This window comes from Streptomyces sp. JHA26 (genome assembly GCF_002005565.1).
GTDB lineage: Bacteria > Actinomycetota > Actinomycetes > Streptomycetales > Streptomycetaceae > Streptomyces.
The window spans coordinates 56,822-113,150 of sequence record NZ_BDJC01000016.1 but is presented as its reverse complement, the minus strand read 5'-3'; the positions used below and the strand labels follow the sequence as shown (position 1 = coordinate 113,150).

Genomic DNA, 56,329 nt, shown 5'->3' with positions numbered 1-56,329 from the left:
CGGCGCCCTGGTCGCGCATGACCCGGGCGCACTCCTGCGCCAGGAAGAACGTGCTCCTGAGGTTGGTGCGGATGTGCAGCTCCCAGTCCTCGTCCGCCACTTCGAAGAACGGAGTGCGCCTCAGAACGCCGGCGGCGTGGACCAGGATGTCGACGCCGCCCAGTTCCCGCTCGGCAGCGGCGACCACGCGGCGCGCCGACCCGTTCGCCGAGAGGTCCTCGGCCACCTGGGCGACAGGTGCGTTCCGCCAGGCCTCGAGCTCGCGCACACCGCGGTCGACGACGCAGACCGCGGCGCCCCTGTCCACGAGCAGGCGGGCGACCGCCGCCCCGATGCCCCGTCCGGCTCCCGTCACGACGGCCCGTCTGCCGCGCAGGCCGTGCGTGCCGGGGCCGTCCGCGTCCTCAGTCCGCGACGATGCCATCGACGTACCGTTCGGTGAGGGTCGAGTCGTACGCGGGCAGGACGGCGGCGGCGCCGGAGTTCTCCAGGAACTCCTGCAGCCGGGAGGACTCGTCCAGTGACCGGGTCAGTCCCACGGGCGTCCGCCCGTCGAAGTTCTCGTGGTGGAAGATCCCGTCGGTCCAGACCACCGGCCCCTTCCGCGTGCCGATGGTGACGGCGAGGGATTCGGGATGGTGGACGCCCACGGCCAGCGAGGTGATCCCGGGCGCGATCACGTCCCGGTCGTCGAGGAGACGGACCCGGTTCCAGGCGTCGGACAACAGGTACTCCATGACGCCTCTCGGCATGGACAACTCACGTCTCTGCGTCTGGTCGAGCACGTGGCGGCGCGACGGTGCGAGGAACTCGGCCCATCCCGAGCGCAGCAGGTGCACCCTGGCACCGGGGAACTCCCGTACGTCCGAGACGGAGTAGGCCTGGAACGGGGAGAGAACGACGTCGGTGACGGCTCCGGGGTCGATGCCGAGGGCGCGGAGCTGATCGGGCACGGGCGTGCCGAACCTCATCCTCGCCCGGGGATGGCCCGCGTACTCCTCCCACAGCCGGTCCAGTTCCGGATCGGCGCGTGACATCCCCGCGTTGAGGAGCACGCAGCGGGACGCGTTGCGGATCAGTACGGCCGAGAAGGCGAGGGTGACCCACTCGTCCCAGTGGCTCATCCAGAAGACCTCCGGTCCGCGCACGTCCGCCCGGCCGAACTCCAGCAGGCGCACCGCATACCGGTCGTCCGTCATGCGCTGAACCCCCCGTCGACCAGAAGCGTCGCCCCGGTGGTGAACGAGGAGGCCGGGGACATGAGGAAGTACGCCGATGCGGCCACCTCGTGGGGCGAGGCGTATCTGCCGAGGGGATGCGCGGCCAGCTCGGCCGCGACGGCCTCGGCGTACGGCACCGGTCTGGCCAGCATGTCGGCGTGCTGCATGGGGGTGTCCACCGCACCTGGTGCGATCACGTTCACCCGGATGCCGCGGGGGGCCAGCTCCCGTGCGAGCGCCTTGGCGAGCATCAGGAGTCCCCCCTTGCTGGCGCAGTAGGCAGCGAAGTTCTCGGCACCGTGCAGCGAGGAGATCGACCCGGTGAACAGGATCGACGCGCCGCGGCCGAGGAAGGGCAGCGCCGCGCGCGTGACGAGGAACGCCGCCGTCAGATTGGTGCCGATGATCGTGTTCCACGTCTCCACCGAGGTCTCCGCCAGGCCCTGGTAGTGGGCCACACCGGCGTTGCTCCAGACTCCGGACAGGCGCGTGCCCGGCGGGACCGCGGCGGCGAAGGCGTCCTTCACGCTCTCGGCGTCGGAGACGTCGCAGGCGGCGAAGACGGCGTCCCCTCCGCGGTCCCGTATCTCCGCGGCCACCGCCGCACCGGCCGGTTCCCGGTCGAGCAGGACGACGGCGGCTCCTCGCTCGGCGAAGAGGAGGGCGCCGGCGCGCCCGATTCCGGAAGCGGCCCCCGTGATGACCACTCGGTCCTGGATCTCCACTCGGTCTCCCTTCGCGTCGGCCGCGTGCCGGTGGGCGGGTCGCCCTCCTCCTGCCGGGTGCCGCGGCGGTGGTCAGGGCAGGTGGCCGGTGTCGTGCAACCAGCGCGGCGACTCGATGAGTTCCACCCGTACGCCCTCGGGTCCGAGAACAAGGACGACCTTGCCGCCGCGGATGGGACCGATGGTCGGCACGACCGGGTCGGAGAGCAGCTCGAACCCGGCTTCCCTGACCCGTCGGCACATGGCGTCGACGTCGGACACGGCGAGGGCGAGGTGGGCGGTGCCGGGCGCCGCGTGGCGTGCCTCCGCGGCCTGGACGGAGACGTGTCCGAAGTGCACGAGTTCCACGGCGAACGTGGAGCCGGCGACGCGCAGTACGGCCGCTTCCATCGTGTACTCGGGGTCGGCCAGCAGCGTTCCGAGGTAGGGCGCGCGAGGTGCCCAGCGGAAGGCGAGTTCCAGTCCGAGGACGTCCACGAAGAACGGAAGAGCCGCGTCGACGGACGTGACGTGGATGCCGATGTGGTGCGGTGCCACCACTCTCGGGGTGGACCGTTCGCCGGGTTGCTCCACCACCATGGCTCTCCCCCATGAGCATGACAGTCATGCGACAGCTTTCGTCAGGCTAGTGGAGGCTTCCCGCTCTGTCGACGGCCCCGCACGCGGTACCGCGTCCCGGGCCCGCCCGCGGCCGCGCATCCGTCGACTGGCGTGTCCCATCTACGCCTGTCACGGCATCGCCGCGTCCGGTGCGCCGCCCCTAGACTTCGACAGTCATGCGGAAACGGTGGAGGGAGCGACCGTGGTGTCGGACGATCGCCGGCAACCCCAGCAGTTGAACACCGGTGGCGGAGCCTATGTGGGCGGCGGGGTCGACACCGGCGGCGGTGACTTCGTGGGCAAGGACAGCATCAAGTCGGTCGTCCACGGCTCGGTGGGCCGTCTGTCCGTCGGCAAGAACGAGGCGGGGGCGTCCGGAGGTCCGGACGACGTCTCCGTCGCCGGGTTCCAGGAGGCGCTGGCGGACTTCTTGGAACAACTGGAGCAGGCGGAGTTGAGTCCCGGCCTCAAGCGATCCGTGGTCGAGGACGTCGAGACCGTCACCTCGCAGACCCAGGAGGACGAACCGGATCCGGATCTGATCCTCCACAAGGTGAGTTCGATCAGTCAGTTGCTCGGAGGCATGGCCGAGACGGTCACATCGCTGACGGGTCTGGCCGATGTCGCGCACCGACTCGTCGAATGGGCCACTCAGTTGTTCCGCTGATCGCCGGCCTCGGCTCGCGGCGGCCGGGGGTCGTCAGCACGGTGAGTTCGGGCACCGCCACCACGAACGCCGTCCCCGCGACCGCCGACGCCTCCAGCTGGGCGATCACTTCGTCGGCCAGGTTCCAGGGCAGGACGAGAAGGTAGTCCCAGTCACCTGCCACGAGGGACGTGTGCGGCCGGACCGGGATGTGACTTCCCGGCAGGTGCTTTCCCTGCTTGGACGGGGCCGCGTCGAAGACGACGGGCAGCAGGTCGGGGCGCACGCCGGCGAAGTTCAGCAGCGTGGTGCCCTTCGCCGCGGCACCGTAGGCCGCGACCCGTGCTCCTCGACGTCTCGCCTCGAGCAGGAAGTGCAGCAGGTCGTCCTTGATCCTCTCGGCTCTGCGCTGGAGTCGTGTGTAGGTCTCGCGCTCCGCCAGGCCCGCCTCCGCCTCTGCCCGCAGGAGCCGGTGCACGCGGGGGGAGACGGGCCGGCCCGCATCGTGGTGCTGCGCGTGGATCCGCAGGCTGCCGCCGTGTGTGGTCAGCCGTTCCACGTCGAAGACCTCGAGCCCGGCCCGCTCCAGCACATGACGGGCGGACCTCAGCGACAGGTAGGAGTAGTGCTCGTGGTAGATCGTGTCGAACTGCGCGTGGTGCAGCAGGTTGAGCACGTGCGGGAATTCGAGGGTCGCCACACCGTGCGGTTTCATGAGGGTGCCGAGCCCTGCGGCGAAGCCGTTGATGTCCGGTACGTGGGCGAAGACGTTGTTGGCGACGACGAGGTCGGCGAGACCTCGCCGTGCTGCGATCTCGACGGCCAGCCGGGCCGAGAAGAACTCCTCGACGACCTCCGTTCCGGCCGCACGTGCGATCCGGGCGGCCTCGGTGGCCGGTTCGACGCCCAGGCCGGGAATCCCGCGTGCCGCGAAGAGCCCGAGGAGGTGCCCGTCGTTGCACCCGATCTCCACGACCCGGGACCGCGCGTCCAGGCCCAGCCCCGCAACGGCCGCATCGGCGAACTCCGCCACGTGGGCGAGCCAGGAACGCGACGTCCCGGACCGGTACGCGTAGTCGGGGGTGAAGAGCAGCTGCGGATCGGAGTGGTCCTCCAGTTGGAACAGTGTGCACACGGTGCAGAAGCGTGCGCGCAGCGGCAGGTGGATCTCGGGCTCGCCGAGCCGGGCGGTCGGCAGGTAGGCGTTGGAGGGCGGCGCGAAGCCCAGGTCGAGCACCGGATCGTCCAGCGCGGACGTGCAGGACCTGCACTTCATGGCATCACACCCGTGAACCGAGGACCGAGGGGAGGAAAGGAACCGTCCCGCTCCGACAGCCGGTCGACCGGCAGCGGCCACGTCACGCCGAGCCGCTCGTCCTCCGCGTGGATTCCGCGCTCGTCCCGCGGTGCGTACGCGGTGCTGTGGAGGTACACGACCGACGCATGGTCGGACATCGCCTGGAACCCGTGGGCGAAGCCCGGTGGCAGGAGCATGCTGTTCAGTTCGTCCGCGCTGAGCGTTCGCGCACACCAGGCGAGGAAGGTCGGCGATCCGGCGCGGAGGTCGACGGCCACGTCCCAGACCTCGCCTCGGACGCAGGTGACGAGCTTGGCCTCCGCGCTGGGCGGCACCTGGTAGTGAAGGCCACGGACAGTTCCCGCACGGGTGGTCTCCGAGAAGTTCACCTGGGCGACCGGCCACCGCCAGCCGGCGGTGCGCAGGTCGCCACCGTCGAAGATCCGCGCGAACCTGCCCCGCGCGTCCTCCCGCGGAGTCCGCGCGACCTCCACGAGACCATCCAGCTCCGTGCGACGGAAGGCCATCACGTCCTCGATGAAAGCATCCGCCGACGCCACCGGCAAGCAGTTCCGATTTTCCTGACACTCAGTCAAATCTTCTTTCACAGCGCCTTGTTGCACTCCAGAAGGTACCCTTGCGGTGGCTCGGACCCACTCGTACACCAAAGCCCCGACCGGGAGAAGGCAGTTGCGGGTGCAGCCACCCGCACGGGCGACAAAGCCTCTCGAACCGGAACCAGCGGGCCATACTGTCCATGCCCGACGGTGCGTCAGCTCGCATTCCGCGAGGGGGAGGAAATACCCGTCATGCTGTTGTTCCTGACTTCGATCGCCTGCGAGGTGATGGACCGGATCGCGGACGGGATGGACCGTGACCCGCACGACTCGAAGGTGGCTTTCATCCCCACGGCCTCCCGCCCCTCCCAGAACAAGGAGGGCACCGAGAAGGACCGCGAAAAGCTCAGGAGCCTCGGTTTCCAGGTCACCGACGTGGACATCGCGGCAACCCCCCGCGAGGACATCCAGCGGGCCCTCAAGAGGGCCGACATCATCTTCGTCGGTGGGGGAAACACCTTCTACCTGCTGCAGGAGGCACGCCGGAGCGGATTCGACACGATGCTCCGCGAGTCGATCGAAGCCGGCACCCCGTACATCGGTTCGAGCGCGGGCTCGGTCCTGCTGGGTCCCACCGTCGAGCCCATCAAGATGATGGACGATCCGAAGGAGGCTCCGGAACTCGACTCGTACGACGGGCTGGGGCTCGTCGACTTCGTCCCCCTCGTTCATTACGGGAACGAGGAGTTCGTCGAGGAGTACCGGACGGCCCTGGCCGGTCTGTACGCGGCCGGTCCGAGGTTCGTCCTCGTCCGTGACCACGAATTCCTGACCGTTCGCGGCGATCACTGGCGGATCGACGGATGAAAACCGGGGAAGACGAGGGCGGGGAGTGGATGTGCCGCACCGACTGGCCGGCAAGGTCGCTCTGGTCACCGGGGGCTCCCGGGGGATCGGCCGGGCGACAGCGCTGACGTTCGCCCGTGAGGGCGCCACGGTGGTGGTCAACTACGTCCGGCACGAGGCTGCCGCACGCCGGGTCGCCGAGGAGATCACGCGGTCCGGGGGCAGTGCGACGGTCGTGGCCGCCGACGTCGCGAACCCCGCCGAGGTGTCCTCCATGTTCGGTGTCGTCGAGGAGCGGTTCGGCAGGCTCGACATCCTCGTCAACAACGCCGGCCTCTGGGAGCCGGGGCAGGGCGTGACCATGGACGGAGCGCTGCTGGACGGTCTCTGGTCGGTGAACCTCAAAGGCTCCGTCCACTGTGCGCAGGCGGCGGCCGGGCTGATGCGCCGCCACGGTTACGGCCGTATCGTGAACGTGGCCTCGGTGGCGGGACTCGGGATGGCCACGGCGGACAACACTCCGTATTCCCTGACCAAAGCCGCACTCGTCGCGCTGACCAAACGTCTGGCCCTCGAGCTGGGCCCCGCGGTCACCGTCAACGCCGTGTGCCCCGGCCTGATCGTCACCGACATGATGGACGGGGACGACGCGCACACCACGACGTCCGGGATCGTGGACCGGACGATCCTGAAACGCGCCGGCAGTCCGGACGAGGTGGCCCATGCCATCCTGTTCCTCGCCAGCGAAGAGGCGAGCTTCGTGACCGCGCAGGCGCTGACCGTGGACGGGGGCCGCACCGACTTCGTGTCCCGCTCGGGCTGAGCAGAACCCTTTACAGCGACGCCGAACGGTGGCACACCTACAGACAGCGAGCCCCCGCCCGGCGACCTGACGGAACGAGCGGTACGTCTCCGCACAGAGGATTGCGCGATCATGTCCGAACCTGAATCGATCTCGACCGAAGGCGGCGCGGTGGTCCACGGCGACCTGGGCACCGGCACCTTCATCGGGCGGGACCAGATCGTCGTTCTGTCCGGCTACTCACAGGCCCAACTGGAACAGGCTCTCGCGGGCATGGTCCGTATGCTCCGGCAGCCCGACACCTCGATCCACTTCGCGGGCGACGAGAACCGGCGAACGATGTCGCTCACCGGCGAGGACGCCCGGGCGACGGTGTCGCTCGAAGCCGCCACGGCCCTGTCGTCCATGGTTGCCCGTGATCAGTCGTCCTACCTGGCGTCCATGATCGTCAGCCCGGTGCTGCGTCGCTGGGGCACCCGGTTCGTCCCGCTCTCCGGCACCCTGACGGTCGTCCAGGACCCGTCCGGGATACTGGAGGTGCACCCGGAGTTCAGCATTCTCCACGCCCGCGGCGAGGGGGCGGAGCGACGGGTCTTCCGCGAGCGGGTGCCCGACATCTCCACCGTCGCCCGCCGGTACGACACCTTCGTCGTCCTGGGGGAACCGGGCGCGGGCAAGACCACCGTGCTGTGCAAGCTGGCGCTGGAGGCGGCCGAGACACGTCTGCGCACGGGCACCGGCCGGTTGCCGCTGCTGGTCTCCCTGGCCGACTACCGCGACTGCGCGGACCCCTACGCCTTCGTGGTCGATCAGGCGCGGCAGCGGCTCGGCGACTCCGTGTCCGTGCGGGATCTGCTGGCACGCGGGGAACTGCTTCTGCTGGTCGACTCCCTCAACGAGATGCCGCGGACGGGTGATCAGGAGTTCCGGGGCAGAATCCGCGCCTGGCGGGACTTCGTCAACCGGTGGCCCGAGAACCAGTTCATCTTCTCCTGCCGGCAACGGGACTACTCCGAGCCGCTGGGAGTCCAGCAGGTGGAGATCGATCCCCTGGACGACGCCCGGATCCGGTTGTTCCTGGAGCAGTACCTGGGCGAGGAATCCGCCGAGACCTTCTGGACGCGGATCACGGCGGGACGCGACAACCTCGTCAGCCTGGCCCGCAATCCCTACCTGCTCACCATGCTCACCGCGATCTACCTGTTCGAGGGAGACCTGCCCACCAACCGGGCCCTGCTGTTCACCAACTTCATCGAGGTGCTGTTCCGGAGGGAGTCCGGCAAGGGCCACACCGACTGGCCTCCCCAGACGGTGCTGTTCACGGCACTGGCGCAACTCGCCTGGTCCATGCTGGCCAGCGGTGAGGGAACGAAGCTCTCCTACTCGGCCATGGCACGGCTGCTCAGGCACCAGGTGGACGTCCCGCTGGGCAGCGGCTACACGCCGTACGACGTGATAATCCAACTGGGCCTGGCGACAAGCCTCCTCGAGTCCCACTCCGGGGCCGAGGGCGAGGAGGAGATCTTCTTCTACCACCACCTGCTCCAGGAGGCCATGGCCGCACGCGAGATGCTGCGCCGCTGGCGGTCGGGGCAGGACCTGAGGCCACAGGTGGCCGTCCCCCGGCTGACCGTGGACATGCCGGACGCCGGGCCGCTCGGACCGAACGAGCCGCTGCCTCCCCCACCGTCGAGCGGATGGGAGGAGACGACCGTCCTCGCAGCCGGTCTGGCGGAGGACCCCACCGCGTTCATCGAGTCGGTGCGCACGGTCAACCCGGTCCTCGCCGCCCGGTGCGTCCTGGAGGCGGGCGTCACGACCACGGAGTCCTTGCGCTCGCTGCTGGTGGCGGATCTGCGGCGGGAGATGTCCGATCCCGCCGTGCACCTCAGAGCCCGGATCTCGGCGGGGAACGTACTGGGAGAACTGGGCGACGACCGGTTCGAGGAACTGACCGTCGAGGAGCGGCCCGTGCGCCTCGGACCGCTCGTCGGCGTCCCCGGCGGCAAGGTCCGCATCGGAAGCACCGGACGGGTCACCCGGCGGCTCTCCCGCGACGGGCACGGTTTCGGGAAGGAGGAGGAGCCTCGGCACTCGGTCCGCCTCGCGGCCTACCGCATCGGCGTCCACCCCGTGACGAACGGGGAGTACCACCGGTTCGTGCAGGACGACGGCTACCGGAAGTTCGGCTGCTGGACGGAGGCCGGCCGCGCCTGGCTGCGGGGCGAGAACCCCGGAGGCGGCCCGGAAGCGGAGTTCCTCAACCTGCGCCGCCATCTGAGCGTCGACCCCAGCACCATGACGCGCTGGCAACGGGCGCCGGGTGCCTCCAAGGAGATCTCGGGCTGGCGGGCCCTGGTCTCCGAGTCGGACGAGCGGGCGATCGTGGAACTGGAGGAGTACTACGCGAGGAGGTCGAGAACCCAGCCGGCCTTCTGGGAGGACGAGCGGTACGGCCGGCCGAACCATCCGGTGGTGGGGGTGACGTGGTACGAGGCGACGGCCTACTGCGCCTGGCTCACCGTCCAGCTGAAGCTGGCGGGTCGGCTGGACCGGAACCACACCGTCCGGCTCGCGACCGAGGCCGAATGGGAGCACGCGGCGAAGGGACACGGCTCGTCCGCCTACCCGTGGGGCCGGAAGGCGGGGTCCCAGTACGCCAACACGCGCGAAGGCCAGGTCCTCGGACCGACCCCGGTCGGGGTCTACGCGGTGACACGGTCGCCGTTCGGCTGCGCGGACATGTCCGGGAACGTGTGGGAATGGACCCACAGTCTGCACCGTCCCTACCCGTACGACCCGGCCGACGGGCGGGAGGACGAGAACGGCCAGGGATGTCGCGTCGTCCGGGGCACCTCCTGGATCGATCCGCAGCTCTACGGGCGCTGCGCCTACCGGGGGCGCCATCCACCGGACTTCTTCGACTACGACCAGGGATTCCGTCTGGTCGTCGCGGAAGGTCCGGTGTCCTCCGCCACCGCCTCCGAAGGCACACCGGTGCGCTGACGACCGGGAGCGGCGGAGGATCCGGTCACGGACCTCCGCCCCGCGCCCGGGTCGTCCGCTTCGGTCCGACGACGGTCGCGACGGCGCGCGGCCGGGTGGCCGCCGTGCCGTCGGCGGTGGTCCCGCCGGCGCGCACGGTGCCGCCGGTCCGCCGGGCTGTGCGGGCAGGCGCCCGGGGCGCCTGCCCGCCGAAGTCACCCGGCCCCGTCCTCGGCGGTCGCCCGCAGACGGCCGCCGGGGGCCTCGTCCGGGCCGGGGCCCCCGCCGACGCCGCGGAGTGGCGGTGATGCGTGTCTCCCCGGCCGGCGGACGTCAGGATTCGGACTCCGAGGTCCAGGTGCCCAGCGCCATCTCGGCGGTGATGCCGGGTCCGAAGCCGGCCATGAGGCCGCGGTGGCCATCGAGGGCCGACGCCTCGTCGAACATGCGGGCCAGGGCGTCGAGTACCACCGCGCTGGCTATGTTGCCGTACTCGGTGAGAGTGGCGCGGCTGAAGCGGAACGCCTCGGGCGGCACGTCGAGGAAGAGGCTCAGGTCGTCCAGGATGCGCGGGCCGCCCGCGTGGATGATGTAGAAGTCCATCTTGCTGGCGTTCCACTGGTGCTGTTCCGCGAGGGCCTGCAGAGCCGGGGCGAGCGGCTCCATGGTCCCGGGCACGCGCTTGTCGAGCTGGAAGTGGAAGCCCGTGGAACGGACCGCGTAGGAGATCCACTCCTCGGTGCCCGGGATGACGTACGAGCCGTTGCGCTCCAGGCGGACTCCGGTGCCGCCGTTGCCCCGGACCACGACCGCGGCGATCCCGTCACCGAACAGTCCGTTGGACAGCAGGGACCCCACGCCGAGGTCGGTGGGCTGGTAGCACAGCGAGCAGAACTCGCAGGCGACGACGAGCGCGTTGGCGTCGGGGTACGCCGTACAGAAGTCGTGCGCCCGGTTGATGGCCGCGCCACCCGCCGCGCAGCCGAGTTGGGCGATGGGCAGCTGCCTGGTCTCCGGCCGGAAGCCCATTGTGTCGATGAGCCATGCGGTCGGCGGAGGCATCATGAAGCCGGTGCAGGACACGTAGACGATCATGTCGATCTGCTGCGGCTCCAGTTCCGCCTGGGCGAGGGCCCGGCGCACCACGGCCGGCACGCGGGCCTTGGTGTGCTCCTCGTAGGTGGCGCTGCGGGCGTCGACGCCCGGGTGCTGCAGCACCTTCTCTATGGGCTGGATCAGGTGCCGCTTCCGTACGCCTGTGTGTTCGATGAGCTTGAGGGCCAGTTCGAGCTGCGGGTGGTCGCCGTGCAGCCGTTGCGCCAGTTCGAGTGTTTCCTCGTTGGTGATGACGTACTCGGGCACTTCGATCGCCGGCTTGCAGAGAACCGCCATGGAATGCCTCCCAGCGGACGTGGTCCACACGGCCGGACCGTGGCCGGATGCGGGCGGTTCGCCTTCCGGTGGTAGCCGCAGAGATGCGTTCCGCACGGAAAACGGTGCGGAACGCATCGCGGGCGGGCTCCGTTGCCGGATGCGATGCCCCTGGCACGGCGCGGTCGGGGTGGACCGTCGAAGACTGAGTTCTCCCCGTTCGGACGGAAGGTGTTCCGCCACGGCCTGGTCAGCCGTCTGATCCACGTTACGACGGGAGGGTGAGGGCCGCATGTCAGCGGAGCATCCGACGGGAGGGGCCGGAGCACGGCGGCCGTGTCCCTGCCGTCGGCGTGTTGTCGACGACGGCGTCGTTCCCGGCCGGCCGGGTCGACGGTCCGTTACCCGGGGCGTCCCGTGTCCCGCCGGGGGGCGTGCTCCGCGGCGGGGCGCGGCCCAGGGGCTGCGGTCACCAGGTGACGGGCAGGGCGAGCGGATAGCGCCAGATCGACGTCTTGTTCCAGCGCACCTCCTCGGCCGGCTTCGCCAGTTCCAGGTCGGGGAAGCGCTCCAGGAGCGTTCCCATCGCGACCTGGAGTTCCGTGGTGGCGAGCGGGGCACCCAGACAGTGGTGGCCGCCCCAGCCGAAGGTCATGTGGGACGGACCGGAGCGTTTCAGGTCCAGCTCGTCGGGCCGGTCGAACTTCCGTCCGTCACGGTTGGCCGTCAGGTAGGAGACGTGCACGATGTCCCCCGCCTTGATCGTCACCCCGCTCAACGTCACGTCCTCCAGGGCGACGCGGGGAATGCCGACGCCTTTGCGGAAGGGGATGAAGCGCAGCAGTTCCTCGATGGCCTGCGGGAGCATCCCCGGGTCGGCGCGCAGCATGGCGAGCTCTTCGGGGCGGGTGAGCAGGGTGTAGGCGATGTTCCCGATCTGGTAGGTGGTGGTGTCCTGCCCGGTGATGAGGAGGACCATGGCCATGACGGTCAGCTCCTGGTCGTCGAGGAGTTCGTCCCCGTCGCGAGCCGTGGCCAGCGCGCTGATCAGGTCGTCACCGGGGTTCTCGCGCCGGTGCCGGGTCAACGTCTGGAAGTAGGCGCGGAGATCGGCCTTGGCCCGTACGGCGTTGTCCCGGTTGCCGACGCCGGTGTCCATCATGGTCCGTGCGTGGGAGCGCAGTCGGGCCCGGTCGGCCTCGGGGATGTCGAGGACCTCGCAGATGGTGGCCAGGGGCAGCGGGTCGGCCAGGTGCTCGACGAGGTCCGCGGGAGAGCCGCGTTCCGCCATGCGGTCGAGCAGTTCGTCCACGACGTGCTGGGTGCGGACCCGCATGCGTTCCATGTGACGGGGCGCGAAGCCCTTGGAGATCAGGCTGCGCAGGCGGCTGCTGGCCGGCGGGTCCATCACGTTGATCGCCTCGTCCTGAACGATGGGTTCAGGGGTCATGCGCGGGAAGTCCCGGCCGACGACGGCACGGCGGCTGAAACGCCGGTCCGTGGTCACCGTGCGCACGTCGTCGTAGCCGGTGACGAGCCATGCGTCCCCCTCTCCGTGGGGCAGCCGGATGCGGGAGACGGGCTCCTCCGTCATCAGGAGCCGGAGCGTGGGGTCGAACTCAAGGGCTTCGGCATAGTCGAACGGACAGTTCCGCGCGGCGACCGGTTCCATGCGTGGCTCCTGAGGGGAATGCGGTGGCGGGCCGATGGGGCGTGACGGGACATGGATGCCCGGTCGCCTGCGAAGGCACGCACCGTTCCGGCCGTTCGGCGTAACGTTCCGGCAGCGGTTCGTCCCCTGTGCCGGTGCTCGTCGCCGCCCTGCCGCACGGGGAACGGCCGAGGTCACCGAGTCTTTTCGGCGTCGTCCCCGAGAGTGGGGCCGCGCCGGTTCGGGGACGTGTCCCGGTGCCGAACGGCACGACGCGGGCGGCCGCCGGCCGGGCCGGTGGCCGCCCGTCCTCACGGCCGTGTCACCGGCGGGCCGGCGTGGCCCGACGCGTGGTGCCCCCGGCCGGTCCGTGACCGTCGTGCGTGCCGAGCGCGTGCAGGATCTCCTCGACGCTCTGCTTGGCGTCACCGAAGAGCATGCCGCTGTTCTCACGGAAGAACAGCGGGTTCTGCACGCCCGCGTAGCCGGAGGCCATGGAGCGCTTGAAGACGACGACCTGTTCCGCCTCCCAGACCCGCAGCACCGGCATGCCGGCGATCGGGCTGGCCGGGTCCTCGGCCGCGGCCGGGTTGACGGTGTCGTTCGCGCCGATGACCAGGACGACCGAGGTGTCCGCGAAGTCGTCGTTGATCTCATCCAGTTCCAGGACGATGTCGTAGGGCACCTTCGCCTCGGCCAGCAGCACGTTCATGTGCCCCGGCAGGCGCCCGGCCACCGGGTGGACGCCGAAGCGGACCTCGACGCCCCGCTCGCGCAGCCGTCGCGTCAGCTCCGCGACGGGGTGCTGGGCCTGGGCGACGGCCATGCCGTACCCGGGGGTGATGATCACCGAGCGGGCCCGGGCGAGCGTCCCGGCCACCTCCGCGGCCCGCACTCCGCGGTACTCGCCCTGCTCCTCCTGGCGCCCGGACGGCGTCTCGATGCCGAAGCCGCCCGCGATGACGGAGAGGAAGGACCGGTTCATCGCCCTGCACATGATGTAGGACAGGTAGGCGCCGGAGGAGCCGACCAGCGCGCCCGTGACGATGAGCAGGTTGTTGTCGAGCAGGAAGCCCGCCGCGGCCGCCGCCCAGCCCGAGTAGCTGTTCAGCATGGAGACGACGACGGGCATGTCGCCGCCGCCGATCGAGGCGACCAGGTGCCAGCCGAGGGCCAGTGCCAGCACGGTGACCGCGATCATCAGGGGGAGGTTCGGGCTGATCGTGAACCAGACGGTCAGCGCGACGAAGGCGCCGAGGGCGCCGACGTTCAGCGCGTTCTTGCCCGGCAGCATCAGCGGGCGGGACGCGATGCGCGCCGAGAGCTTCAGGAAGGCGACGATCGAGCCGGTGAAGGTGACGGCGCCGATGAAGACGCCGATGAACACCTCGGCGTGGTGGATGCCCAGCAGGTCGGCGCCGATCCGGGTCTGCGCGTCGCCGTGCGCCTCCACCTCCAGGTAGCTGTTCCAGCCCACCAGCACCGCGGCGAGGCCGACGAAGCTGTGCAGCACCGCGATGAGTTCGGGCATCTGCGTCATCTCGACGCGGCGGGCCCGCCACAGGCCGACGGCCGCGCCGAGCGCCGTCGCCAGCACGATCAGGGCCACCGCCCCGGCGGTGATGCTCTGCGCCGCCACCACGACCGTGGCGACCAGGGCGAGGGCCATGCCGGCGATGCCGTGGACGACGCCGGCGCGGGAGGTGCGGTGCTGGGACAGGCCGGCCAGGCTGAGGATGAACAGCAGGGCGGCCACCAGGTCGGCGGCGTGAGAGGCCGTCAGGGAGGTCATCCGGCTCAGCCTTTCGAGAACATGGACAGCATGCGGCGGGTGACGGCGAAACCTCCGAAGACGTTGATGCTCGCCAGCAGGATCGCCGCGAAGGACAGCGCGGTGACGATCCTGCTCTCGTGCCCGATCTGCAGCAGGGCGCCGATCACGACGATTCCGGAGATCGCGTTGGTCACCGACATCAGCGGTGTGTGCAGCGCGTGGTGCACCTTGCCGATGACGTAGTAGCCGATCACCACCGCCAGGGCGAACACGGTCAGGTTCTCGGCGAGTTGGGCCGGTGCGAAGGCCACGAGCAGGAACAGCGCGAGCATGCCGAGCCCGAGCGCGCCGAGGCGTGCCGCGGGGGACGGCCTCGGTCGCCGGGGCTCGGGCGGGGCGGGTTCGGCGGCGGGCCGCGCGGGCCCCGGGGCCGGTGCGGCCGAGACCGCCACGGGCGGCGGCGGCCAGGTGACCTCCCCGTCCCGCACGACGGTCACGGTCCGTTGCACGACGTCGTCGAAGTCGATCACCGGCTGCCCGTCCTTGCCGGGCGTGAGCAGTTTCAGCAGGTTCAGCAGGTTGGTGCCGAACAGCTGCGAGGCCTGGGCCGGCAGCCGGGAGGCGAGGTCGGTGTAGCCGATGAGGGTGACGCCGTTGTCGGTGACCACCGCGCGGCCCGGCACGGTGCCCTCGACGTTGCCGCCCTGGGCGGCGGCCATGTCGACGACGACGCTGCCCGGCTTCATGACGGCCACGTCCTCGGCCGTCAGCAGGCGCGGCGCCGGCCGGCCCGGGATCAGCGCGGTGGTGATCACGACGTCCACGTCCCGGGCCTGCTCGTGGTAGAGCTCGGCGGCGGCCCGGTCGTAGTCGGCGGAGGTCGCCCTGGCGTACCCGTCGGCGCTCGTCTCCTGGGCGACGTCCACCGGAAGGTACTCACCGCCGAGCGACGTGACCTGGTCCGCGACCTCGGGCCGCGGGTCGGTGGCCCGCACGATCGCGCCGAGGCTGGAGGCGGCGCCGATCGCCGCCAGGCCGGCCACGCCCGCGCCGGCCACGAGCACCTTCGCCGGCGGCACCTTGCCCGCCGCGGTGACCTGGCCGGTGAAGAAGCGGCCGAAGACGTGCGCGGCCTCGATGACCGCCCGGTACCCGGCGATGTTCGCCATCGACGACAGCACGTCCATCGACTGCGCCCGCGAGATGCGCGGCACCGCGTCCAGCGCCAGTGCGGTGACCCCGGCGTCGGCCAGTGCCCGCAGCAGCTCGGGCCGCTGTGCCGGGGCCAGCAGGGCGACCAGGGTGGTGCCCCGCCGCAGCCGGGCGACCTCCTCGTCGGAGGGGGAGGTCACCTTCAGGACGACGTCCGCGGTCCAGGCCTCGCCGATCTCGGCGCCGGCGTCGAGGTAGGACCGGTCGTCGAAGCCGGAGGCCGCTCCGGCCCCCGCCTCCACCACGACCTCGTAGCCGAGGCCGAGCATCTGACGGACCGTCGCGGGAGTCGCCGCGACGCGTGTCTCCCCGGTGGCGGACTCGGCCACCACGCCGATGCGCCGTGGTGGGTGGTGCGCGGATTCACGTGAAGCCATGTCTCGTGTTCTCCCCTCGGAGGGAAAGGTGACGGCGTGTCCGCGGTCACTGACTGCCCGTCGGCCCCCTCCCCGGGGGCGCAGGCCGTAGGAACCTACCCGCCGGAGCCGCCCCCGCAGACGCGTACGGCCGTGGCGCGTCTCACTCGACGGCCGCCGTACCGCCGTCCGGCGGCCCGGGCCGGGCGGACCGGGGCGCGCGGAGTGTCCGGCACGGCGGCGGGGCGGGCCGCCGAAGCCGTCCGGGACGACGGGGCCGGGGGGCCGGTCCGGGACGACGAGGCCGGGGGGCCGGGTGGCCGGTCCGGGGTCCGTCGGTGCCGTCGACGACGGAGGGGGCGAGTCCGCCCGCCGTCGGCCGGGGCGAGCCCCGCGCGGCCCCGGGCCGGCCCTCCGGCGGACGACGGGGTTTTCCCGCCCGGACAGGCGCGGTGGGCGGCAGGAGGGGCAGAATCGGTTGCAGGAGGCCGTGGGAGGAGGCGACGCGTGCGGGAAGGACAGTGGCCGCGTGGAGCGCGACGGCCTCCGAGCCCCCTCGCCCACGGGCACCGCGCGCTGCGGGCCGCGCTGCGGCCGGTCACCGAGGTGCTGGGCGCGCGCCGTCGGCTGGCCTGGCTGAACGAGGCCGGGATGCGCATCGGGACCACGCTCGACCTGCAGCGCACGGCGGAGGAGTTCTCCGGCTTCACCGTGCCCGAGCTGGCGGACGGCTGTGCGGTGGACCTGCTGGACTCGGTGCTGCGGTTCGAGGAGGGCGACCGGACGGGGGGACCGGAGGCTCCCCGGCTGAGGGCCGTGGCGGTCTCCGAGGTCCCCGGGCTGGACCTCGCCCCGGACCCGGTCGGCGAGGTCTCCCTGTACACCGCCCACCGGCTGGTGCGGACGTGCCTGGACACCAGGAAACCGGTTCTGGTCACCCGGCTGGAACAGTCCGACTTCGCCGCCGTCGCGCCCACTGCGCACGCCGCCGACCTCATGCGCCGCGCGGGCGTGCACTCCTATCTGGCGGTGCCGCTGATCGCCCGCGGGGTGCTGCTGGGACTCGCCGACTTCGTCCGGGCGGGCAGCCGGGCCCCGTTCACGCGCGCCGACGCGGCGCTCGCCATGGAGCTGGCGTCCAAGGCCGCCGTGTGCATCGACAACGCCCGGCTCTACGGGCGCGAGCGCGGGCACGTGGTCACGCTGCAACGGGCTCTGCTGCCCAGGTCCAGCCCGGCCACCCCCGGACTGGACGTGTCCTCGTGCTACACGCCGGCCGGTGATCCGGCCGGCGTGGGCGGCGACTGGTTCGACGTCGTGGCGCTGCCCAGCGGCCGTACCGCGCTGATGGTCGGCGACGTGATGGGGCGCGGGCTGGCCGCCGCGGCCACCATGGGCCGGCTGCGTACGGTGGCCCGCACCCTGATGGCGCTGGACATCGCGCCCGAGCGGCTGCTGGCCCGGCTGGACCTGGCCTCCCGCGACCTGGAGGAGGACCAGGTCGCCACCTGCCTGTGCGCGGTCTACGACCCGTGCGCCGGCGCCTTCCGCATCGCCAGCGCCGGTCACCCGCCGCCCCTGCTGACCGGGCCGGACGGCACGACGTCGTTCCTGGACGTGCCCGTCGGGGCGCCGCTGGGGACCGGGGTGATCCCGTACGACCCGGTCGACTGCCCCGTCGTGCCCGGGCGGGGGCGGCTGACGCTGTACACGGACGGGCTGATCAGGTCGCGCACCGCCGGTCTGGACGCGCAGCTGGAGCGGCTGCGCCGGGCGGTCGGCGCCACCGTGCCCGGGGACGGCGACGTGTGCCGGGCGGTCACCGGCCGCGTCGGCGGGGACCGGACCGACGACGCGATCGTGCTCGTGGCCGCCGTCCGGCCGCTCGGTCCCGGGGGCGACGCATACGCGTGCGCGCTGGAGCCGGACGGCACGGCCGCGGGGCAGGCCCGTACCGCGGTGCGCGAGCAATTGGAGAAGTGGGGTCTTGAGGACCTGGTCGACACGACGGAGCTGGTGGTCAGCGAGCTGGTCGGCAACGCCCTGCGCTACGGGAACGCCCCCGGTGAGCTGCGGCTGCTGCGGCACGAGCGGCTGTCGGTGGAGGTGTCCGACTCCGGGCCCGACCTGCCGCAGATCCAGCACGCCGACGTGAGCGACGAGAGCGGGCGCGGGCTTCAGCTGATCAACATGCTGTGCCGGCGCTGGGGTTCGTGCCGCACCGCCGACGGGAAGGTCGTCTGGGCCGAGCAGGACCTGCCGGCGCGGGCCGGGGCGCCCGGGCCGGCGTAGCCCCGGCGCCCCGCGTCACGCCGCCCTCTCGGCCGCGGGCCGGGCGAACTGGGTGCGGTGCAGCTCCGCGTACCGCCCGCCCGCGGCGAGGAGTTCGTCGTGGGTGCCGCGTTCCACGATGCGGCCCGCCTCGACGACCAGGATCTGGTCGGCCGCCCGGACCGTGGACAGCCGGTGGGCGATGACGATGGCCGTCCTGCCCTCCAGGGCCTCGCCGAGTGCTTCCTGGACGGCCGCCTCGGAGGTGTTGTCGAGGTGCGCGGTGGCCTCGTCGAGGATGACGACGCGCTGGCGGGCCAGCAGCAGCCGGGCGATGGTCATGCGCTGGCGTTCGCCGCCGGAGAGGCGGTAGCCGCGCTCGCCGACCACGGTGTCGAGGCCGTCGGGCAGGGACCGCACGAGGTCGTCGAGGCGGGCGCGGCGCAGCGCGTCCCACAGGTCGGCGTCGTCGGCGTCCGGGCGGGCCAGCAGCAGGTTGGCGCGGACGGTGTCGTGGAAGAGGTGGCCGTCCTGGGTGACCATGCCGAGGGTGTCGCGCAGGGACCGGGCGGTGAGGTCGCGGACGTCGACGCCGCCGATCCGCACGGCGCCGGCGTCGACGTCGTACAGGCGCGGCAGCAGCTGGGCGATGGTCGACTTGCCGGCGCCGGAGGAGCCGACGAGCGCGATCGTCCGGCCCGGTTCGGCGCGGAAGGACAGTCCGTGCAGGACCTCGTCGCCGCCGCGGGTGTCCAGGGAGGCGACTTCTTCGAGGGAGGCGAGGGAGACCTTGTCGGCGGAGGGGTAGCCGAAGCGGACGTCGTCGAACTCGACGGAGACGGGGCCGTCGGGGACGGGGCGGGCGTCGGGCTTCTCCGCGATGAGCGGGGTCAGGTCCAGCACCTCGAAGACCCGTTCGAAGCTGACGAGGGCGCTCATCACCTCGACGCGGGCCCCGGCGAGCGCGGTGAGCGGCGCGTACAGGCGGGTCAGCAGGAGCGCGAGGGCGACGACGGCGCCCGGGTCCAGGGTGCCGCGCAGGGCGAAGAAGCCGCCGAGGCCGTAGACGACGGCCAGCGCGAGGGCGGAGACCAGGGTGAGCGCGGTGATGAAGGCGGCCTGGGCGGTGGCGGTGCGCACGCCGATGTCCGCGACGCGGCGGGCGCGGGCGGCGAACTCCGCCGACTCCTCCTCCGGGCGGCCGAACAGCTTGACGAGCGTGGCGCCGGGCGCCGAGAAGCGTTCGGTCATCCGGGTGCCCATGGCGGCGTTCAGGGTGGCCGCCTCGCGCTGCATGCGGGCCATGCGGCGGCCCATGCGCCGGGCGGGGACCACGAACACCGGCAGCAGCACCAGCGCGATCAGGGTGATCTGCCAGGACAGGGTGAGCATGACGGCGAGGGTCAGCAGGAGGGTGACGAGGTTGCTGACCACCCCGGACAGGGTGTTGCTGAAGGCGCGCTGGGCGCCGATGACGTCGTTGTTGAGACGGGAGACCAGCGCTCCCGTGCGCGTCCGGGTGAAGAACGCGACCGGCATGCGCTGCACGTGGTCGAACACAGCCGTGCGCAGGTCGAGGATGAGTCCCTCGCCGAGCGTCGCCGACAGCCTGCGGGAGAGGATGCCGAGCGCCGCCTCCGCGACGGCGATCAGCGCGATCAGCAGGGCCAGGCGGACGACCGTGCCCTCGTCGCCGCCGGTCACGATGGCGTTCACGACCCGGCCGGCCAGCACGGGGGTGGCGACGGCGAGGAGGGCGGTCGCCACCCCGAGCAGCACGAACCAGGTGATGCGGCGGCGGTGCGGGCGGGCGAAGGCGCCGATGCGGCGCAGGGTGGCGCGGGCGAAGGGGCGGCGTTCCTGCTCGGCGTTCATCACGCTGTGCAGCTGGGTCCAGGCGGTGGTCTCCATGCTCATGAGGGGGACGGTACGACCTCAAGCTTCCTTGAGGTCAAGGACCGCGCCCCGGCCGGCCGGGGCGGTGGCCGAACGCCCCCCGCCGGTACGAACTGCCGTGCCGGATACGGCAGGATGAGCCCCCGCGCCGGTCGGACTCCCTTGCGGACCCTGCGGACCCTGCAGGCCTTGCGGACCGGTGCGATCGCGACATCACGGAATCGAGCAGGTGACAGGTGACGAGTAAGCACATCCGCCCGTCGGCGAGCGGCTTCGCCGCAGCCGTTCCCCTCGGAGGTGACCGATGACCGAGGACCTCACCGTGGACCACCTGGTGCCCGCCGGCATCGCGCTGGCCGCCGGGCTGCTGGGGGCGTTCCTGCTGCGCATGCTGCTGCGCTGGCTGGGACGGCACGCGGAGCGCACCCGCTGGAGCGGCGACGACGTGATCGTGGACGCGCTGCGCACGGTGGTGCCGTGGGCGGCGGTCACGGGCGGCGCGGCCGGTGCGGCGGCGGCGCTGCCGCTGACCCGGACGGTGCAGCACAACGTCAACCAGGTGCTGACCGTCCTGCTGATCTTCGTGGTGACGGTGTCGGCGGCCCGTGTGATCGCCGGACTGGTCCGGACGGTGACGACGTCCCGTTCCGGGGTGGCCGGGTCGGCGACGATCTTCGTCAACATCACCCGGGTGCTGGTGCTGGCGATCGGTTTCCTGGTGGTGCTGCAGACCCTCGGCATCTCCATCGCGCCGATGCTCACCGCCCTGGGCGTGGGCGGTCTGGCGGTCGCCCTGGCGTTGCAGGACACGCTCGCCAACCTCTTCGCGGGCATCCACATCCTCGCCTCGAAGACCGTGCAGCCGGGCGACTACATCCGGCTCAGCAGCGGCGAGGAGGGCTACGTCGAGGACATCAACTGGCGGCAGACCACCGTCCGCGCGCTCTCCAACAACCTGGTGGTGATCCCCAACGGGCAGCTCGCGAAGACGAACATGACCAACTTCATGCGTCCCGAGCAGAAGCTGACCATCCTGGTGCAGGCGGGCGTCGCCTACGACAGTGATCTGGAGCACGTGGAACGGGTCACGATCGAGGTGGTCGCCGAGGTGATGACGGAGATCACCGGGGCGGTGCCGGAGCACGAGCCGGCGGTGCGCTTCCACACCTTCGGCGACTCGCGGATCGGCTTCACCGTGATCCTCGGCGTCGGCGAGTTCAGCGACCAGTACCGGATCAAGCACGAGTTCATCAAGCGCCTGCACAGGCGCTACCGCGAGGAGGGCATCCGCATCCCGGCGCCCGCCCGGACGGTGGCGCTCCAGCAGGGGAGCGTGGTGATCCCGCAGCAGCGGGCGGGCGAGGACACCGTGCCGTCCGCCTGACCGGTCACCCGCTCGGCAGGGGTCGCGCGGCCGGACGGCCGGAATCTCCGCGCGACCCCTGTCGAGCCGGGGTCGATCACGAGATATCTTGATGTCGAGCAATGTTGCAGACGTGGAGCGGAGCACCCGGTGACTGACTCGACCATCATCTACACACACACTGACGAGGCCCCGGCCCTGGCGACCTACTCGTTCCTGCCGGTGATCCGGTCGTACGCCTCGCAGGCGGGTGTCTCCGTGGAGACCCGGGACATCTCGCTGGCCGGCCGGATCATCGCGCTGTTCCCGGAGTACCTCACCGAGGACCAGCGCATCCCGGACGCCCTCGCCGAGCTGGGCGAGCTGGCCAAGACGCCCGCCGCCAACATCATCAAGCTGCCGAACATCTCGGCGTCCATCCCCCAGCTCAAGGCCGCGATCGCCGAGCTGCAGGGCCAGGGCTACGCGCTGCCGGACTACCCGGACGACCCGAAGACCGACGAGGAGCGCGACGTCCGCGCCCGCTACGACAAGGTCAAGGGCTCCGCGGTCAACCCGGTCCTGCGCGAGGGCAACTCCGACCGCCGTGCCCCGGCCTCGGTGAAGAACTACGCCAAGACCCACCCGCACCGCATGGGCACCTGGACCCCCGAGTCGAAGACGAACGTCGCGACCATGGGCGAGAACGACTTCCGCTCCACCGAGAAGTCCGTGGTGATCGCCGAGGACGGCGCGCTGCGGATCGAGCTGGTCGGCGACGACGGCACCACCACGGTGCTGCGCGAGTCGGTGCCGGTGAAGAAGGACGAGGTCGTCGACGCCTCGGTGATGCGCGTCGCCGCGCTGCGCGAGTTCCTGACCGCGCAGGTCGCCCGCGCCAAGTCCGAGGGCGTCCTGTACTCGGTGCACCTGAAGGCCACGATGATGAAGGTCTCCGACCCGATCATCTTCGGTCACGTGGTCCGCGCCTTCTTCCCGAAGACGTTCGCGCAGTACGGCGAGACGCTCGCCAAGGCCGGTCTCACCCCGAACGACGGTCTGGGCGGCATCTACAAGGGCCTGGAGTCCCTGCCCGAGGGCGCCGAGATCAAGGCCTCCTTCGACGCCGAGCTCGCCGAGGGCCCGGAGCTGGCGATGGTCGACTCCGACAAGGGCATCACCAACCTGCACGTGCCCTCCGACGTCATCGTCGACGCCTCCATGCCGGCCATGATCCGCACCTCCGGCCACATGTGGGGCGCGGACGGCCAGGAGCACGACACGCTCGCCGTCATCCCGGACTCCTCCTACGCCGGCGTGTACCAGGCCGTCATCGAGGACTGCCGCGCCAACGGCGCCTACGACCCGTCGACGATGGGCTCCGTCCCGAACGTCGGCCTCATGGCGCAGAAGGCCGAGGAGTACGGCAGCCACGACAAGACCTTCGAGATCCCCACCACGGGCACGGTCCGCCTGGTCGACCAGAACGGCGACACCGTCCTGGAGCAGACGGTCTCCGCCGGCGACATCTTCCGCGCCTGCCAGACCAAGGACGCCCCGATCCGCGACTGGGTCAAGCTGGCCGTCACCCGCGCCCGCGCCACCGGCGACCCGGCCGTCTTCTGGCTGGACGAGGGCCGCGCCCACGACGCCAACCTGATCGCCAAGGTCAAGCAGTACCTGCCGGAGCACGACACCGAGGGCCTGGACATCAAGATCCTGTCCCCCGTGGAGGCGACCAAGCTGTCGGTGGAGCGCATCCGCCGCGGTGAGAACACCATCTCCGTCACCGGCAACGTGCTGCGCGACTACCTGACCGACCTGTTCCCGATCCTGGAGCTGGGCACCAGCGCCAAGATGCTGTCGGTCGTCCCGCTGATGGCGGGCGGCGGCCTGTTCGAGACGGGCGCCGGCGGCTCCGCGCCGAAGCACGTCCAGCAGCTGGTCAAGGAGAACTACCTGCGCTGGGACTCCCTGGGCGAGTTCTTCGCCCTGGTGCCGTCCCTCGAGCAGTACGCGGCCGCCACCGGCAACGGCGCCGCCAAGGTCCTCGCCGACACCCTCGACCGCGCCACGGCGACCTTCCTCGACGAGGACAAGTCCCCGACCCGTCGCGTCGGCGGCATCGACAACCGCGGCAGCCACTTCTACCTGTCCCTGTACTGGGCGCAGGAGCTGGCCAAGCAGACCGACGACGCGGACCTGGCCAAGGCCTTCGCCCCGCTCGCCGAGACGCTCGCCGCCAACGAGCAGAAGATCGTGGACGAGCTGAACTCCGTCCAGGGCAAGCCGGCCGACATCGGCGGCTACTACCAGCCCGACCCGGCCAAGGCCGCCGCGGTCATGCGCCCGTCGGCGACCTGGAACGAGGCGCTGGCGTCCCTCGCCTGATCCTCGCCGGCCCCACAGGGCTCCCGGGCACCCCGTCTCCGTCCGTCGGAGGCGGGGTGCCCGTCTCTTCGCCGCCGCCTGCGGCGCCCCCGATTCACCCTTCTGGAGCAGCCCCATGACCGACGCCCCGCAGACCTTCGAGCTGCTGCCCGGCGCCCCGCACTCCCCCGTGATCCTGCACGTGCCGCACTCCTCGCGGGAGATACCGGCCGACGTCCGCCCCGGCATCGTCCTCGACGACGCGGCACTGGAGCGGGAGCTCGACCACATCACCGACTCGCACACGGCCGAGATCGCCGAGGCCGCGGCCGGACTGGCCGGCGTCACGCCCTGGCGGTTCGTGAACCGGGCGTCGCGGCTGGTGGTCGACCCGGAGCGGTTCCCGGACGACCGCGAGGAGATGACGGCCGTCGGGATGGGCGCCGTGTACACGCGGACCACGCACCGCGAGGTGCTGCGGGCCGACGGCACCGACCCGGAGCCGCTGCTCGAACGGTACTTCCGGCCGTACGCGCGGGCGATGTCCGAGGCGGTCGCCGACCGGCTCGCCGCCACGGGGAGAGCCGTGATCGTCGACGTGCACTCCTACCCCACCGAGCCGCTGCCCTACGAGCTGCACGGCGAGGGCCCGCGCCCGCCGGTCTGCCTGGGCACCGACGGCTTCCACACGCCGCCCGGGCTGCTCGCCGCCGCCCGCGAGGCCTTCGCGCCGTGCGGGGAGACCGGGCTGGACAGCCCGTTCAGCGGGACGTACGTGCCGCTGGAGTTCTACGAGAAGCGGGGTGAGGTCGGCGCGCTGATGGTGGAGATCCGCCGGGACACCTACATGAGCGAGCCGGGCGGTCCGGCCGGGCCCGGCCTGTCCCGCCTCGCGGCGTCGCTGGCGGCGCTCGTCGACGCCGTGTCGGGCTGACCGGCCGGCCGCCTGCGGTCAGGCGCGCAGCCACTCCGTGACGACCACCGCGCCGCCGGTCCGCAGCCGCAGGGCGAACGGGCCGGCGGGCGGGGCGTCGCCGGTGAAGCGGCCCATGTCGTCGGCCGTCAGCCGCGCGTGGGCCAGCGGGCCGGTGAGCACCTCGATCCGGGCCGGACCCGGCGGGAGCACCTGCCCGAACAGTCCGCCGGAGGTCACCTCCACGTCGACGATCACGTCGTCCGCGCGGAAGGTCAGCATCCGCGGCGGGTCCGGTTCCCCCCGCACCGGGATGGCGTCGGTCAGCGAGTCGAAGGTCAGCTCGGCGACGCGCGCCTCCAGGTCGTGCAGCGCGTAGGCGTCGACGGCGATCCGCCGCAGCCCGGCCGGCACCGGGTCCAGGATCGCGGCGGCCTGGCGCAGTTCCTCCTCCAGCGGCCCGGTGTCCCGCTCCCCGTCGGCGAACGCCGCGTCGGCCGGTCCGTCCCCGGCGTCGTCGTAACCGCCGTGCACGTCGCTCATGTCGTCGTCCCCCGTGCCTCGAGCCGGGCCCGCAGCCGGCGCAGACAGCGCTGGCGCGTCGGCCCGATGCTGCCCACCGCGATTCCCAGCGCGGCGGACACCTCCTGATAACTGGGCGGTGGCGAGGAGATCAGCACCCTCAGCAACTGGCGGCAGCGTTCGCCCAGTTCCTCGAACTCCTGCCACAGCCGCCGCACGCGTTCGGTCTGTGCGGCGGCCTCCTCGGAGTCGAGCACCGACTCCTCGGGCGTACGGTCCTCGCTCGGCCGGTCGAGCAGCTGCGGATCGTCGGTCGGCGTCCAGCGCTTCGACGCCTTCAGCAGCTTCAGGCACTCGTGGCGCGCCGTGCTCGCCAGCCACGAGCCGGTCTTCTCCGGCTCCCGGATCCGCCCCAGGTGCTGGGCGAACCTGAACCAGGCGGTCTGGTACACCTCGTGCGCGTCGGCGTCGGACAGGCCGTGCGCCCGTACGACCGACCACACCAGCGGTCCCAGTCCGTCCACCAGTGACTTCCAGGCGGCCGCGTCCCCGTCGGCGGCCGACCTGACGAGCGCCCCGACATCTGCACGGTCCACGGCCTCACCCCTCGTGTACGACACGTCATCGTACGCCGCGCAGGGGGCGCCCATGCCCGGCACGGCGCCGCTCACGTCCCCGCGGCCGGCGGTCCGACGGGGACCGGACGCCAGGTGGGCGGCAGCAGCGCCGGTACGTGCGCTCCGCGCACCTCGGCGAACTCGGTGACGGTGGCGAGCAGTTGTCTGCGGGCCGCGCGGGGGTCGGTCTCCTTGCGCTCCGTCATGTGGGAGGCGATCAGCCCCGCGGCCACGGGGGTCGCGAAGGAGGTGCCGCTCCACTGCGCGTGCCCTTCGAACATCACCTGGTCCGGCTTGGCGGGCGCCTCGCCGGGCTCGCTGAGCACCCCGTTGTGCCGGGGGTACCGGCAGGTGCAGGCGTAGCCGAAGCCGAACCGGCAGGCGTCGTAGGTGGAGTGCTGGTAGACGTACGGCACGGGCGTGCCGAAGCCGGTGAGGGCGCTGGTGAGGCGCTCGCCGGGGGCATAGGCCTTGACCCAGCCGCCGTGGTTGCTGAAGCAGGCGCCGAACTCGCCGTCGGCGCGCAGCGCGCCGACCGACAGGACGGCGTGCTCCCAGCCGGGCAGGTCGGCGTAGGCGGCGGGCCAGAAGGGGGTGGCGCTGGCGTTGTTGCCGGCGGCGGCGACCAGCAGGGTGCGCTGTTCGCGCAGTTCCTCCATGAAGGCGTGGAGGCCGAGCAGGCCGTCGGTGCGGCCGTTGGAGGTGCCGGCGGAGAGGCTGAGGATGTCGGGCCAGCCGTCCCGGTCGACGGCCTCGAAGAGCTTCTCGCCGAACTCGGACTCCAGGATCGCTCCGGCGTCGTTGAGGGTGCCGCGCACGGTCACGTCGGTGTTGGGGGCGACGGCGGCGAGGAGGCCGGCGATGAAGGTGCCGTGGCCGACGTACTGCTGGAGGACGCCGTCGTCGTCGCACTCCCTCGTCTGGGCGTCGCCGTCGGTGTGGACCAGCGGCGGGTAGGAGCGGTAGTCGTGCATGAGGCCGGTGTCGACGACGAGGACGCCGACGGCGGTGCCCGCGTCGTACTCGGTGGCGGCCGGCGCCGGGTTCGGCGGCTCGCCGACCGGGACGGGCACGGGTTCGTCGCCGGGGCAGGCGTTGACCGCGATGGACACGACGTGGTTGCGGCTGACCAGGCGGCGGCCCGCGCGGCCCTCCGCCGTCCGCAGGGAGCGCAGGGCGTGCGCGACGGCCGGGTCGCCGTCGCGGGCGCCCTCGCCGGGGTCGCCGACCCGGATGCGGGTGATGCCGGTGCGGTTGGTCTCGGGGCCCGACCGGCGGACGTGGTCCGGGGTCAGGCCGGCGAACGCGGTGAAGTGCTCGCGCACGGTGTCCTCGACCAGGCGGGCCTCCTCGCCGTCGCGGGCGAGGACGACGCCCTTCTCGTAGAAGAACTCGGCGGAGTCGTCCGGGCCCATCGCCAGCGGGACGTCGGGCATCGAGCGCTGGATCTGGTCGAACTGCTCGCGGAATCGCTGTGGTGCCATGCGGGTCCTCCACTGAGGCGGCTGCCGTGGCGACGGCCGCCGGCGGTCGTGCGCGGTCGTGCGCGGTCGTCAACCAGAGTCGGCGGACGGTCGATTGATACAGACTCGAACCTGTGGGACGTGGTTGCGGACCACTACCATCCGTGGGGTGACAGCGGGAGACGACTCGGTTCTCGGACTGCTGCCGATGGTGTTCGCCGCTCCCAACGAGGCCCTGGAGCGGGCGGGAGAGGTGCTCGGCGCCGGTCCGTCGCCGCTGCACGCCTCCGTCGCCCACCAGGTGATCGGCATCTGGCAGCGGGACTTCGGCGACATGCGGCGGGCGCTGGCCCACCTGCGGCGCGCCCGCGACCTCGCGGCCCGGGCGGACTCGGCCGAGCGGGAGGCGGACGTGCTGGCCACGCTCGGGGTCGCCCTCGTGCACGCCGGACGCACGCGGGACGGTCTGGCGGCGTTCGAGCGGGGCGTGGCCCGCGGCACCGGGCACACCAGGGCACGGGTGCTGTACCGGCGGGCGTACGTGTGGTGGGTGCTGGGCCGGCACGGCGAGGCGCTGGAGGACGTGCGCCGGGCGGTCCCGGTGCTGCGACAGGCGGACGACGTGATCTGGACGGCGCGGGCGCTGACGCTGCGGGCGACCGTGCACCTGGCGCTGGGCGCGGTGGAGCGGGCGGAGGCGGACTTCGCGGCGGCGGAGGCGCTGTGGGACACCACCGGCCAGGAGCACGACAAGGCCGACGCGGTGGAGAGCCGGGGGCTCGCGGCGTTCCGGTCCGGTGACGTGCCGGCGGCGCTGCGGCTGCTGGACGAGGCGGAGGAGCGCTACGCGAAGCTGGGCACGCCGACGTTCATGCTGACCATCCGGCGCTGCGAGGTGCTGCTGGCGGCGGGGCTCGCGCCGGAGGCGCTGGCGGAGGCGGACGCGGCGATCACCGCGCTGGACGGCATCGGCGGGCAGTCCACGCGCAAGGCGGAGCTGTTGCTGGTGGCCGCGCGGGCGGCCCGGCTGGCCGACGACGCGCAGACCGCGATCGCGCGCGCGGCCGTCGCGGTGCGGCTGTTCGCCGCGCAGCGGCGCACCTGGTACGAGACGCACGCCCGGCTGGTGCTGATCGAGGCGCGGGTCGCGACGGGGCGCGCCTCGGGCCGGCTGGTCGCGGACGCGGCGGCGGTGGCGGAGCGGCTGGCCGCGTTCGGGGCGCCGGCCGCGCCGGAGGCGTCGCTGCTGGCGGGCCGGATCGCACTGGAGCTGGGCTGGACGGCCGACGCGGAACGGCATCTGGCCGTCGCCGCGCGCAGTCGCCGCGGCGGGCCGCCGCTGGCGCGGATGACGGGCTGGGCGGCGCAGGCGCTGCGGGCCCGGGCGGCGGGGTCGACGCGGGGCGTGCTCGAGGCGTGCCGGCGGGGACTGGACGTCCTGGACGACCACCGGATGACGCTGGGCGCCTCGGAGCTGCGCGCCCGGGCCACCGCGCAGGGCGCGGAGCTGGCGGCGACGGCGCAGCGGGCGAGCCTGGTCTCGGGCGGGCCGCGGCGGCTGCTGGTGTGGAGCGAGCGGTGGCGGGCGACCGTGCTGTCGGCGCCGCCCGCCCGGCCGCCGGCCGACCCGGCGCTGCTGAGCGGCATGACGGCGTTCCGGGAGATCGCCGCCCGCGCGGAGGAGGCCCGGCTGGACGGCGGCCGGCCCGTCCCCGCGCTGGAGCGCGAACAGCGGCGTCTGGAACGGGAGATCCGCTCCCGCACCCTGCACATGCGGGGCGAGGCGTCCGGGGACGGCGACCGGTTCGACGTGGACCGGCTGCTGCGGCGGCTCGGTGACGAGGTACGGCTGGTGGAACTGGCGGTGCTCGACGGGCGGGTGCACGTGCTGCTGTGCGGGCGGGGACGGGTACGGCGGTTCGAGGCGGGGCTGCTGGCCGCGGCGGAGCGGGAGGCCGAGCACGTCCAGGCGGGGCTGCGGCGGCTGGCCCATCCGGGCGCGGAGGCGCGGCTGCCGGTGGTGGAGGCCGCGGGGGCACGGCTGCAGGAGCTGCTGCTCGGTCCGGCGGCGGCGCACCTGGGCACCGGCCCGGTCGTGATCGTCCCGCCGGGGCGGCTGCACCGGGTGCCGTGGGCGCTGCTGCCCGCGCTGCGGGAGCGGGTGCTGAGCGTGTCGCCGTCGGCGAGCAGCTGGCTGCGCGCCCGTGAGACGACGCCCCCGCCCGGCGGCCGGCGGGTGCTGGTCCGCGGCCCGGGGCTGGCGACCGGCGGGGCCGAGGTGACGGAACTCGCCGGCCGGTCCGCCGGTCCGGCACCCGGCGGCCGGTACGAGGGGCCGGGTGCCCCCGGGGACGGCGGGGGGCCGGGGGCGCGGGGCGTCCACGGCGGGCCGACGGTCGCGGCGGCGGGTGAGAGGGCGGACCAGGGAGCGCGGTCGCCGGTCACCGGGCCGGGCGGCGGGCGCGGGGAGCCGGCCGAGGACCGGTACGGGGCCCCGGTCGTGCTGGAGGGGGACGGGGCGCGGGTGCCGCGGGTGCTGCGGGAGCTGGACGGGGCCGCGCTGGCGCACATCGCCGCGCACGGCACGTTCCGCGCGGACAGCCCGCTGTTCTCGTCGCTGCGGATGGCCGACGGTCCGCTCATCGTGCACGACCTGGAGCGGCTGGACCGCAGCCCGTACCGGATCATCCTGTCCTGCTGCGACACCGCCCGGTTCGCGTCCGTCGGCGCGGACGAGCTGCTCGGGCTGGTCACCGCGCTGCTGCCGCTGGGCACGGCCGGGGTGGTGGCGTGCAGCGCGCCGGTCAACGACGCCGCGGTGGTGCCGCTGATGCTCGCGCTGCACAAGGGCCTGGACGCCGGGCTGTCCCTGGCGGAGTCGCTGCGCGACGCACGGGCCGCGCTGCCGGGCGACGCGGTGCACCAGGCCACGGGGTGGGCGTTCTCGGCGTTCGGGGCCGCCTGACACGAGGGGTCAGGCGGGCTGGACCGCGGGCAGGTCCACCAGCCAGGGCAGGGCGTCGCGGTCGCCGGCGCCGAGGCGGGTGTAGGCGCCGTAGAGGTGATTGCCGACGGTGCGGACGGAGAGGGTGAGTCTCTCGGCGATCTGCCGGTTGCTCAGCCCCGCGGCGGCGAGCGTGACGATCTGCCGTTGGCGGGCGGTGAGTTCGCCGAGCACCAACCCCGACAGGGCCGGGGTGCGGGCGCCCTCGCACCGCCGGGCGAGGGCGACGGCGCGGGTGCGGGCGGTGCGGGCGGCCCGCGGATCGCGGTGGATTCGTACCGCCTGGGCGTGCGCCTCGGCCGCGAAGAGCAGGAAACCGCGCCGCTCCAGTTCCCCGGCCACCCGGTCCAGTCGCGGTCCGTCACCGCGGGCGAGGGCGTCGGCGTGGGCGGCGAAGACGCCGGTCAGCCGGCCGGCGGCGTGCTCGGGGGCGCCGAGCCGGACGGCGTCGTAGGGATCGCCGTCCGTGGCCGCCCGGACCGCCCCGTCGAGGTCGCCGCGCGCGGCGGCCGTCCACGCGGCCGCACCGCCGTCCCCGCCCCTGCGCACGGCCGGTGTCCCGCCCGCCGGTGGCCCGCCCGCCGGGGGCACGTTCCCCGACTGGGCCGTCGCCAGGGCGAGCTCGGTCAGGCATCCCGGGTCGCCGGTGTCCTCCCGCAGGCCTTCGCGGGCCCACGCCGCCGCCTCCCGCAGCCGGCCGCGCAGCCGGGCGAACCGGGCGCGGACGGCCGCGTCGTCGGCCGGCACCGGCGCCCCCTCCGCCACCAGCCACTCCCCCACGGGTGCCGGAAGGGCCCGTACGTCGGCCTGTGCGATCCGCCGGTTCAGCGCGTCCGTCTCCGCCGCCAGGGCGGGGCCGCACCGGTCCGGGGTGCGCGACAGCCGCCGGGCCCGCAGCCGGCCGGCCGCGGCGCGCAGCACGGGTCCGTGCAGGGGGTGGGCGAGGCGGGCGGAGCCGTCGTCGTCGACGCGGACCAGGCCCTCGGCCTCCAGGCACTCCAGGGTCCGCAGGTCGAGGGTGTCCGGGTCGAGGGGCAGGGGTTCGGCGAAGGCGAGGCGGTCGAGCGTCTCGCGTTCCTCGGGGCGGGCGCGGCCGAGGAGGTGGGCGGCGCGTTCGCGCACGGCCGGGGTGAGGGGCACCGGGCCCCGCCACGCCTGCTCGTCCGTGCCCGGGACCGGGGTGAGCAGCCCGTCCTCCCGCACCGCGGTGAGCAGGTCGCGCAGCAGCCGCAGGTCTCCCCGGCACAGGCGGTGCAGCCGGTCCACGGTGAGCGGTTCCAGGGCGGTGCCCGCGCCCGCCGTGAGCAGGTCCGCGGTCTCCTCGCGGGACAGCGGTTCCAGGGTGAGCCGGGGCAGCAGCTCGCCGGTCCACAGCCGGGACACCGCGCCCGGCACCGGGGCGCCCTCGGTGGCGACGACCAGGAGCCGGGTGCGGCCCTGCACGGCGAGCTGGTGCACGAGGGCGGCGGAGGCGTCGTCGAGCAGGTGCGCGTCGTCGACCACCAGCAGGCGTGCCCCGGACAGGAGGTGCACGGCGCGGTGCAGGGTGACGGTCTCGGGCAGCAGGTGGGCGAAGGCGGCGAAGGGGATGCCGCGGGTCCCGGGCGTTCCGGCCGCGCGGGCGCAGTCCGCGCCGCGGACGGCCTCCGTCACGAGCCGGGTCTTCCCGCAGCCCGCCGGTCCCGTCACCACGATGCCGCCCCGCCCGGCGGCCAGGGAGCGGCGCACCAGTTCCCGTTCGTCGGCGCGGCCGGTGAACGGCCAGGGCATTTGAAGCGTCCTCGCGTCCCGCGCGGGCGTCGTCACAGTCGTCACGGCAACAGGAGTCCGCCTACTCATTCCTGATACAGGGCGACTTGAGCAGCCCTCGACTCAGGTGTCCGGGCGGGCCGGACGGCAGGCTGGGGGCCATGACCGCTCGCTACTGCTCGCTCGCGCGGCAGTCCGCCCCCGCGTATCCGCCGGGGCTGGCCGCCGAGCGGCACGCCGCGCTCGTCGGCGGGCAGCGGATGTGGGTCAACGGCACGGTGCTGCACTACTGCTTCCTCGGCGGTGACACCGACACCTCGGTCGTCCCCCTGCGGGGCACGGGCCGGCCGCGGCGGGGGGCGTGGGCCGGTACGGAGGAGCAGCGGGCCGTGGTGCGCGACTGCTTCCAGGAGTGGCGGGACCTCGGGATCGGGCTGGTCCTCACCGAGGTCGGTGACCGCTCGGAGGCCGAACTGCGCATCGGTTTCCGGCCCGGCGACGGCTCCTGGTCCGCGGTGGGCCGCGACGCGCTGCGGACCGGCCTGAACGACCGCACCATGAACTTCGGCTGGGACCTGACCGCGCCCGGGGGACGTGCGACGGCCCTGCACCAGATCGGACACGCGCTCGGCATGCTGCACGAGCACCAGAGCCCGTACGCGGGCATCCTCTGGGACGACGAGGCCGTCTACGCCGAGCTGGCGGGGCCGCCGAACCACTGGAGCCGGGAGCGGACGTTCCACAACATCCTGCGCAAGCTGGACTCGGATGAGGTCAACGGCCCGGTCTGGGACCCACAGTCGATCATGGAGTACCCCTTCCCGCCGGGGCTGATACTGGAGCCGGAGCACTACCGCGCGGGCCTGTACCCGCCCGGCACCCTCTCCGCCGCCGACAAGGAGTTCGCCCTGCGCTGGTACCCGGCCGTCGGCCGGCCGGGGCCGCTGGTGCCGTTCCGTTCGGTGCCGCTCGGCCTCGGACCGGGTGAGCAGGCCGACTTCCGCCTCGACCCGCCGGAGACCCGCGAGTACACCGTCGGCACGTTCGGCGACAGCGACGCCGTCGTCGTGGTCTTCGAGGAGCGCGGCGGGGAGCCCCGCTTCCTCGCCGGCCACGACGACGGGGGGACACCCCGCAACGCCACCATCAGGGCCCGTCTCGTCAAGGGCCGCCGTTATGTCGTCCGGGTGCGCCTGTACTCCTCGTGGGGTGCGGGCGAGACGGCGGTCATGTGCTGGTGACCGCACGGCTCCACCGCATCCGGCCACGACCGGCCGCAGTCCGGCGCCGGGGGCCGGCCGGGGACCTCGCCTTCGGGGGACGGTGTCGTTCGGACACCGGTCCGAGGTGACGTCCCCGGTCCGCCGGGCCCGCTACTTCGGGGGATGTAGCGGGCCCGGCCATGGTCAGGGGCGAGGCGACGGGCCGGCCGGTGAGTGTCGGACCTTCACCAGGATCACCGGGGAGGTGCCGCCCGGTGTCCCGGGTGCGGCGAGGGGGCGTCCACGCCGCGGTCCGCCGCGTGCGCGGCCGACACGACGAAGGGCCCCCGCGAGCCACTGCTCGCGAAGACCCTTCGGCACCGTCGGGACGACAGGATTTGAACCTGCGACCCCTTGACCCCCAGTCAAGTGCGCTACCAAGCTGCGCCACGTCCCGGTGCGTGTCCCACGGACCGCGTGCGAGCGGTTTCCGTGTGATCGCGCAGGTCAACCCTACCCCATCCGCACGGCGGGGTTCGATCACCGGCCGCTCCCCTCGCAACGGGCGGCGACGTACGGGGCGGACCGCCGGTGCGAGCCGCCCCGATGATCACATCGCGAGACGGCGTTGCGTCACGCCCGCCGCCGGGCGTTACCTCGCACGGTGCGTACCGAACGACCCGAACACCTCAGCGACGACGTCACCGGCGACCGCTCCGCGCGCCGCGCCGTCACCGTCTTCCCGCTCCTCGTCCTCGCGGCCGGCGCCCTCGGCCTCCTGTTCCCGGGGAGTTTCACCGGGTGGGGCGAGGCGGTGCCGTACCTGCTGGGGGTGGTGATGTTCTGCATGGGCGTCACCATGACCCCGGAGGACTTCCGCGGTGTCGCCGCGCGCCCCTGGGCGGTGGCCCTCGGGCTGGTCGCGCACTACGTCATCATGCCGGGGCTCGGCTGGGCCGTCGCCCACCTGCTCCACCTCTCGCCGCAGTTGGCCGCCGGTGTGATCCTGGTCGGCTGCGCGCCCAGCGGCACGGCCTCCAACGTGGTGACCTACCTGGCCCGGGGCGACGTCGCCCTGTCGGTCTCCGTCGCCACCGTCTCCACGCTCGTCGCCCCGCTGGTCACCCCGCCGCTGACGCTGCTGCTGGCCGGTGAGTACCTCCCGGTCGACGCCGGTTCCATGGTGACGGACATCCTCAAGACGGTGCTGCTGCCGATCCTCGCGGGCGTCGTCGTACGGCTCGTGGCGGGGCGGTACGTGCGGCGGGCGCTGCCCGTGCTGCCGTGGCTGTCCGCGCTGACGATCTCCGTGATCGTGGCCGTGGTCGTCGCGGGCAGCGCCGACGCCATCAGGTCGGCGGCCGGCATGGTGTTCCTCGCCGTCGTGCTGCACAACGGCCTCGGGCTGGCGCTCGGCTACGGCGCGGGGCGCCTCGGCCGACTCGGTGAACCGGCCAGCCGTGCCATGGCCTTCGAGGTCGGCATGCAGAACTCCGGCCTCGCGGCCTCGCTGGCCACCGCCCACTTCAGCCCCCTGGCGGCACTGCCGGCGGCGGTGTTCTCCGTCTGGCACAACGTCTCCGGCTCCCTGACCGCCGCCTGGCTCTCGCGCCGGGGGCGGTGACCCGCGGCCGGCCGGGCGGGATTCTCCGACGCGGGCCGGCCGGCACACCCGGGTCGGCGCGCACCTGACGCCGATCAGGTCCGGACCGGCCCGCGCACCGTGAAGACGCCCGCGGCGTCCTCGGTCTCGACGGTGAACCCGCGCCGCCGGGGGCGGTCAGTGGGCGGCGGCGAGTTTCCGTCCAGCCCCGTCGTCGGCGGATCGCGCGCGCAGGGCCGCGACGCCGATGAAGACCATGGACGAGACGCCGGCGAGTGCGAAGGCGGTGAAGCCCCAGTCACCCTGGTCCGCGGCGAGCAGCTGACCGCCGAGCCACGGGCCGAAGACGGCACCGAAGCGGCCCATGCCGGAGGTCCAGCCGACCGCGGTGGCGCGGTCGGCCGGGGCGGTGCCGAGGGAGACGGTCGCGTAGATCATGGTCTGGGCGCTGTTGAGGAAGACGCCGGTGAGGAAGACGACCACGAAGGTCAGGGCCAGCGGCATGTGGACGCTGAGCAGGAAGACGCCGCCGGCGGTCAGCGCGAACCAGAGGGCGGAGATGCGCGGGGCACCGAAGCGGTCCGAGGCGCGGCCGGCGACCAGCATGCCGACGATGCCGCCGAGGTTGAACAGCACGACGAAGGTCAGCGCGGAGCCGAGTTCGTAGCCCTCGCCGCGCATCAGGGTCGGCAGCCAGGTGGCGACGCCGTAGACGAGGAGCAGGCCGCCGAAGGAGGCCAGCCAGTACAGCAGGGTCTGGATCCACTCGCCGCCCCGGAAGAGGTTGGCCAGGTTGGCCCAGGCGGCGCCGGAGGTCCTGCCGGTGGCGGTGGGGAGTTCGACGTCGTAGCGGCCGGCCAGGGCGCGGGCCTCCTCGGTGCGGCCCTTGGCGACCAGGAAGCTCAGCGACTCGGGCAGGAACCCGGCGAGGACCGGGACGAAGAGCAGCGGGACCACGCAGACCCAGAACGCGGCGCGCCAGCCGAGCGGCTCGACGATCCACAGGGCGGCGTAGGCGGAGAGGATGCCGCCGGCGTGGTGGGCGGTCATCAGCAGGCCGATGGTGAGGGCGGCGCGGCCGCGCGGGGCGTAGTCGGAGACCATGCTGATCGCGGTCGGCAGCAGGCCGCCGAGGCCGACGCCGGCCAGGGTGCGGCCCAGGCCGAAGACGGCGACGCTGCCGGAGAGCGCGCAGATGCCGGAGGCCAGCGAGAAGAGCGTGACGCAGGAGACCATCAGCTTCTTGCGGCCGATGCGGTCCGCGACCGTCCCCGCGGCCAGCGCGCCGACGAGCATCCCGAAGGTGGCGTAGCTGCCGAGGTCGCCGGCCTGGCCCGAGGTGATGCCGAGGGCCTTCTCCCGGAGCATGTGGGGCAGCACCGAGCCGTAGATGAACATGTCCAGGCCGTCGAAGAGCACGGCCAGCCAGCAGAGGCCGATGACCAGCAGGGCCGGTCCGCTGCCGCGGGCGGACAGCGCGGGGGAGGAGGACATCGTTGTTTTCCTCTCGACCAGGAGGCGGTGCCTGGAGGGGACGGGTGATGGGGCGACGCTAAGGACCGCGTCCACCAGGTGTCAACACTTTTGTTGACAATCTCAGGAACAATATGGGGGTGGGTCCGCGCACAGGCGTGCGCGGACCCACCCCCGGTGGTACGGACCTCGGTCAGGCGATCGGCGGAGTGCCGTGGGTGTGGAACGACTCGATGGTCTTCAGCCCCCAGGCCTGGCCCTTCTTCCGCTCCTCCTCGGTCCAGGTGATCAGCGGCCAGTCGGGCGCCAGCACCAGGCGGGTGAGCGGATTGCACAGCTCGACGCGGTTGCCGCCGGGCTCGTAGACGTACAGGAAGAACGTCTGCTGGATGGCGTGCTTGTGCGGGCCGGTCTCGATGAACACGCCGGTGTCGATGGCGAGGTCGGCGGCGCGCAGGATGTCCTCGCGGCTGTCGGCCGCGAAGGCGATGTGGTGGAGGCGGCCGTTGGAGCCGGTCCAGTCCTCGGTGTAGACGACGTCGTAGGACTTGTTCGTGAAGGTCAGCCAACGGGCGGCGATCTTCCCGGAGTCGAGCCGGATCTGCTCGGTGGGCCGGGCGCCGAGGAGCTGTTCCTGGAACTCGGCGTTGGCGAGCACGTCCTCGGCGAGGAAGTTGACGTGGTCCAGGCGGCGCACGCCCACGCCCCGGTTGGGCTTGGCCTGGGGCTGGTTCTTCAGCGCGGGCTTCAGCTCGTCGGGGGCCCGGTGGTGCTCGCTCTCCCAGTACAGGGCGTGCTCGTGCCCGTCGGGGTCGGTGGTGAGGTAGAGCCTGCCGATGCCCGGCTCGTCCTCGACCCACTTCCCGCCCCGGCCGGCCTCCTCCAGCGCCCTGACGCGCCGCTGGAGGGCGTCCTCGCTGGAGGTGCGCAGGGCGAGCCGGCCGAGGCCGGGCGTCTCACGGGCGGTGAGCACCAGGCTGTGGTGCTCGTAGTCGTCGAAGGTGCGCAGGTAGACGGTGTCGTCGTCCTGCCCGTTGACCGCCAGACCGAGGTAGTCGGTGAAGAAGGCGACGCTGGCGTCCAGGTCGGGCGTGAACAGCTGGGCGTGACCGACATGGGCGATGTCACCGAGCGGCGGAGTCATGGTGGCCTCCAGAGGGTTGTGCGGGTATCGGTGCCGTCTCGGCGGACCGCGGGAAGACGGCCCCGTCGAAGATCTTCCGTGCGGTGCGCACGACGGCGGTACGGCGGACCACCGGGGGCGTGTCACCGGTTCCGGGATCGACGTCGGTCTCGACGTCGAGGAAGCCGGTGGGGTGCTCGACGCGGACGCGGTCGCCCGTCCCGGGCAGCTCCGCGATGCCCTCCCCCACGCCGCCGGGGAGACGGAGTCCCGCGGCCACGCTCGCGGCGCCGAGGACGCCGATGGAGGGGTGACAGCGGACGGGGATGAAGGTGCGCGTGGTGACCGCGCCTCCCTCCCGGGGCGGTGCCAGCAGGCTGATCTTCGGCACGGTGGCGTCCTCGACGTCGCCGAGGCCCATCACCCGGCCGGCCTCCAGCCGGATCTCCCTCAGCCGGTCGGCGAGGGTGACGTCCTCCTCCAGGTCCCCGGGCTCCTCGTACCCGGTGGCCCCCAGGGCGCCGGCCGGGATCAGGACGACCGGCATGCCGTTGTCGACGCAGGTCACCTCGGTGCCGGCGACGACGTCCCGGACGTTGCCGGTGGGCAGGAGCGGGCCGTCGCCCTGCGGGAACTCGATGACGACCGCGGCGGCGGTGCCCGGCACGCCCGATATCCCGGCGTCCCCGGTGCAGTCGACGCGGCCGCCCGGCGTGGGGAAGGTGGCGACGGCGAGTTCGCCGGTGTTGAGCATGCGGATGCGCACGGACGTCTCGGTGTCACCGGCCGGGACGAGCCCTCGCTCGACGGCGAACGGGCCCACCCCGGCGAGGATGTTGCCGCAGTTCTGCCGGTCGGTGACCTCCGGCCGGTCGACGGCGACCTGGAGGAACAGGTAGTCGACGTCGGCCGCGGGGTCGTCCGAGCGGGAGACCACGGCGACCTTGCTGGTCAGCGGGTGACCGCCGCCCAGGCCGTCGACCTGGCGCGGGTCGGGGCTGCCCATGATCCGCAGCAGCAGGTCGTCACGGGCGCCGGGGTCGGCGGGCAGGTCCCCGGCCAGGAAGTAGGCGCCCTTGGAGGTGCCGCCGCGCATCAGCGTGCAGCGCACCCCGTCGGATCCGGTCACGGCCGCTCCCCGGCCGCGTACGCGTCGTACGACTGGTAGGTGACGCCCAGTTGCCTCAGCTTTTCGCGCAGCCCGTAGCGGTCCAGGCCGAGTTGGCCCTCGATGAAGGCGGCGCGGGAGGCGGCCTCCTTCTCCTCGCGGGCCTCGGACGCCTCGGCGACCCGCCGGGCGCGCTCGCGCGGGACGACCACCACGCCGTCGTCGTCGGCGACGATCACGTCACCGGGGCGGATCACCTGGCCGTCCACGGCGACCGGCACGTTGACCGAGCCGCCGGTGGCCTTCACCGTGCCCTGCGCCGAGACGGCTCGGGACCAGGCGGCGAAGCCCATCTCCCGCAGCTCCTGGGTGTCGCGGACGCCCGCGTTGATGACCAGCCCGCGGACCCCGCGCCGCTGGAGCGCGGTGGCGAACAGCTCGCCGAACATGCCGTCGGTGGACGGGGAGGTGGTGGTGACGACCAGGACGTCGCCCTCGCCGCACTGCTCGACGGCGGCGTGGATCATCAGGTTGTCGCCGGGCCAGCTGAGGACGGTGACCGCGGTGCCGGCGATCCGTACGCCCTGCTGGACCGGGCGGATGTCCGGCCCGAGCAGTCCGGTGCGGCCCATCGCCTCGCTGACGGTGGCCACGCCGTACCCGGCGAGCGCCGCGACGTCCTCGGCGTCGGCCTTGGGCGGGTTGGTGACGACGACGCCGCTCATGCCAGCTCCTGCGCGATCTGCGGGTACGGGCGCATGTACGCCTCGGCCATGGTCCGGTGCGCCAGGCCCAGGTTGGGGCCGGCGTTGCGCCTGAGCTGGACGCCGCGGCGGACGGCGAGGTCGGTGTAGTAGTCCCACAGGTGCTGCTGGGCGGCGAGGCACTCCATGGCCCTGCGCTTGGTCTCCCACACCTCGGTGATGTCGAGCAGGACCTCGGGACGGAAGCCGCTCATCTCGGGCTGGTGCGGTTCGAAGTAGAAGACGGGCGGGGCGCCGATGATCTCCCCCTCGCCCGGGTAGCCGATGGCCTGGGCGAGGACGCGGGCCTCCAGGGCCATGCGGTTGGCGGCCGGGTGGTCGCCGTTGTAGGGGTCCTCGACCGGGTGGGTGAGCACGACGTCGGGCTGGGTGGCGCGGTAGACCTCGACCAGCTTGTCGGTCAGCTCGGGCGTGACGAGCAGCGGGTAGTCGCCGGCGTCGAAGAAGCGGACCTCGGCGCCGAGGACGGCGGCGGCCTTCTCGGCCTCCTCCCGGCGGATCGCCTTGATCTCCTCCAGCTTCCTGCCCTCCCGCCAGGCCTTGGCGGACTCGCCGCGCTCGCCGAAGGTCAGGCACGCGATGGTGACCTTCTCCCCGCGCGAGGCGGCCAGGGCGATGGCGCCGCCCGCCCGCCACACGAAGTCCCCCGCGTGCGCGGTGACGACGAGTGTCGACCGTGGGGTGGGGGCGGGCGCGTTGCCGTGCGTCATGGGTCAAATCTCCTTGGTGGACAGGTGACGCCCGCCTCGGTGCGTGTGTCAGTCGCGCAGCGCCTCGATCACACTGGCGAGGTGGGCGCGGACGGCCGCCTCGGCCGCCTGCGGATCCCTGGCCTCGATCGCCTCGATCATGGCCAGGTGCTCGTTCAGGGATTGCTGCGGACGCCCCGGGCGCAGCGCCAACTGGAAGCGGTGGCGCACCAGTTGGGCGTTGAGGCGCTCCAGCAGTTCCACGGCCGTCAGCTGGCCGGAGAACTCCCGGATCCTGGCGTGGAGTTCGTGGTTGAGATCCGAGTAGGTCAGCGGTTCCCCGCCGGCCACGGCCTTGCGCATCGCCGTGCCCAGGTCCTTGAGTTCGGTCACCTGCGCGTCGGTGACGGCGGCCGCCGCCTTCGCCGCGCAGAGCCCTTCGAGGACCAGACGGCACTCGGTGATGGCGACCGCTTCCTCCACGGTCACCACCCGCACCCGGGAACCCCGGTTGCGGATCCGCTCCACGAGCCCCTGCGCCTCCAGGTCGATCAGCGCGGCCCGGATGCTGGCCCGGGTCACGCCGAACTGTTCGGCGAGTTCGTTCTCCACCAGCCGCTGCGCCGGTGCCATCTCGCCGCGCAGGATCGCCTGCCGCAACTGCCCGAGCGCGAGCTGCTTCGCCTGCTCCCCGGTGCCCGGACGGGCCTGGTTCGGCATGGTTGCCCTCCCTGAGTGAGTGCCTGTCGAACGTAAATCTAGCCAGACAGGATTGTCAACAATTTTGTTCGAGATTATTCGGCCGTCAGGAAGCGGTGCCGAAGGCGGCGGAAGGCGCGACGAGGCGTCCGTACACGCCTTCGGACAGGGCGCACCCTGTCGCCCCCGCGGCCCCCTGCACCCCGGCCGGCGTCACCGCACGGCCCACGGTCTCGTCGTTCACGTCCTCGGCGCCGGGCTCGGACCCGGGTCCCTCTCCCCTGCCGGCCCGGACCGGTCACGGACCGGGCCTCGAGGGGTTCTCCCGGTGGACGCGACGGTGCGATCGGTTCGCCCACCGGCCGAGCAGGCTCTTGACCGGGACCAGGACGAGCCAGCCCCACATGGCCGCGGGGCCGATCGTCAGGGCGAGCGGGATGCTCAGCGAGAACACCGCCACCGAGGCCGCGATGTCCAGGCCGTACAGCAGGAACCCCTCCTCGGGGACCGCCTCGCCCCGCAGCTGGGGCCGGTTGGCCAGGAGGGCGACCAGGCCGAGGTGGGTGGCGCCCAGTGCGGCGACGGCCGCCGCGTAGATGGCGACGGAGACCGGCTCACGGCCGTACTCGGACAGGAGCGTGGTGGGGAAGGGCACGAGCGCCGCGACTCCCAGCCCGAGCAGGGACAGCGTGATCACCTGGCCGTCGACCCGCTCGACGAAACGGAAGATCCGGCGGTGGTCGCGCCAGAAGAGGCCGAGCACGAGCAGGATGAGCGCGTACGCCCCCAGGTTGGGCAGCAGGTCGCGCAGTTCCCGGCGGTAGGCCGCGGAGTCCAGCCCGCGGGGCACGGAGAAGTCGAGGACGAGCAGGGTGATGGCGATCGCGAAGACACCGTCGGCCAGGGCCATCACCCGCTCGGGACCGCCGGCCGGAATCGATTTCCACATGGCCCCGACGGTAGGAGCGGCGTCGTACGGGGCCGCGTCACACGCCCGGGGCGACGCCGTACGTCACACGCCCGCCCCGGCGTCGTCGCCCTCGAGGGCGTCGTCGGGGCCGGGACGCGGATCGGGGCGCGGGGCCACGAGCGCTTCCCGGGACGGGCGGGCCGTCAGGCCCCGCAGGAGCGCAGGAACCTGCGGGTGCGGACCGCGATGGGCAGCGGAGCGTCCGGCGCGCAGGGGTACATGTCCTGCTCGACGATGGCGAACAGGTCCACGCCGAGCCGCTGGGCCGCCGTGAGCACCGGGCCCAGTTCGGGGACGCCGGACGGTGGTTCGCACATCACCCCGCGCTGGACGGCCGGCCCGAACGGCACGCCGTTCGCCCGCACGTCGGCGAGGATCTCCGGGTCGACCTGCTTGAGGTGGAGGTAGCCGATGCGCTCGCCGTAGGTCTCGATCAGTTCGACGCTGTCGCCGCCGCAGTAGGCGTAGTGGCCGGTGTCCAGGCAGAGGCCGACCAGTGCGGGGTCGGTGGAGTCGAGGAAGCGCTCGACGTGCTCCTCGGTGTCGATGTGGGTGTCGGCGTGCGGGTGGACGACGACCTCCAGGCCGTAGGTCTCCCTGACCTCGCGGCCGAGGCGTTCCATGCCCCGGGTCAGGTGCGTCCACTGCTCGCCGGTGAGCTCCGGCGGTTCGAGGATCTCGGCGGTCCTGTCGTCGCGCCAGAAGGAGGGGATGACGACGAGGTGCGTCGCGTCCACGGCCCGGGCGAGGGCGGCGACGCGGCCGGCCTGCTCCCAGGTGGCGTCCCACTCGGAGGGGCCGCGGTGCAGGCCGCAGAAGACGGTGCCCGCGGAGACCCTGAGGCCGCGCCGGGCCACCTCGTCGGCGAGCCGGGCCGGGTCGGTGGGCAGGTAGCCGTAGGGTCCCAGCTCGATCCACTCGTAGCCGGCCTCGGCGACCTCGTCCAGGAAGCGTTCCCAGGGCACCTGCCGCGGGTCGTCAGGGAACCAGACGCCCCAGGAGTCGGGGGCCGAGCCGACGCGGATGCGGTCCAGGGCAGCGGGCATGTCAGGTCTTCCCTTCGGCGGTGTCGGACGCGAGGGTCGTGGGCGCGGCGGTCCGGGGCGGGGCGATGCCGGGGGCGGGAGCCTCCGGCGCCTGTCCCGGGAGCGCCGCCGTGCCGATCCCGTCGGCCTGCGCCAGTTCGTGCTCGAGCGCGGCGAGTTCGGCGCCGCCGGCCATGTGGTGGGTGAGTGTCTCGAGGGTGGTGTCGGCGCGCGTGGCGCTGAGTTCGAGGGTGCCCAGGCGCAGCACGTTGAAGTGGTCGCCGACCAGGTGGGCGTGGTGGGGGTTGTGGGTGACGAGGACGACGCCGAGACCGCGTTCGCGGGCGGCGGCGATGTACCGGAGGACCACGCCGGACTGCTTGACGCCGAGGGCGGCGGTGGGTTCGTCGAGGATGAGGACGCGGGCGCCGAAGTGGACGGCGCGGGCGATGGCGACGCACTGGCGCTGGCCGCCGGAGAGGGTGCCGACGGGCTGTTCCAGGTCGTCCAGGACGATGCCCATGGTGCGCAGTTCCTCGTCCGCGGTCTTCTTCATGCGGGCGATGTCGAGGCGGCGCAGGGGCCAGGGGCCCTTGGTCATCTCGGAGCCGAGGAAGAAGTTCCGCCACACCGGCATCAGCGGCACGGTGGCGAGGTCCTGGTAGACGGCGGCGATGCCCCGGGCGAGGGCGTCGCGGGGGGTGGTGAAGCGCACCGGTTCGCCGTCGACGAGGAGGGCGCCCTCGGTGTGCTGGTGCAGCCCGGAGATGATCTTGATGAGGGTGGACTTGCCGGCGCCGTTGTCGCCGAGCACGCAGGTCACCCGGCCGGCGTGGACGGTGAGGTCGACCCCGTGCAGGGCGCGGACGGTGCCGTAGGACTTGCCGGCGCCGCGCAGTTCGACGAGCGGCCGGCCGGTGTCCCCGGGGGTGCCGGTGGTCTTGCCGGTCATTTTCCGATCACCTCCGGGTCACCGCGCGGCGGACCCACAGATTGACGAGGACGGCGCCGAGCAGCATCGCGCCGAGGAAGGCCTTGAACCAGTCGGGGTTCCAGCCGGCGTAGACGATGCCCTGGTTCACCATGCCGAACATGAAGGCGCCGAAGACCGGGCCGACGGCGGAGCCGTGGCCGCCGGTGAGCAGGCAGCCGCCGATGACGGCGGCGGCGATGTAGATCAGCTCCTGGCCGACGCCCTCGCCGGACTGCACGGTGTTGAAGGAGAACAGCTGGTGCATGCCGACGAACCAGGCGCCGAAGCCGACCAGCATGAACAGCGTGACCTTGGTGAAGGTGACGGGGACGCCGACCGCGCGGGCGGCCTCCTGGTCGCCGCCGACCGCGAAGACCCAGTTGCCGTACTTGGTGCGCAGCAGCACCCAGGTGGCGAGGGCCGCGAAGACCAGCCACCACACCACCGTGATCTTCACCTGGACGCCGCCGACGTCGAAGGACGAGGCGAAGAGCGCCTCGGCCCGGCCGAAGCCGTCCATGTCGCTGATGTCGTCGGTGGCGACGTTGCCGGTGACGAGCTTGGTGACGGCGAGGTTGACGCCCTGGAGGATCAGGAAGGTGCCGAGGGTGACGAGGAAGCTCGGCAGTCCGGTCCTGACCAGCATCCAGCCGTTGAACGCGCCGACGCCCAGGGAGACCACGAGGGCGACGACCACGCCCATCCAGACGTTCATGGTCAGCTGGTAGCTGAGCATGCTCGCGGTGAGCGCCGAGGTGACCACGGCGACACCGGCGGACAGGTCGAACTCGCCGCCGATCATCAGCAGCGCGACCGGCAGGGCCATGATGCCGATGGTGGACGACTGGTAGAGGACGGTCGCCATGGAGCCGCCGTCGCGGACCGAGGGCGCGGCGATCAGGAAGAAGACGAACACGGCGACGGCGCCGAGGAGGACGCCGATCTCGGGCCGGGCGAGCAGCCGCAGCGCGAGCGGGCGCCGCCGGGTCCGCCCGTCGCCCGGTCCCGGGCCGGGGGCCGGCGGCGCGGTCACCGCCGGCCCGGCCTGTGGGGACGCGTTCATCACCGGGTGCCCTTCGAGGCGAACTCGGCGACGGCCTCGACGTTGGACTTGTCGACGAAGGCCGGGCCGGTCAGCACCGGCTGTTCGCCGCCACCGCTGTAGTTGCCGTTGTTCTCGTAGAGCCACAGGCCGTCGACCGCCAGGTAGCCCTGGAGGTAGGGCTGCTGGTCGACGGCGAACTCGATGGTGCCCTTCTCGATGGCGCCGGTGAGTTCCTTGTTGAGGTCGAAGGTGGCGACCTTCGCCCTGCCGCCGGTCTCCTCCACCGACTGCGTCGCGGTCATGGCGAACGGGGCGCCGAGCGTGACGACGTGGTCGATGGCGCCGTCCTGCTTCAGCTTCGCGGTGATCGTCGACTTCACGGACGGCATGTCGGTGCCGTTGACGTAGAGGTTCTCGACCGAGCCCCCGAAGGTCTTCTTCACGCCGTCGCAGCGCTGGGTCAGGCCGACGTTGCCCTGCTCGTGGATCACGCAGACGGCCTTCTTCGCGCCGACCTCGTCCAGCTTCTTGCCGAACGCCTCGCCCGCCACGCTCTCGTCCTGTCCGAAGAACTCCGTCAGGCCGAGCTCCTTCCAGTCGGCGAGGCCGGAGTTGAGGCCGACGACGGGTATGCCGGCCTGCTTCGCCTCGGCGAGGACACCGCGCAGCGCGTCCGGCTTGGCGAGGGTGACCGCGATGCCGTCGACCTTCTGGTCGATCGCGTTCCGCACCAGGTTGGCCTGGTTGCCCGCGTTGGGGTCGGCGGAGTAGACGAGCTTGATGTTGTCCTTGGCGGCGGCGGCCTCGGCGCCCTTGCGGACGATGTCCCAGAAGGTGTCGCCGGGCGCCTGATGGGTGACCAGGGCGACCGTCATGCCGGGGGTGTCCGCCTTGCCCGCGGAGGCGCCGGAGTTCCCCTCCTCGTCGGCCTTCTTGCCCCCGGAACTGCTGGAGCAGCCGGCGAGGGCCAGCGCCGCCGCCGCGGCGAGGGCCACGACCGGGACGGATCTGCGGGAGCGGGCGTGCGAAGAGCGGACCATCTTTCCTGCACCTCACTGTGCGACGGAAGCCGTGTGTCGGACCGGAGAAGAAGGGCTGTTGCGCTGGGACCGGATACAAGTCCTTGAGGGGCCCGCTGTCAATACTTTGTCAAGACATCACTTCACAAGCTGGTCCGAATGTAAGAACAAAACATTGACAAGGTCGTCCCGCCGTCCTACATCTGGGGGGCGGCAGGCCCCCCTCCCGCCCAGCCCGAGGAGCGTCGTCCATGGCCGAGTCAGTCCGGCACTTCGATCTGATCACGATGGGCCGCATCGGAGTCGATCTCTACCCCCTTCAGACGGGTGTACCCCTGGCGGAGGTCGAGACCTTCGGCAAGTTCCTCGGCGGTTCGGCCGCGAACGTGGCGGTCGCCGCCGCCCGCCTGGGCCGTGCCGCGGCCGTCATCACCCGTACGGGCGACGACCCGTTCGGCGGCTACCTGCGCCGGGCCCTGAAGGAGTTCGGCGTCGACGACCGCTGGGTCACGCCGGTCGCCGCGTACCCGACGCCCGTCACCTTCTGCGAGGTCTTCCCGCCGGACGACTTCCCGCTGTACTTCTACCGCCGCCCCAAGGCCCCCGACCTGGAGATCCACCCGCGGGAGCTGGACCTCGACGCGATCCGCGCGGCCCGCGTCTTCTGGATCACCGGCACCGGGCTGAGCGAGGAGCCGAGCCGTACGGCCACCCTGGGGGCCCTCGCCCACCGCGCCAGGGCCGGGACCACGGTCTTCGACCTGGACTGGCGGCCGATGTTCTGGGCCGACCCCGGCCGGGCCCGCCCGTACTACGCCGAGGCGCTGCGGCACGCGACCGTCGCCGTCGGCAACCTCGACGAGTGCGAGATCGCCACGGGCGTGCGCGAGCCGCGGGCGTGCGCCGAGGCGCTCCTGGCCGCGGGCGTGGAGCTGGCCGTCGTCAAGCAGGGCCCCCGGGGCGTGCTCGCCGTGCACCGCGACGGGCGGACGGCCGAGGTGCCCCCGGTGCCGGTCGAGGTGGTCAACGGCCTCGGCGCGGGCGACGCGTTCGGCGGTTCCCTCTGCCACGGCCTGCTGTCCGGCTGGGACCTGGAGCGCACCATGCGGTACGCCAACGCGGCCGGCGCCCTCGTCGCCTCCCGCCTCGCCTGTTCCTCCGCGATGCCCACCGGGGCGGAGATCGACGGTCTCCTCGCGCGAGCCACTCCCTGAACGGAGCGTTGCCTTGTCCCTCAGCATCCCCGACCTCACGGCGGTCAGAGCCCGGCACCCGGAGGCCATCGCCGAGGCGGCGGCCCGCCGGACGCGCCGTCCGCTGATCGGCTGCTCCGGGCGCCTGATGATCGTGGCCGCGGACCATCCGGCGCGCGGCGCGCTCGGCGTCGGCGACCGGCGGCTCGCCATGGCCAACCGGGCCGACCTGCTGGAACGCCTGTGCACCGCACTGTCGCGGCCCGGCGTCGACGGGGTGCTCGCCACCGCCGACGTGCTGGAGGACCTGCTGCTGCTCGGGGCGCTGGAGAACAAGGTCGTCATGGGCTCGATGAACCGCGGCGGCCTCGCGGGCGCCGCCTTCGAGATGGACGACCGCTTCACCGGGCACCGCGCCGAGGACATCGCCCGCCTGCGCTTCGACGCGGGCAAGCTGCTGCTGCGCATCGACTACGACGACCCCGGCTCGCTGGCCACCCTGGAGTCCGCGGCCCGCGCGGTCGACGCCATGGCCGCACGCGAACTGCCGGTGTTCGTCGAGCCGTTCGTCTCCCGCCGGATCGACGGCCGGGTCCGCAACGACCTGTCCGCCGAGGCCGTCACCCGCTCCGTGGCCATCGCCTCGGGCCTCGGCGGCACCTCCGCCTACACCTGGCTGAAACTGCCCGTCACCCACGACCCGGACGACATGGGCGAGGCCCTGGAGACCTCCACGCTGCCCGCGGTCCTGCTCGGCGGCGACACGGGCGGCTCCCCCGCGGACCAGGCCGCCGCCTACGAACGCTGGCGCAGGGCGCTCAGGCTGCCCACCGTGCAGGGCATGGTCGTCGGGCGTTCGCTGCTCTACCCCGCCGAGGGCACGGTGGAACAGGCGGTCGACACCGCCGTCGGGCTGTTGTGAGGCGGGTAGGAGTCACCCACGAGCTGTGACACAGGAGAGGACGGGAGAGTCACCCGATGACGCATCACCTTCCCGCGGGCAGGGCGGCGAGCGGCCCGTACGCCGTGGACGTGACGCCCGAGAAGGCCGGCTGGGGCCACTCCGCCCTGCGCGTGCTCGACCTGCCGCCCGGCGGCGGCCACACCTTCGACAGCGGCGACAGCGAGTGGATCGTCCTCCCGCTCGCCGGCGGCTGCACGGTCCGCGTCGCCGGCGGCCTCGGCCGGAACGCCTTCGAACTCACCGGCCGCGAGAGCGTGTTCACCGGTGTCACCGACTTCGCGTACGTCCCGCGCGACGCCCGTGCGACGGTGACCTCCACGGGCGGCGGCCGCTTCGCGCTCACCGGCGCCCGCTGCACCCGGCGCCTGCCCGCGCGGTACGGCCCGGCGTCGTCGGTTCCGGTGGAGCTGCGGGGCAGCGGGAACTGCTCGCGGCAGGTCAACAACTTCGGTGCCGCGGACGTCTTCGCGTGCGACCGGCTGATCGCGGTCGAGGTCGTCACCCCCGGCGGCAACTGGTCCTCGTTCCCGCCGCACAAGCACGACGAGCACCACCCCGGCGAGGAGTCGGTGCTGGAGGAGATCTACTACTTCGAGTTCGCCGGCCACGACGGCACCCCCGGCCTCGGCTACCAGCGGGTCTCGCCGTCCGGGCGGGGGCGGGGCACGGACGTGCTGGCCGAGGTCCGCGACGGGGACGTGGTCCTGATCCCCGACGGCTGGCACGGACCGTCGATGGCCGTGCCGGGCCACCACATGTACTACCTCAACGTCATGGCGGGCCCGGAGGCCGAGCGCGCCTGGCTGATCCGCGACCACCCCGACCACGCCTGGATCCGCGACACCTGGCCCCAGCAGCCGGTCGACCCCCGGCTCCCCCTCTACACCGCACCGGAGAGGTCCGCATGAGCACCGTCACGCGCCGACTGACCACCGCCCAGGCACTGGTGCGCTTCCTGGCCGCCCAGTACACCGAACGCGACGGCGTACGGCACCGTCTGATCGCCGGCACCTGGGGCGTCTTCGGCCACGGCAACGTGGCCGGCATCGGGCAGGCACTCGTCGAGTACGCCGGTGTCATGCCGTACCACCAGGGCCGCAACGAACAGGCCATGGTGCACGCGGCCGTCGGCCACGCCCGCCACCTGAACCGCCTGTCCGCGCAGGCGGTCACGACGTCCATCGGCCCCGGCGCCACCAACCTGGTCACCGGCGCCGCGCTCGCCACGATCAACCGTCTGCCGGTCCTGCTGCTCCCCGGCGACTACTTCGCCTCGCACGCGGCCGACCCGCTGCTCCAGCAGCTGGAGCACCCGACCGAGGCCGACGTGTCCGTCAACGACACCCTGCGCCCGGTGTCCCGGTACTTCGACCGCGTCACCCGCCCGGACGCCCTGATCGCCTCCGCGCTGCGGGCGATGCGGGTGCTGAGCGACCCGGCCGAGACCGGCGCGGTCACCCTCGCGCTCCCCCAGGACGTGCAGGCGCAGGCGTACGACTGGCCGGAGGAGTTCTTCGCCGAGCGCGTCTGGCACGTGCGGCGGCCCGCCCCCGACCCGGCGGAACTGGCCGAGGCGGTCCGGGCGGTCCGGGCCGCCGAGCGCCCGCTGGTCGTCGCGGGCGGCGGCGTCCACCACAGCCAGGCCGAGGAGGCGCTGAGGGCGTTCGCGGACGCCACCGGCATCCCGGTCGCCTCCACCCAGGCCGGCAAGGGCTCCCTGCGTCACGACCACCCGGCCGACCTCGGCGGCATCGGCCACACCGGCACCGCCGTCAGCGACGACCTGGCCCGCACCGCGGACCTGGTGATCGGCGTCGGCACCCGCCACTCGGACTTCACCACGGCCTCCGGCACCCTCTTCCGGCATCCGGACGTCCGCTTCCTGAACCTCAACATCACCGCCTTCGACGCCCACAAGCTCGCCGCCCGCACCCTGGTCTGCGACGCGCGCGCCGGCCTCACGCTGCTGACGGACGCCCTCGCGGGACACCGGGTGGCGCCGTCGTACGAGGCGGAGTACCGCGCGGGCAAGGAGCGCTGGGAGCGGGTCGTGGAAGCCGCCCTGAGGGCGGACGACGACGACGCCGTCCCGACGCAGACCCACGTGCTGGGGGCGCTGGACGCGGTGGTCGGCGACGACGACGTGGTGATCAACGCGGCCGGTTCGCTCCCCGGTGACCTGCACAAGTTCTGGCGGGCCCGCTCCCCGCGCCAGTACCACCTGGAGTACGGCTACTCGTGCATGGGCTACGAGATCCCGGCCGCGCTCGGCGTGCAGCAGGCGGCGCCCGGGACACCCGTGTGGGCGCTGGTGGGCGACGGCACCTACCTGATGAACCCGACGGAGATCGTCACCGCCGTGCAGGAGGACCTGCCGGTGAAGCTGGTCGTCGTGCAGAACCACGGCTACGCCTCCATCGGCGGCCTGTCCGAGTCGGTCGGCGCCGAGCGCTTCGGCACCGCCTACCGCCACCGCGCCGCCGACGGCGCCTTCACCGGCGCCCCGCTGCCCGTGGACCTCGCCGCCAACGCGGCCAGCCTGGGCATGGAGGTGCTGCGCGCCAAGACGGTGCGCGAGCTGCGGGAGGCGCTGGCGGCGGCCCGTGAGGCGACCCGCCCGACCTGCGTCCACGTCGAGACGGATCCGGCGGTGACCGCTCCGGGGGCCGAGGCCTGGTGGGACGTGCCGGTGGCCGAGGTCTCCGCCCGCCCGGCCGCCGTCGAGGCGCGCGCACGGTACGAGCGGGCCGTCGCCGACCGCCGCCACCACCTCTGACGCCCCGGCCGTGGGCCTCAGGCCCCTTCGCGGAGGGGGGCGAAGGGGCCCTCCAGCGCCGCCCACTGGAGCAGCATGATGGTCTTGGCGTCGCAGATCTCGCCGGTGCGGATCATCTCCAGGGCACGGCGGAAGGGGAGTTCGAGGATCTCGATGTCCTCGCCCTCCTCGTGCAGGCCGCCGCCCTCGTGGGTGCGGGTGGCGGAGCCGTAGGCGGCGGCGTAGAAGCTGACGCGTTCGGTGACCGAGCCGGGGCTCATGTACACGTCGAAGACGTGCCGTACCTCGCCGACGGTGTGCCCGGTCTCCTCGACGACCTCGCGCCGCACGGCGACCTCGGGGTGCTCGTCCTCGTCGTCGAGCACCCCGCCGGGGGTCTCGATCAGCATGCCGTCGGGGTGGCCGTTGACGTACGCGGGCAGGCGGAACTGGCGGGTGAGCAGGACCGTTCCGCGTTCGGTGTCGTGGAGCAGCACGGTGGCGCCGTTGCCGCGGTCGTGCGTCTCGCGCTCCTGGGTGCTCCAGGTGCCGTCGGCGCGCCGGAGGTCGAAGGTGGTGGTGCGTTCGACGTACCAGTGGCTGGACAGGAGCCGGACGTCGCGGATCCTGACGCGCGGGTTGCCGGTCAGGTCCCGGCCGGCCCGGTCGAGTCCGGTGCGGCCCCGGCGGTCCGGGGTGTCGATGCCGGCGGTCATCGGGGGCCGTCCGGCGTTGCGGGGCGGGGCGAGAGGGTCATGGCCCGCTTCTATCACCCCGTCCGGCTCCGCACGAAGTCGAGGGAGGAGGTGAAGCAGCGTTCCACGTCCGCCTCGGCCGCCCCGATCCACAGGTGATCGGCTCCGGCGACGGTCCGGAAGCCGGCCTGCGTGCCGGCCGCCCGGAGCGCCGACGCCAGGGCCTCTCCCTGGGTGACGGGGATGACCGTGTCCCCGTCACCGTGGAGGATCAGGAAGGGCGGGGCGCCCGGCGTGACCCGGGCGACCGGGCTGGCCGCGCGGGCCCGTTCCGGGACCTCGGCGGCGGGGGCGCCGAGCAGTGCCGCCTCGGGGGTGTGCGGGGGCGCGGCGGTGAGGTCGGTCGCGCCGTACCAGACGACGCAGCCGCGCAGGGGCGGCCCGGCGGTGAGGGCGAGGAGGGCGGCGAGGTGGCCGCCCGCGGACTCGCCCCAGGCGACGATCCGGTCGGGGTCGACGCCGAGGTCGGCGGCACGGGTGCGCAGCCACGCCAGCGCCGCGGCGAGGTCGTCCAGCGGGGCGGGGAAGACGGCCTCGCCGCTGAGCCGGTAGTCGGGGCAGACGACGGCGAATCCGGCCCGGGCGAGGCGGGCGAGGGGTCCGGGCCGCCAGGTGCGGAAGCGCGGGCCCAGGTCGTCGCGCAGTCCGGTGCGCCAGGCGCCGCCGTGCACGAGGACGATGACGGGCAGCGGCCCGTCGGGAGCCTCCTCGGGGAGCCACACGTCGAGTTCCAGGGGCCGGCTGCCGTCGTGCACGGCGTACGGGACCGCGCGCAGCAGCCGTACGCCGTCGGCGGGGTGTGCGGCGTGCGGCAGGGGCAGGGCCGTGGGGTCGGGCGGGGCGAGGTACGGGGCGAGTCGGGGGTGCACGGTCACTCCTCGGGGGTCCGGGCGGACCGGCCGGCCAGGCGGGGCAGCAGCCGGTGGGCGTTGTCCGTCGTCAGGGACCGCCAGTCGGCGGCGCCCGCCGGCGCCGGCGCCGCGTCCACGGCGGCGACGTGGGCGTCCACGCCGTGCGCGGGCGTCCAGCAGTAGTCGCTGCCGTACAGCAGCCGGTCCGGCTCGACCAGGGAGAGGAGCGCGGGGACCTGGCGCGGGAAGGCGGAACCGGCCATGTCGTAGTGCAGGCGCCGCAGTTGTTCCACGGCGCCGGGGGCGTCACCCGCCCGGTCGGGCAGGAAGAGCTTCATGAAGCCGTCGACGCGGTCGGCGAGCACGGGCAGCGCACCGCCGCAGTGCGGGACGATCACCTCGAGGCCCGGGTGGCGTTCCAGGGTGCCGGCCATGAGCAGGTCGGTGACGGTGCGGGCGGTGTCGAAGACGAACTCGACCATGGGACGGGGCCGTCCGAGGGCCGACCGTTCCCAGCACACGGGGGAGGTCGGGTGCAGGAAGACGACGGCGCGGCGGCGGCCGAGCTCGGCGAAGAGGGGTTCCAGGCGCGCGTCGCCCAGGTACACGCCGTGGGTGTGGGTCTCCAGGACGACGCCGTCCGCGCCGAGTTCGTCGAAGGCGTACGCCGCCTCGGCCAGGGCGCCGTCCACGTCGGGCAGCGGGAGGGAGGCGAAGAAGCCGAAGCGGTCCGGGTGTCCGGCGGCCGCCCGGGCGGCCTCCTCATTCATCTCGCGGGCCAGGCGGCGGGCGGCCGCGTCGTCGCCGAAGTGCACCCCGGGGGACGACACGGACAGGATCGCGGTGCTGATGCCGACCCGGTCCATCAGCTCCAGGTGCGCCTCGGCGGACCAGTCGGGCCAGGCGGGCACGCCGTCGGGCAGCTCGTGACCGGCGGCCCTCGCCCGCCGGACGTAGGAGTCGGTGACGAAGTGGGCGTGGACGTCGACGAAGCCTGTCCGCTCATCCGATGCGGTCATGGGCCTCTCCCTTCGGGGTGTGGTGTCTGGATGCGGCGATCCGGCCGCGTCCCCAGGTGACGGCGCGCTCACCGAGGACGATGCCGAGCAGTCCGGTGAGGCCGATCAGGGGCGGGGCGGGCGAGGTGATGCCGAGGGCCCAGTAGACGGCGCCCATCAGCAGTCCGGCCCCGAGGCTGACGGCGGGGCCGCGCAGGCGCGCGAGCGGGGACTTCACAGCGCCCCCGGCAGGGCCTGGCCGACGAGCATGCCCAGCAGGCCGAACAGGGCGACCGGCGGGGGCGCCGGGGACCTCACCTTCAGGGCGGCGTACAGCACGCCCACGAGAGCGCCGGCGAGCAGCGCCCGTACGTACGCCATGGTGGTCTCAGCTTTCCGTGCGCCACTGGTGGTCGGGCAGGAAGGTCACGTCGTACTGCTGCGGCACGGTGCCGAACTTGTGCGGCTCGGGCACGAACGGCTTCTTCGGCAGACCGAGTTCGTCCGTGTCGGTGCCGAGGGTCTCGAAGAACCGCTCGAAGGTGCCGCCGGGGCCGGCGGCGACGCCGACGATCTGGCTGTGGTGGCGCTCGATGCGGTAGGCGTGCGGGCAGTTCTTCGGCACGAAGCCGAAGTCGCCGACGGTGAGCAGCTTCTCGTGCTGCTCGCCCTCGAGGTCCTCGACGAAGAGGCGGACGGCGCCCTGGGTGACGAAGAAGACCTCGTAGGTGTCGGGGTGGGAGTGGGCCGGGATGATGTCGCCCTTGGGGCCGTCGCAGGTGAAGAAGTTGAAGGTGTTCTCGGTCTGCGGGCCGCCCGCGTAGATCGTGAACAGGTCGCCGAAGAGGTGGGCGCGGTCGCCCATGCCCTTCTCGACGAAGTAGGGCCTGCCCGGTTCGGCGGGGATGAGGGAGTGGGTGCGCCTGGCGAATTCGATGGTCACGGGAAGCCTCCGGATGCACTTTGTCAGGTTGCCTGACGTTTGACATGTGTCAGGTTACCTGACGATGAGCTCGGGCGGCACCCCTTCGCGACGGCGGGAGGACCGCGTCACCGCCCACCCGTATGCTCGTGGCCCGAGGAGTCCGAGGAGTCATGACACAAGCGAAGGAAGCCGCACAGAACATGCCCCTGCTGCTGGCAGGGGCCAAGCGCTGGTTCGACGACGCGCTGACGGCGAGCATGCGGGCGGCCGGTGAGCAGCCGCTGAGCAGCGCCCAGGGACAGGTCTTCGCCCTCCTGGACGCGGAGGGCACCACGGTCGCCGAACTGGCCCGCCGTCTCGGCGTCACCCGGCAGACCGCCCACCAGGCGGTGCACGGCCTGGTCTCCCTCGGCCTGCTGGAGCAGGTCCCGGACCCCTCCTCGGCACGCAACCGCCTGATCCGCATCACCGCGGAGGGCGTCCGCGTCCACCAGCGCGCGCAGGCGACCCTCGCCGTCATCGAGGACGTGCTGGCCGAGCGCGTCGGCGAGGAGGCCGCGACGGCCCTGCGCGCGGCGCTGACCGCGCCGCGCGGAGAGCCGCCGGTGGTCCGGGCACCGTGACCGCCGACACAGGGTGCATACCGTGAGGCGGCGGGGGCACACGGGTTCGCGGAACCCACGGTGACACGGTCACCGGACCGCCCGACCGGCCCGTCTGTGAAAGAGGTTGTGCTGTGCTGCTGCCCGCCGAGAAGGAACTGCGCGCGGTGCTGGCCCGTTTCGCCCAGGCCCGCTTCCGCCACGACCTGGAGCCCACCGGCCGTTCGAGCCGAGAGCTGGAAGACACCTCGTACACGCTGTGCGTGATGACGGGCACCCAGTCGGTGGACCAGGCACTCATCGCCGCCGACGCCCTCCTGGAGCAGCTGTGCGCAGGCCGCGAGCAGGCCGTCAAGGCCGACCAGGGCTTGGCTGCCTGACCCGTCGCGCAGGTCTCCCGGGCGGACCTCGGGAGTGTGCGCCGCACAGTCGCCGTCCCCCCGAGGCCGGTCACGGCCTCGAGGGGACTTCTCCCGCCACGCAGCCGGATATTCGGGAGCATGCGGGCCCGCCGTCGGGCTAGCATCCACAGTCGCGCCTCTCCCGTCCGCCCTGCGAGGAACCCGTCCATGCCGCGTCGTCCGACCGTTTCCCTCACGGAGTTCCCCGTTTCCGGCCCCGAGGCCGGACCCTATGGAATCGCCGCCGGACCGGACGGCGCCCTGTGGTTCACCCTGGTCCATCACGGACGGATCGGCCGGGTCACGCCCGACGGCGACACCACCTCCTACCCGCTCGAATCCGCTTCCGGCGGGCCGTCGGTCATCACGGCGGGCCCCGACGACGCCTTGTGGTTCACCGAGTTCCGGAGCCATCGCATCGGCCGCATCACCACGGCCGGAGACATCTCCTCCTTCCCGCTGCCGACTTCGGATGCCGGGCCGTTCGGCATCGTGGCGGGGCCCGACGACGCACTGTGGTTCACCGAGGCCGGCGCCGACCGCATCGGCCGCATCACGACCGACGGTCACGTCACCGAGTTCTCCCTTCCCCTCGCGAAGGCCTTCCCCTCGGCCATCGCCGTCGGCCCGGACGGCCGGATGTGGTTCACCATGAATCAGGCGAACGCGATCGGTGCCGTCGCAGGCGACGGCACCGTGGCCGTCCATCCGCTGCCGACGCCTGCCGGCGCCCCGGTCGGCATCACGGCCGGCGCCGACGGCGCCCTGTGGTTCGTCGAGATCGGGGCCGGCCAGGTCGGACGGATCACCCCCGACGGGGAAATCACGGAATTCGCCCTGCCCGACCCCGCGTCACGCCCGCACGCCATCGCTGCCGGCGCCGACGGGAACTGCTGGTTCACCGAGTGGGGGGCCAACCGCATCGGACGGATCACCCCCGACGGCCGTGTCGACGAACACGAGCTGCCCAGCCCTTCCTCGGAACCCCACGGCATCGCCCAAG

Annotated in this window: 50 protein-coding genes and 1 tRNA gene (2 of these 51 cut by a window edge); 18 read left to right on the top strand and 33 right to left on the bottom strand. The window is 72.8% G+C overall.

Translation table 11 applies throughout. From position 1 onward, the window contains the following. The 4 genes from JHAT_RS13140 to JHAT_RS13125 all read right to left on the bottom strand — a co-directional run. Positions 1-424, bottom strand: partial view of an SDR family NAD(P)-dependent oxidoreductase gene (locus tag JHAT_RS13140; protein ID WP_077798301.1) — the 5' portion only. It extends 353 nt beyond the left edge of the window; 424 of the gene's 777 nt are visible here — the first part of the coding sequence; the start codon lies at positions 422-424; the stop codon falls past the left edge of the window. Continuing rightward, positions 405-1,199 (bottom strand): hypothetical protein, encoded by a 795-nt coding sequence (locus JHAT_RS13135; protein WP_077798300.1) that lies wholly within the window; start codon positions 1,197-1,199, stop codon positions 405-407. The genes JHAT_RS13140 and JHAT_RS13135 overlap by 20 nt, the downstream gene beginning before the upstream one ends. Continuing rightward, complete coding sequence (locus JHAT_RS13130) at positions 1,196-1,945, bottom strand: SDR family NAD(P)-dependent oxidoreductase (RefSeq protein ID WP_077798299.1); 750 nt, start codon at positions 1,943-1,945, stop codon at positions 1,196-1,198. Before JHAT_RS13130 ends, JHAT_RS13135 begins: the two co-directional genes overlap by 4 nt. Before the next feature lie 72 nt (positions 1,946-2,017). After that, on the bottom strand, positions 2,018-2,524 hold the full coding sequence (locus tag JHAT_RS13125; RefSeq protein ID WP_077798298.1) for a VOC family protein: 507 nt from the start codon (positions 2,522-2,524) through the stop codon (positions 2,018-2,020). 223 nt (positions 2,525-2,747) lie between these two features. On the opposite strand from JHAT_RS13125, the gene JHAT_RS34360 reads away from it, so the two are divergent. Beyond that, on the top strand, positions 2,748-3,212 hold the full coding sequence (locus JHAT_RS34360) for a hypothetical protein (RefSeq protein WP_143660423.1): 465 nt from the start codon (positions 2,748-2,750) through the stop codon (positions 3,210-3,212). On the opposite strand, the gene JHAT_RS13115 is transcribed toward JHAT_RS34360, so the two are convergent. Further along, entirely contained in the window at positions 3,142-4,467 is a 1,326-nt protein-coding gene (locus JHAT_RS13115; protein ID WP_077798296.1) for a class I SAM-dependent methyltransferase, read from the bottom strand. The genes JHAT_RS34360 and JHAT_RS13115 overlap by 71 nt on opposite strands. Beyond that, the gene (locus JHAT_RS13110; RefSeq protein ID WP_216353431.1) at positions 4,464-5,096 is read right to left on the bottom strand and encodes a dTDP-4-dehydrorhamnose 3,5-epimerase family protein; all 633 of its coding nucleotides are present in this window, start codon (positions 5,094-5,096) and stop codon (positions 4,464-4,466) included. Before JHAT_RS13110 ends, JHAT_RS13115 begins: the two co-directional genes overlap by 4 nt. 201 nt (positions 5,097-5,297) lie before the next feature. On the opposite strand from JHAT_RS13110, the gene JHAT_RS13105 reads away from it, so the two are divergent. From JHAT_RS13105 to JHAT_RS13095, 3 genes are all read left to right on the top strand, one after another. Next, a complete protein-coding gene (locus JHAT_RS13105; protein WP_077798295.1) occupies positions 5,298-5,912 on the top strand; it encodes a Type 1 glutamine amidotransferase-like domain-containing protein in 615 nt (204 codons plus the stop codon). 31 nt (positions 5,913-5,943) lie between these two features. Then, on the top strand, positions 5,944-6,714 hold the full coding sequence (locus JHAT_RS13100; RefSeq protein ID WP_171990875.1) for an SDR family NAD(P)-dependent oxidoreductase: 771 nt from the start codon (positions 5,944-5,946) through the stop codon (positions 6,712-6,714). A 111-nt stretch (positions 6,715-6,825) separates the two neighbouring features. Next, positions 6,826-9,699, top strand: coding sequence for an SUMF1/EgtB/PvdO family nonheme iron enzyme (locus JHAT_RS13095; protein ID WP_077798293.1), 2,874 nt, complete (start codon positions 6,826-6,828; stop codon positions 9,697-9,699). A gap of 312 nt (positions 9,700-10,011) precedes the next feature. On the opposite strand, the gene JHAT_RS13090 is transcribed toward JHAT_RS13095, so the two are convergent. The 4 genes from JHAT_RS13090 to JHAT_RS13075 all read right to left on the bottom strand — a co-directional run bounded on the left by JHAT_RS13090 (position 10,012) and on the right by JHAT_RS13075 (position 16,063). Then, complete coding sequence (locus JHAT_RS13090; protein WP_077798292.1) at positions 10,012-11,070, bottom strand: type III polyketide synthase; 1,059 nt, start codon at positions 11,068-11,070, stop codon at positions 10,012-10,014. 448 nt (positions 11,071-11,518) lie between these two features. Further along, complete coding sequence (locus tag JHAT_RS13085; RefSeq protein WP_077798291.1) at positions 11,519-12,721, bottom strand: cytochrome P450; 1,203 nt, start codon at positions 12,719-12,721, stop codon at positions 11,519-11,521. A 301-nt stretch (positions 12,722-13,022) separates the two neighbouring features. Then, complete coding sequence (gene pntB / locus JHAT_RS13080; protein WP_171990874.1) at positions 13,023-14,492, bottom strand: Re/Si-specific NAD(P)(+) transhydrogenase subunit beta; 1,470 nt, start codon at positions 14,490-14,492, stop codon at positions 13,023-13,025. A 5-nt stretch (positions 14,493-14,497) separates the two neighbouring features. After that, positions 14,498-16,063 carry a Re/Si-specific NAD(P)(+) transhydrogenase subunit alpha gene (locus JHAT_RS13075; RefSeq protein ID WP_077798290.1) on the bottom strand — a complete coding sequence of 522 codons (1,566 nt, stop codon included), beginning with the start codon at positions 16,061-16,063 and terminating at the stop codon, positions 14,498-14,500. 486 nt (positions 16,064-16,549) lie between these two features. Between JHAT_RS13075 and JHAT_RS13070 the strand changes: the two genes are divergently transcribed. Further along, a complete protein-coding gene (locus tag JHAT_RS13070) occupies positions 16,550-18,334 on the top strand; it encodes a SpoIIE family protein phosphatase (protein ID WP_077798289.1) in 1,785 nt (594 codons plus the stop codon). 15 nt (positions 18,335-18,349) lie between these two features. On the opposite strand, the gene JHAT_RS13065 is transcribed toward JHAT_RS13070, so the two are convergent. Beyond that, entirely contained in the window at positions 18,350-20,224 is a 1,875-nt protein-coding gene (locus JHAT_RS13065) for an ABC transporter ATP-binding protein (RefSeq protein WP_077798318.1), read from the bottom strand. 289 nt (positions 20,225-20,513) lie between these two features. Here JHAT_RS13065 and JHAT_RS13060 point away from each other — a divergent pair, with 289 nt between their 5' ends. The 3 genes from JHAT_RS13060 to JHAT_RS13050 all read left to right on the top strand — a co-directional run bounded on the left by JHAT_RS13060 (position 20,514) and on the right by JHAT_RS13050 (position 24,855). Continuing rightward, positions 20,514-21,593 carry a mechanosensitive ion channel family protein gene (locus tag JHAT_RS13060; RefSeq protein WP_171990873.1) on the top strand — a complete coding sequence of 360 codons (1,080 nt, stop codon included), beginning with the start codon at positions 20,514-20,516 and terminating at the stop codon, positions 21,591-21,593. Positions 21,594-21,722: 129 nt separating this feature from the next. Continuing rightward, positions 21,723-23,942, top strand: coding sequence for an NADP-dependent isocitrate dehydrogenase (locus JHAT_RS13055; protein WP_077798288.1), 2,220 nt, complete (start codon positions 21,723-21,725; stop codon positions 23,940-23,942). 115 nt (positions 23,943-24,057) lie between these two features. Next, a complete protein-coding gene (locus JHAT_RS13050) occupies positions 24,058-24,855 on the top strand; it encodes an N-formylglutamate amidohydrolase (protein WP_077798287.1) in 798 nt (265 codons plus the stop codon). Between the two features lie 18 nt (positions 24,856-24,873). On the opposite strand, the gene JHAT_RS13045 is transcribed toward JHAT_RS13050, so the two are convergent. Genes JHAT_RS13045 through JHAT_RS13035 form a run of 3 tightly spaced genes read right to left on the bottom strand, consistent with a single transcriptional unit; the run spans position 24,874 to position 27,457 of the window. Continuing rightward, complete coding sequence (locus tag JHAT_RS13045; RefSeq protein ID WP_077798286.1) at positions 24,874-25,377, bottom strand: hypothetical protein; 504 nt, start codon at positions 25,375-25,377, stop codon at positions 24,874-24,876. After that, on the bottom strand, positions 25,374-26,006 hold the full coding sequence (locus JHAT_RS13040) for an RNA polymerase sigma factor (protein WP_171990878.1): 633 nt from the start codon (positions 26,004-26,006) through the stop codon (positions 25,374-25,376). Before JHAT_RS13040 ends, JHAT_RS13045 begins: the two co-directional genes overlap by 4 nt. 17 nt (positions 26,007-26,023) lie before the next feature. Next, on the bottom strand, positions 26,024-27,457 hold the full coding sequence (locus JHAT_RS13035) for a S8/S53 family peptidase (protein WP_077798285.1): 1,434 nt from the start codon (positions 27,455-27,457) through the stop codon (positions 26,024-26,026). A gap of 187 nt (positions 27,458-27,644) precedes the next feature. On the opposite strand from JHAT_RS13035, the gene JHAT_RS13030 reads away from it, so the two are divergent. Further along, positions 27,645-30,401, top strand: a complete 2,757-nt coding sequence (locus JHAT_RS13030; protein ID WP_253195482.1) for a CHAT domain-containing tetratricopeptide repeat protein — start codon at positions 27,645-27,647, stop codon at positions 30,399-30,401. A 9-nt stretch (positions 30,402-30,410) separates the two neighbouring features. Here the strand turns inward: JHAT_RS13030 and JHAT_RS13025 are convergent, their stop codons facing one another. Then, positions 30,411-32,279 (bottom strand): LuxR C-terminal-related transcriptional regulator, encoded by a 1,869-nt coding sequence (locus JHAT_RS13025; RefSeq protein WP_077798284.1) that lies wholly within the window; start codon positions 32,277-32,279, stop codon positions 30,411-30,413. 71 nt (positions 32,280-32,350) lie between these two features. On the opposite strand from JHAT_RS13025, the gene JHAT_RS13020 reads away from it, so the two are divergent. Beyond that, complete coding sequence (locus tag JHAT_RS13020) at positions 32,351-33,430, top strand: hypothetical protein (RefSeq protein ID WP_077798283.1); 1,080 nt, start codon at positions 32,351-32,353, stop codon at positions 33,428-33,430. 344 nt (positions 33,431-33,774) lie between these two features. Here the strand turns inward: JHAT_RS13020 and JHAT_RS13015 are convergent. Then, a tRNA-Pro gene (locus tag JHAT_RS13015) sits at positions 33,775-33,848 on the bottom strand. Between the two features lie 207 nt (positions 33,849-34,055). Here JHAT_RS13015 and JHAT_RS13010 point away from each other — a divergent pair. Beyond that, positions 34,056-35,015 carry a bile acid:sodium symporter family protein gene (locus JHAT_RS13010; protein ID WP_077798282.1) on the top strand — a complete coding sequence of 320 codons (960 nt, stop codon included), beginning with the start codon at positions 34,056-34,058 and terminating at the stop codon, positions 35,013-35,015. 156 nt (positions 35,016-35,171) lie between these two features. On the opposite strand, the gene JHAT_RS13005 is transcribed toward JHAT_RS13010, so the two are convergent. From JHAT_RS13005 to JHAT_RS12955, 11 genes are all read right to left on the bottom strand, one after another. Further along, positions 35,172-36,488, bottom strand: coding sequence for an aromatic acid/H+ symport family MFS transporter (locus JHAT_RS13005; protein WP_077798281.1), 1,317 nt, complete (start codon positions 36,486-36,488; stop codon positions 35,172-35,174). A 172-nt stretch (positions 36,489-36,660) separates the two neighbouring features. Then, positions 36,661-37,611 carry a catechol 2,3-dioxygenase gene (locus tag JHAT_RS13000; protein ID WP_077798280.1) on the bottom strand — a complete coding sequence of 317 codons (951 nt, stop codon included), beginning with the start codon at positions 37,609-37,611 and terminating at the stop codon, positions 36,661-36,663. After that, positions 37,592-38,719 (bottom strand): 4-oxalomesaconate tautomerase, encoded by a 1,128-nt coding sequence (locus JHAT_RS12995; protein ID WP_253195480.1) that lies wholly within the window; start codon positions 38,717-38,719, stop codon positions 37,592-37,594. The genes JHAT_RS13000 and JHAT_RS12995 overlap by 20 nt, the downstream gene beginning before the upstream one ends. Further along, complete coding sequence (locus JHAT_RS12990; protein WP_077798279.1) at positions 38,716-39,423, bottom strand: 4-carboxy-4-hydroxy-2-oxoadipate aldolase/oxaloacetate decarboxylase; 708 nt, start codon at positions 39,421-39,423, stop codon at positions 38,716-38,718. The genes JHAT_RS12995 and JHAT_RS12990 overlap by 4 nt, the downstream gene beginning before the upstream one ends. After that, on the bottom strand, positions 39,420-40,172 hold the full coding sequence (locus JHAT_RS12985; RefSeq protein WP_077798278.1) for a PIG-L deacetylase family protein: 753 nt from the start codon (positions 40,170-40,172) through the stop codon (positions 39,420-39,422). The genes JHAT_RS12990 and JHAT_RS12985 overlap by 4 nt, the downstream gene beginning before the upstream one ends. Positions 40,173-40,220: 48 nt before the next feature. Continuing rightward, the gene (locus JHAT_RS12980; RefSeq protein ID WP_077798277.1) at positions 40,221-40,871 is read right to left on the bottom strand and encodes a GntR family transcriptional regulator; all 651 of its coding nucleotides are present in this window, start codon (positions 40,869-40,871) and stop codon (positions 40,221-40,223) included. A 277-nt stretch (positions 40,872-41,148) separates the two neighbouring features. Beyond that, entirely contained in the window at positions 41,149-41,799 is a 651-nt protein-coding gene (locus tag JHAT_RS12975; RefSeq protein ID WP_171990871.1) for a TMEM175 family protein, read from the bottom strand. Positions 41,800-41,963: 164 nt separating this feature from the next. Beyond that, the gene (locus JHAT_RS12970; RefSeq protein WP_077798275.1) at positions 41,964-42,866 is read right to left on the bottom strand and encodes a sugar phosphate isomerase/epimerase; all 903 of its coding nucleotides are present in this window, start codon (positions 42,864-42,866) and stop codon (positions 41,964-41,966) included. Position 42,867: 1 nt separating this feature from the next. After that, positions 42,868-43,797, bottom strand: coding sequence for an ATP-binding cassette domain-containing protein (locus tag JHAT_RS12965; RefSeq protein WP_077798274.1), 930 nt, complete (start codon positions 43,795-43,797; stop codon positions 42,868-42,870). A 7-nt stretch (positions 43,798-43,804) separates the two neighbouring features. Next, positions 43,805-44,881, bottom strand: a complete 1,077-nt coding sequence (locus JHAT_RS12960; protein WP_171990870.1) for an ABC transporter permease — start codon at positions 44,879-44,881, stop codon at positions 43,805-43,807. Next, on the bottom strand, positions 44,881-45,903 hold the full coding sequence (locus tag JHAT_RS12955; RefSeq protein WP_077798272.1) for a sugar ABC transporter substrate-binding protein: 1,023 nt from the start codon (positions 45,901-45,903) through the stop codon (positions 44,881-44,883). The genes JHAT_RS12960 and JHAT_RS12955 overlap by 1 nt, the downstream gene beginning before the upstream one ends. Before the next feature lie 230 nt (positions 45,904-46,133). Here JHAT_RS12955 and iolC point away from each other — a divergent pair, with 230 nt between their 5' ends. Genes iolC through iolD form a run of 4 tightly spaced genes read left to right on the top strand, consistent with a single transcriptional unit; the run spans position 46,134 to position 50,815 of the window. Next, positions 46,134-47,096 (top strand): 5-dehydro-2-deoxygluconokinase, encoded by a 963-nt coding sequence (gene iolC, locus JHAT_RS12950; protein WP_077798271.1) that lies wholly within the window; start codon positions 46,134-46,136, stop codon positions 47,094-47,096. A 13-nt stretch (positions 47,097-47,109) separates the two neighbouring features. Continuing rightward, on the top strand, positions 47,110-47,997 hold the full coding sequence (locus tag JHAT_RS12945; RefSeq protein ID WP_077798270.1) for a deoxyribose-phosphate aldolase: 888 nt from the start codon (positions 47,110-47,112) through the stop codon (positions 47,995-47,997). Between the two features lie 56 nt (positions 47,998-48,053). Beyond that, complete coding sequence (gene iolB, locus JHAT_RS12940) at positions 48,054-48,947, top strand: 5-deoxy-glucuronate isomerase (protein ID WP_077798269.1); 894 nt, start codon at positions 48,054-48,056, stop codon at positions 48,945-48,947. After that, positions 48,944-50,815, top strand: coding sequence for a 3D-(3,5/4)-trihydroxycyclohexane-1,2-dione acylhydrolase (decyclizing) (gene iolD / locus JHAT_RS12935; protein WP_077798268.1), 1,872 nt, complete (start codon positions 48,944-48,946; stop codon positions 50,813-50,815). Before iolB ends, iolD begins: the two co-directional genes overlap by 4 nt. Before the next feature lie 17 nt (positions 50,816-50,832). Here iolD and JHAT_RS12930 read toward each other — a convergent pair whose 3' ends face one another. The 6 genes from JHAT_RS12930 to JHAT_RS12905 are packed head-to-tail and all read right to left on the bottom strand — an operon-like array spanning position 50,833 to position 54,341. Next, positions 50,833-51,510: an NUDIX domain-containing protein gene (locus tag JHAT_RS12930; RefSeq protein WP_077798267.1), complete on the bottom strand. Its 678-nt coding sequence runs from the start codon at positions 51,508-51,510 to the stop codon at positions 50,833-50,835. Between the two features lie 53 nt (positions 51,511-51,563). Then, positions 51,564-52,418 (bottom strand): alpha/beta hydrolase, encoded by an 855-nt coding sequence (locus JHAT_RS12925; protein WP_253195479.1) that lies wholly within the window; start codon positions 52,416-52,418, stop codon positions 51,564-51,566. A 2-nt stretch (positions 52,419-52,420) separates the two neighbouring features. Next, positions 52,421-53,419 (bottom strand): amidohydrolase family protein, encoded by a 999-nt coding sequence (locus JHAT_RS12920; protein ID WP_077798266.1) that lies wholly within the window; start codon positions 53,417-53,419, stop codon positions 52,421-52,423. Continuing rightward, a complete protein-coding gene (locus JHAT_RS12915) occupies positions 53,403-53,636 on the bottom strand; it encodes a DUF1427 family protein (RefSeq protein ID WP_216353430.1) in 234 nt (77 codons plus the stop codon). Before JHAT_RS12915 ends, JHAT_RS12920 begins: the two co-directional genes overlap by 17 nt. Continuing rightward, on the bottom strand, positions 53,633-53,779 hold the full coding sequence (locus JHAT_RS12910) for a DUF1427 family protein (protein ID WP_077798265.1): 147 nt from the start codon (positions 53,777-53,779) through the stop codon (positions 53,633-53,635). The genes JHAT_RS12915 and JHAT_RS12910 overlap by 4 nt, the downstream gene beginning before the upstream one ends. A gap of 7 nt (positions 53,780-53,786) precedes the next feature. Next, positions 53,787-54,341, bottom strand: a complete 555-nt coding sequence (locus JHAT_RS12905) for a quercetin 2,3-dioxygenase (RefSeq protein ID WP_077798264.1) — start codon at positions 54,339-54,341, stop codon at positions 53,787-53,789. Between the two features lie 152 nt (positions 54,342-54,493). Here JHAT_RS12905 and JHAT_RS12900 point away from each other — a divergent pair, with 152 nt between their 5' ends. The 3 genes from JHAT_RS12900 to JHAT_RS12890 form a co-directional block, all read left to right on the top strand. Beyond that, positions 54,494-54,946: a MarR family winged helix-turn-helix transcriptional regulator gene (locus tag JHAT_RS12900; RefSeq protein ID WP_253195478.1), complete on the top strand. Its 453-nt coding sequence runs from the start codon at positions 54,494-54,496 to the stop codon at positions 54,944-54,946. Between the two features lie 113 nt (positions 54,947-55,059). Then, positions 55,060-55,305, top strand: coding sequence for a DUF5133 domain-containing protein (locus JHAT_RS12895; RefSeq protein ID WP_077798263.1), 246 nt, complete (start codon positions 55,060-55,062; stop codon positions 55,303-55,305). Positions 55,306-55,494: 189 nt separating this feature from the next. Continuing rightward, positions 55,495-56,329 carry the 5' portion of a virginiamycin B lyase gene (locus JHAT_RS12890; RefSeq protein ID WP_077798262.1) on the top strand. 65 nt of this gene lie beyond the right edge of the window, so only the first 835 of its 900 coding nucleotides appear in the window; its start codon is at positions 55,495-55,497; its stop codon lies beyond the right edge, outside the window.

Excerpts from the sequence above, each read along its gene's own strand:
- JHAT_RS13135 (WP_077798300.1), bottom strand. The coding sequence starts at position 1,199 with ATGACGGACGACCGGTATGCGGTGCGCCTGCTGGAGTTCGGCCGGGCG.
- JHAT_RS13125 (WP_077798298.1), bottom strand. The coding sequence starts at position 2,524 with ATGGTGGTGGAGCAACCCGGCGAACGGTCCACCCCGAGAGTGGTGGCA.
- JHAT_RS13115 (WP_077798296.1), bottom strand. The coding sequence starts at position 4,467 with ATGAAGTGCAGGTCCTGCACGTCCGCGCTGGACGATCCGGTGCTCGAC.
- JHAT_RS13105 (WP_077798295.1), top strand. The coding sequence starts at position 5,298 with ATGCTGTTGTTCCTGACTTCGATCGCCTGCGAGGTGATGGACCGGATC.
- JHAT_RS13095 (WP_077798293.1), top strand. The coding sequence starts at position 6,826 with ATGTCCGAACCTGAATCGATCTCGACCGAAGGCGGCGCGGTGGTCCAC.
- JHAT_RS13090 (WP_077798292.1), bottom strand. The coding sequence starts at position 11,070 with ATGGCGGTTCTCTGCAAGCCGGCGATCGAAGTGCCCGAGTACGTCATC.
- JHAT_RS13085 (WP_077798291.1), bottom strand. The coding sequence starts at position 12,721 with ATGGAACCGGTCGCCGCGCGGAACTGTCCGTTCGACTATGCCGAAGCC.
- pntB (WP_171990874.1), bottom strand. The coding sequence starts at position 14,492 with ATGACCTCCCTGACGGCCTCTCACGCCGCCGACCTGGTGGCCGCCCTG.
- JHAT_RS13075 (WP_077798290.1), bottom strand. The coding sequence starts at position 16,063 with ATGGCTTCACGTGAATCCGCGCACCACCCACCACGGCGCATCGGCGTG.
- JHAT_RS13065 (WP_077798318.1), bottom strand. The coding sequence starts at position 20,224 with ATGGAGACCACCGCCTGGACCCAGCTGCACAGCGTGATGAACGCCGAG.
- JHAT_RS13060 (WP_171990873.1), top strand. The coding sequence starts at position 20,514 with ATGACCGAGGACCTCACCGTGGACCACCTGGTGCCCGCCGGCATCGCG.
- JHAT_RS13050 (WP_077798287.1), top strand. The coding sequence starts at position 24,058 with ATGACCGACGCCCCGCAGACCTTCGAGCTGCTGCCCGGCGCCCCGCAC.
- JHAT_RS13045 (WP_077798286.1), bottom strand. The coding sequence starts at position 25,377 with ATGAGCGACGTGCACGGCGGTTACGACGACGCCGGGGACGGACCGGCC.
- JHAT_RS13040 (WP_171990878.1), bottom strand. The coding sequence starts at position 26,006 with ATGGGCGCCCCCTGCGCGGCGTACGATGACGTGTCGTACACGAGGGGT.
- JHAT_RS13035 (WP_077798285.1), bottom strand. The coding sequence starts at position 27,457 with ATGGCACCACAGCGATTCCGCGAGCAGTTCGACCAGATCCAGCGCTCG.
- JHAT_RS13030 (WP_253195482.1), top strand. The coding sequence starts at position 27,645 with ATGGTGTTCGCCGCTCCCAACGAGGCCCTGGAGCGGGCGGGAGAGGTG.
- JHAT_RS13025 (WP_077798284.1), bottom strand. The coding sequence starts at position 32,279 with ATGAGTAGGCGGACTCCTGTTGCCGTGACGACTGTGACGACGCCCGCG.
- JHAT_RS13020 (WP_077798283.1), top strand. The coding sequence starts at position 32,351 with ATGACCGCTCGCTACTGCTCGCTCGCGCGGCAGTCCGCCCCCGCGTAT.
- JHAT_RS13005 (WP_077798281.1), bottom strand. The coding sequence starts at position 36,488 with ATGTCCTCCTCCCCCGCGCTGTCCGCCCGCGGCAGCGGACCGGCCCTG.
- JHAT_RS13000 (WP_077798280.1), bottom strand. The coding sequence starts at position 37,611 with ATGACTCCGCCGCTCGGTGACATCGCCCATGTCGGTCACGCCCAGCTG.
- JHAT_RS12990 (WP_077798279.1), bottom strand. The coding sequence starts at position 39,423 with ATGAGCGGCGTCGTCGTCACCAACCCGCCCAAGGCCGACGCCGAGGAC.
- JHAT_RS12985 (WP_077798278.1), bottom strand. The coding sequence starts at position 40,172 with ATGACGCACGGCAACGCGCCCGCCCCCACCCCACGGTCGACACTCGTC.
- JHAT_RS12980 (WP_077798277.1), bottom strand. The coding sequence starts at position 40,871 with ATGCCGAACCAGGCCCGTCCGGGCACCGGGGAGCAGGCGAAGCAGCTC.
- JHAT_RS12975 (WP_171990871.1), bottom strand. The coding sequence starts at position 41,799 with ATGTGGAAATCGATTCCGGCCGGCGGTCCCGAGCGGGTGATGGCCCTG.
- JHAT_RS12970 (WP_077798275.1), bottom strand. The coding sequence starts at position 42,866 with ATGCCCGCTGCCCTGGACCGCATCCGCGTCGGCTCGGCCCCCGACTCC.
- JHAT_RS12965 (WP_077798274.1), bottom strand. The coding sequence starts at position 43,797 with ATGACCGGCAAGACCACCGGCACCCCCGGGGACACCGGCCGGCCGCTC.
- JHAT_RS12960 (WP_171990870.1), bottom strand. The coding sequence starts at position 44,881 with ATGAACGCGTCCCCACAGGCCGGGCCGGCGGTGACCGCGCCGCCGGCC.
- JHAT_RS12955 (WP_077798272.1), bottom strand. The coding sequence starts at position 45,903 with ATGGTCCGCTCTTCGCACGCCCGCTCCCGCAGATCCGTCCCGGTCGTG.
- iolC (WP_077798271.1), top strand. The coding sequence starts at position 46,134 with ATGGCCGAGTCAGTCCGGCACTTCGATCTGATCACGATGGGCCGCATC.
- iolB (WP_077798269.1), top strand. The coding sequence starts at position 48,054 with ATGACGCATCACCTTCCCGCGGGCAGGGCGGCGAGCGGCCCGTACGCC.
- iolD (WP_077798268.1), top strand. The coding sequence starts at position 48,944 with ATGAGCACCGTCACGCGCCGACTGACCACCGCCCAGGCACTGGTGCGC.
- JHAT_RS12930 (WP_077798267.1), bottom strand. The coding sequence starts at position 51,510 with ATGACCGCCGGCATCGACACCCCGGACCGCCGGGGCCGCACCGGACTC.
- JHAT_RS12920 (WP_077798266.1), bottom strand. The coding sequence starts at position 53,419 with ATGACCGCATCGGATGAGCGGACAGGCTTCGTCGACGTCCACGCCCAC.
- JHAT_RS12910 (WP_077798265.1), bottom strand. The coding sequence starts at position 53,779 with ATGGCGTACGTACGGGCGCTGCTCGCCGGCGCTCTCGTGGGCGTGCTG.
- JHAT_RS12900 (WP_253195478.1), top strand. The coding sequence starts at position 54,494 with ATGACACAAGCGAAGGAAGCCGCACAGAACATGCCCCTGCTGCTGGCA.